40 protein-coding genes and 2 pseudogenes (2 of these 42 cut by a window edge) are annotated in these 57,671 nt (G+C 67.5%); 29 read left to right on the top strand and 13 right to left on the bottom strand.

Going from position 1 to position 57,671, the window contains the following annotated elements:
• Positions 1–1,788, top strand: the 3' end of a protein-coding gene (hrpA, locus tag QE373_RS13455; RefSeq protein ID WP_309687392.1) for an ATP-dependent RNA helicase HrpA. The gene continues 2,301 nt to the left of window position 1, outside the view; 1,788 of the gene's 4,089 nt are visible here — the last part of the coding sequence; the start codon falls outside the window, past its left edge; it ends in the stop codon at positions 1,786–1,788.
• A gap of 38 nt (positions 1,789–1,826) precedes the next feature.
• Here the strand turns inward: hrpA and QE373_RS13450 are convergent, their stop codons facing one another.
• Positions 1,827–2,339, bottom strand: coding sequence for a hypothetical protein (locus tag QE373_RS13450; RefSeq protein WP_309687389.1), 513 nt, complete (start codon positions 2,337–2,339; stop codon positions 1,827–1,829).
• A 140-nt stretch (positions 2,340–2,479) separates the two neighbouring features.
• On the opposite strand from QE373_RS13450, the gene QE373_RS13445 reads away from it, so the two are divergent.
• From QE373_RS13445 to tsaB, 7 genes are all read left to right on the top strand, one after another.
• Entirely contained in the window at positions 2,480–4,636 is a 2,157-nt protein-coding gene (locus tag QE373_RS13445) for a bifunctional (p)ppGpp synthetase/guanosine-3',5'-bis(diphosphate) 3'-pyrophosphohydrolase (protein ID WP_309687387.1), read from the top strand.
• Between the two features lie 30 nt (positions 4,637–4,666).
• Positions 4,667–6,229: a hypothetical protein gene (locus QE373_RS13440; RefSeq protein ID WP_309687384.1), complete on the top strand. Its 1,563-nt coding sequence runs from the start codon at positions 4,667–4,669 to the stop codon at positions 6,227–6,229.
• Positions 6,230–6,300: 71 nt separating this feature from the next.
• Positions 6,301–7,272: a glycosyltransferase family 2 protein gene (locus QE373_RS13435; protein WP_309687381.1), complete on the top strand. Its 972-nt coding sequence runs from the start codon at positions 6,301–6,303 to the stop codon at positions 7,270–7,272.
• Positions 7,273–7,416: 144 nt separating this feature from the next.
• On the top strand, positions 7,417–9,843 hold the full coding sequence (gene mrcB / locus QE373_RS13430) for a penicillin-binding protein 1B (RefSeq protein WP_309687379.1): 2,427 nt from the start codon (positions 7,417–7,419) through the stop codon (positions 9,841–9,843).
• Between the two features lie 5 nt (positions 9,844–9,848).
• Entirely contained in the window at positions 9,849–10,376 is a 528-nt protein-coding gene (locus QE373_RS13425; RefSeq protein ID WP_309687376.1) for a hypothetical protein, read from the top strand.
• 539 nt (positions 10,377–10,915) lie between these two features.
• Positions 10,916–12,952 carry an ATP-dependent DNA helicase gene (locus tag QE373_RS13420; RefSeq protein WP_309687374.1) on the top strand — a complete coding sequence of 679 codons (2,037 nt, stop codon included), beginning with the start codon at positions 10,916–10,918 and terminating at the stop codon, positions 12,950–12,952.
• A gap of 11 nt (positions 12,953–12,963) precedes the next feature.
• The gene (gene tsaB, locus QE373_RS13415) at positions 12,964–13,668 is read left to right on the top strand and encodes a tRNA (adenosine(37)-N6)-threonylcarbamoyltransferase complex dimerization subunit type 1 TsaB (RefSeq protein ID WP_309687371.1); all 705 of its coding nucleotides are present in this window, start codon (positions 12,964–12,966) and stop codon (positions 13,666–13,668) included.
• 514 nt (positions 13,669–14,182) lie between these two features.
• Here the strand turns inward: tsaB and QE373_RS13410 are convergent.
• Together QE373_RS13410 and gshB are read right to left on the bottom strand one after the other, a co-directional pair.
• The gene (locus QE373_RS13410; RefSeq protein WP_309687368.1) at positions 14,183–15,061 is read right to left on the bottom strand and encodes an energy transducer TonB; all 879 of its coding nucleotides are present in this window, start codon (positions 15,059–15,061) and stop codon (positions 14,183–14,185) included.
• Complete coding sequence (gene gshB, locus QE373_RS13405) at positions 15,058–16,008, bottom strand: glutathione synthase (protein ID WP_309687366.1); 951 nt, start codon at positions 16,006–16,008, stop codon at positions 15,058–15,060. Before gshB ends, QE373_RS13410 begins: the two co-directional genes overlap by 4 nt.
• A 226-nt stretch (positions 16,009–16,234) precedes the next feature.
• Here gshB and pilG point away from each other — a divergent pair, with 226 nt between their 5' ends.
• From pilG to QE373_RS13370, 7 genes and pseudogenes are all read left to right on the top strand, one after another.
• Positions 16,235–16,636 (top strand): twitching motility response regulator PilG, encoded by a 402-nt coding sequence (gene pilG, locus QE373_RS13400; RefSeq protein WP_042614342.1) that lies wholly within the window; start codon positions 16,235–16,237, stop codon positions 16,634–16,636.
• Positions 16,637–16,654: 18 nt separating this feature from the next.
• Positions 16,655–17,017 (top strand): response regulator, encoded by a 363-nt coding sequence (locus QE373_RS13395; protein ID WP_057508185.1) that lies wholly within the window; start codon positions 16,655–16,657, stop codon positions 17,015–17,017.
• Positions 17,017–17,547: a chemotaxis protein CheW gene (locus QE373_RS13390; RefSeq protein ID WP_057508184.1), complete on the top strand. Its 531-nt coding sequence runs from the start codon at positions 17,017–17,019 to the stop codon at positions 17,545–17,547. Before QE373_RS13395 ends, QE373_RS13390 begins: the two co-directional genes overlap by 1 nt.
• Positions 17,548–17,593: 46 nt before the next feature.
• On the top strand, positions 17,594–19,630 hold the full coding sequence (locus QE373_RS13385; RefSeq protein WP_123699544.1) for a methyl-accepting chemotaxis protein: 2,037 nt from the start codon (positions 17,594–17,596) through the stop codon (positions 19,628–19,630).
• A 111-nt stretch (positions 19,631–19,741) separates the two neighbouring features.
• Positions 19,742–26,421, top strand: a pseudogene (locus QE373_RS13380) (Hpt domain-containing protein).
• On the top strand, positions 26,408–27,748 hold the full coding sequence (locus QE373_RS13375; RefSeq protein WP_309687360.1) for a chemotaxis protein CheB: 1,341 nt from the start codon (positions 26,408–26,410) through the stop codon (positions 27,746–27,748). The pseudogene QE373_RS13380 and the gene QE373_RS13375 overlap by 14 nt, the downstream one beginning before the upstream one ends.
• Entirely contained in the window at positions 27,745–28,206 is a 462-nt protein-coding gene (locus tag QE373_RS13370) for a chemotaxis protein CheW (protein ID WP_057508180.1), read from the top strand. The genes QE373_RS13375 and QE373_RS13370 overlap by 4 nt, the downstream gene beginning before the upstream one ends.
• Before the next feature lie 137 nt (positions 28,207–28,343).
• Here QE373_RS13370 and QE373_RS13365 read toward each other — a convergent pair whose 3' ends face one another.
• Entirely contained in the window at positions 28,344–29,081 is a 738-nt protein-coding gene (locus QE373_RS13365; RefSeq protein WP_309687357.1) for a 16S rRNA (uracil(1498)-N(3))-methyltransferase, read from the bottom strand.
• Positions 29,082–29,205: 124 nt separating this feature from the next.
• Here QE373_RS13365 and nudE point away from each other — a divergent pair, with 124 nt between their 5' ends.
• The 4 genes and pseudogenes from nudE to QE373_RS13345 all read left to right on the top strand — a co-directional run bounded on the left by nudE (position 29,206) and on the right by QE373_RS13345 (position 31,726).
• Complete coding sequence (nudE, locus tag QE373_RS13360) at positions 29,206–29,763, top strand: ADP compounds hydrolase NudE (RefSeq protein ID WP_309687354.1); 558 nt, start codon at positions 29,206–29,208, stop codon at positions 29,761–29,763.
• Positions 29,760–30,587 carry a 3'(2'),5'-bisphosphate nucleotidase CysQ gene (cysQ, locus tag QE373_RS13355; RefSeq protein ID WP_309687351.1) on the top strand — a complete coding sequence of 276 codons (828 nt, stop codon included), beginning with the start codon at positions 29,760–29,762 and terminating at the stop codon, positions 30,585–30,587. Before nudE ends, cysQ begins: the two co-directional genes overlap by 4 nt.
• Positions 30,584–31,406, top strand: a pseudogene (mazG, locus tag QE373_RS13350) (nucleoside triphosphate pyrophosphohydrolase). The gene cysQ and the pseudogene mazG overlap by 4 nt, the downstream one beginning before the upstream one ends.
• Positions 31,403–31,726 (top strand): YnfA family protein, encoded by a 324-nt coding sequence (locus QE373_RS13345; RefSeq protein WP_057508175.1) that lies wholly within the window; start codon positions 31,403–31,405, stop codon positions 31,724–31,726. The pseudogene mazG and the gene QE373_RS13345 overlap by 4 nt, the downstream one beginning before the upstream one ends.
• 15 nt (positions 31,727–31,741) lie before the next feature.
• On the opposite strand, the gene QE373_RS13340 is transcribed toward QE373_RS13345, so the two are convergent.
• The 5 genes from QE373_RS13340 to QE373_RS13320 are packed head-to-tail and all read right to left on the bottom strand — an operon-like array spanning position 31,742 to position 38,728.
• Positions 31,742–32,920, bottom strand: a complete 1,179-nt coding sequence (locus tag QE373_RS13340; protein WP_309687344.1) for a GDSL-type esterase/lipase family protein — start codon at positions 32,918–32,920, stop codon at positions 31,742–31,744.
• A 13-nt stretch (positions 32,921–32,933) separates the two neighbouring features.
• Entirely contained in the window at positions 32,934–33,686 is a 753-nt protein-coding gene (locus QE373_RS13335) for a glucose 1-dehydrogenase (RefSeq protein WP_309687342.1), read from the bottom strand.
• Positions 33,687–33,738: 52 nt separating this feature from the next.
• Positions 33,739–35,049, bottom strand: coding sequence for an MFS transporter (locus tag QE373_RS13330; RefSeq protein WP_309687335.1), 1,311 nt, complete (start codon positions 35,047–35,049; stop codon positions 33,739–33,741).
• Positions 35,046–37,298: an oligoalginate lyase gene (locus QE373_RS13325; protein WP_309687332.1), complete on the bottom strand. Its 2,253-nt coding sequence runs from the start codon at positions 37,296–37,298 to the stop codon at positions 35,046–35,048. Before QE373_RS13325 ends, QE373_RS13330 begins: the two co-directional genes overlap by 4 nt.
• Positions 37,295–38,728 carry a polysaccharide lyase 6 family protein gene (locus tag QE373_RS13320; RefSeq protein ID WP_309687329.1) on the bottom strand — a complete coding sequence of 478 codons (1,434 nt, stop codon included), beginning with the start codon at positions 38,726–38,728 and terminating at the stop codon, positions 37,295–37,297. The genes QE373_RS13325 and QE373_RS13320 overlap by 4 nt, the downstream gene beginning before the upstream one ends.
• 340 nt (positions 38,729–39,068) lie before the next feature.
• Between QE373_RS13320 and QE373_RS13315 the strand changes: the two genes are divergently transcribed.
• From QE373_RS13315 to QE373_RS13285, 7 genes are all read left to right on the top strand, one after another.
• The gene (locus QE373_RS13315) at positions 39,069–41,864 is read left to right on the top strand and encodes a TonB-dependent receptor (protein ID WP_309689808.1); all 2,796 of its coding nucleotides are present in this window, start codon (positions 39,069–39,071) and stop codon (positions 41,862–41,864) included.
• A gap of 103 nt (positions 41,865–41,967) precedes the next feature.
• The gene (locus QE373_RS13310) at positions 41,968–42,711 is read left to right on the top strand and encodes a FadR/GntR family transcriptional regulator (protein ID WP_042615027.1); all 744 of its coding nucleotides are present in this window, start codon (positions 41,968–41,970) and stop codon (positions 42,709–42,711) included.
• Between the two features lie 294 nt (positions 42,712–43,005).
• A complete protein-coding gene (locus QE373_RS13305) occupies positions 43,006–43,968 on the top strand; it encodes an SPFH domain-containing protein (RefSeq protein WP_123699535.1) in 963 nt (320 codons plus the stop codon).
• A gap of 1 nt (position 43,969) precedes the next feature.
• A complete protein-coding gene (locus tag QE373_RS13300) occupies positions 43,970–44,404 on the top strand; it encodes an NfeD family protein (RefSeq protein WP_057508168.1) in 435 nt (144 codons plus the stop codon).
• Between the two features lie 552 nt (positions 44,405–44,956).
• A complete protein-coding gene (gene gcvT / locus QE373_RS13295; RefSeq protein ID WP_309687322.1) occupies positions 44,957–46,069 on the top strand; it encodes a glycine cleavage system aminomethyltransferase GcvT in 1,113 nt (370 codons plus the stop codon).
• 92 nt (positions 46,070–46,161) lie between these two features.
• Positions 46,162–46,560: a glycine cleavage system protein GcvH gene (gene gcvH / locus QE373_RS13290; RefSeq protein ID WP_057687194.1), complete on the top strand. Its 399-nt coding sequence runs from the start codon at positions 46,162–46,164 to the stop codon at positions 46,558–46,560.
• An 809-nt stretch (positions 46,561–47,369) separates the two neighbouring features.
• Positions 47,370–47,930 (top strand): hypothetical protein, encoded by a 561-nt coding sequence (locus QE373_RS13285; RefSeq protein WP_309687319.1) that lies wholly within the window; start codon positions 47,370–47,372, stop codon positions 47,928–47,930.
• A gap of 132 nt (positions 47,931–48,062) precedes the next feature.
• Here QE373_RS13285 and QE373_RS13280 read toward each other — a convergent pair whose 3' ends face one another.
• Entirely contained in the window at positions 48,063–49,445 is a 1,383-nt protein-coding gene (locus tag QE373_RS13280; RefSeq protein WP_309687318.1) for a serine hydrolase domain-containing protein, read from the bottom strand.
• A gap of 278 nt (positions 49,446–49,723) precedes the next feature.
• On the opposite strand from QE373_RS13280, the gene QE373_RS13275 reads away from it, so the two are divergent.
• Positions 49,724–51,052: an MFS transporter gene (locus QE373_RS13275; RefSeq protein WP_259171667.1), complete on the top strand. Its 1,329-nt coding sequence runs from the start codon at positions 49,724–49,726 to the stop codon at positions 51,050–51,052.
• A gap of 69 nt (positions 51,053–51,121) precedes the next feature.
• Entirely contained in the window at positions 51,122–51,490 is a 369-nt protein-coding gene (locus QE373_RS13270) for a DUF1304 domain-containing protein (protein WP_309687315.1), read from the top strand.
• A 138-nt stretch (positions 51,491–51,628) separates the two neighbouring features.
• Here QE373_RS13270 and QE373_RS13265 read toward each other — a convergent pair whose 3' ends face one another.
• Complete coding sequence (locus QE373_RS13265; protein ID WP_309687312.1) at positions 51,629–54,109, bottom strand: acyl-CoA dehydrogenase; 2,481 nt, start codon at positions 54,107–54,109, stop codon at positions 51,629–51,631.
• Positions 54,106–55,023: an alpha/beta fold hydrolase gene (locus QE373_RS13260; RefSeq protein WP_309687310.1), complete on the bottom strand. Its 918-nt coding sequence runs from the start codon at positions 55,021–55,023 to the stop codon at positions 54,106–54,108. The genes QE373_RS13265 and QE373_RS13260 overlap by 4 nt, the downstream gene beginning before the upstream one ends.
• A 138-nt stretch (positions 55,024–55,161) precedes the next feature.
• On the opposite strand from QE373_RS13260, the gene QE373_RS13255 reads away from it, so the two are divergent.
• Positions 55,162–55,761 carry a TetR/AcrR family transcriptional regulator gene (locus QE373_RS13255; protein ID WP_042615262.1) on the top strand — a complete coding sequence of 200 codons (600 nt, stop codon included), beginning with the start codon at positions 55,162–55,164 and terminating at the stop codon, positions 55,759–55,761.
• 143 nt (positions 55,762–55,904) lie between these two features.
• Here the strand turns inward: QE373_RS13255 and QE373_RS13250 are convergent, their stop codons facing one another.
• Positions 55,905–57,671, bottom strand: the 3' portion of a protein-coding gene (locus QE373_RS13250) for a TonB-dependent receptor (protein ID WP_309687306.1). 1,083 nt of this gene lie beyond the right edge of the window; the window shows 1,767 of its 2,850 coding nt (coding positions 1,084–2,850); its start codon lies beyond the right edge, outside the window; its stop codon occupies positions 55,905–55,907.

Below are 57,671 nucleotides of genomic sequence, written 5' to 3'. Positions count from 1 at the left end.
CTGCGCAAGCACTTCGATCCACACTGGTCACGCGCGCAGGGACAGGTGCTGGCCTCGGAACAGATCAGCCTGTTCGGGCTGGTGCTGGCGCCGAAGAAGCCGGTGCATTACGGCCGCATCGAACCGGCCGAAGCGCACGACATCTTCGTTCGCCAGGCGCTGGTGACCGGCGAGATCACCACCCGCGCCAGCTTCGTCGCCGACAACCAGAAGGTGCTGGAACACGCCCGCGAGGAAGAAGCCAAGCTGCGCCGCGCCGGCATCGTCGCCGACGAAGGCTGGCAGGCGCGCTGGTACCTGGACCGGATTCCGTCGGAGATCCATTCCGCGGCCGGACTGGATGCGTGGTGGAAGAGCCTGCCGCCTGCGCAGCGGCATGGCCTGTCCTGGTCACTGGTCGATCTGCTGCCGGGCGAAGGCAGCGAAGAAGACCGGTTCCCGAAGTACTTCGCGCTGGGCGATGCCCGGCTGCCGCTGACTTACCGCTTCGAACCGGGCGCCGACGATGATGGCGTGACCCTGGACGTGCCGCTGCACCTGCTCAATGCACTGGATCCGGTGCAGCTGGGCTGGCTGGCGCCGGGCTTCGTGGCGGACAAGGCCACGGCCTTGATCCGCAGCCTGCCCAAGGCGATGCGGCGCAATTACGTGCCGGCACCGGACTTCGCCCGGGCCTTCGCCGAAGCATTCCCGCAGCCCAGTGCCGATGACATCCGCGGCGAGCTGGCGCGCTTCCTGTCGCGCGCGACGGGGGCAGCGGTGGCCGCGCTCGATTTCGACCTGGAGTCGGTCGATACCCACCTGCACATGAACCTGCGCCTGCGCGATGAGCAGGGCAAGGTGCTGGCGACCTCGCGTGACCTGGACGGGCTTCGCGCACGCTTTGGTGACCAGGCCGGGCATGCCTTCGCTGCGCGTGCTGGGCGTGACATGGCGGCAGAAGGCCTGCGCGATTTCCCGCCTGCCCCGATCCCGCTGCAGGTGCCCGGCGAAGCCGGGGTACCGGCCTACCCGGCACTGGTGGACGAAGGGGATTCGGCTGCGCTGCGCATCTTCGCCGATCCGCAGCAGGCCGCTGAAGCGCATCCGCGCGGCGTGCGCCGACTGCTGGAGATCGGGCTGGCCGAGAAGGCCAAGCAGGCGCGCAAGCAGCTGCCGGTGTCGCCGAAAACCGGCTTGTTGTATGCGGCCATCGAGTCGCAGGAGCGGCTGCGCGGTGACATCGTGGACGCGGCGATGAATGCCGTGCTGGCCGAAGGCCTGGATGCGATCCGTGACCCGCAGGCGTTCGCGCAGCGGCGCGACAGCGCGGCCAGGTCACTGTTTGCCGAAGCGATGGAGCGGCTGAAGCTGGCCGAGTCGATCCTCGGCCTGGTGGCTGAGATCAAGCCGGCGCTCGAGGCACCGTTGATGGGCTGGGCACGCGGCAATCTGGATGACATGGAGCGGCAGTTGGCCGGGCTGGTGCATGCCGGCTTCCTGCGTGACACGCCTGCCGACGCGCTGTCGCAGTATCCGCGCTATCTCAAGGCGATGCTGCTGCGGACCGAACGCGCCAAGCGCGATCCGCCGCGCGACCAGGCCCGCATGCTGGAACTGCATCCGTTCCTGGAGGCGCTGCAGAAGGCACGCGAGCAAGGCATGCAGGACCGGCCGCAATGGCAGGCACTGCGCTGGGACATCGAGGAACTGCGGGTGTCGCTGTTCGCGCAGGAGCTGATCGGGCGCGGCGGTATTTCAGCCAAGAAGGTCGCCCAGCGCGTCGCCGAACTGCACAAGGCGCGCTAGCGCGGAGCCCGGCCGGGCGCGGTCGGCCCGGCCCGCCTTCACTTCACCCGCTTCACCTTGGCGCGGGTGTTGACGCCGGGAATCTGCAGATACCAGGCACCGCTCACCGACGGGGCGATGCTGACCTGCGGATCCTGCCGACGCACGCCGCCGACGTTGGCGCTGTCGGTCTGCTCCCAGTGCTGGCCGTTGGCCAGTACGTACACCCGACCCTGGGCAAAGCCGCGGAATTCGCCGGGCAGCACGCTGGTGATCGGCTCGCGGCTGCCGAAGTCGAAGAAGCCGCGGTTCTCTTCGACGACGGCCTTGCGGCCCTCTTCGCGCGCGACCTGCAGGGCGGCGGCCGACGCGGCTTCGACCTTGCCCTGCAGCCAGCGATTCAGGCTGGCCAGTTCGGTTGGTTCCAGCTTGTCCAGTCCGGCGGCCTTGAACTCGGCCGGGCTCATCTGCTGTTGCAGGTCGCCCTCCACCACGCGCTGGGCCCAGGCCGTCGAGGAAAACGCCAGCAGGGCGAGCGAGCAGGCAAGCAGGCGGGGCGAGGGCAGGGTCATGGGCGGCTTCCAGAGGGAGTGGGCCGAGTGTAGGCCAGCCACGCCGGGCATGAACATAGGCGGCCGGATGTCCGCGCAACGATTGTTCCTGAACGGGTGCGGCGCTAGTGTAGGTCGTACCTGTCTTATCCGTGATCGTTGTGAACCGCGCTTCCGTACCCGGCCTGGATGCCTTGTTGAACCGCCCCTCCGCCTCAGCGGTCCACGAACCGCTGCGCACGGCACTGCTCGGGCAGTGGACGCTGGCCGGGCACCAGGGCGGTGTCGAGGCCAACTGGTCGGTGCTGGGCGACACCTTCGATGCCCTGGCGCTGCTGTCCGCCGACGAAAGCTCGCTGGTGGCCGCCCTGCTGTTCGACCTGCCGGCGCTGCGTGAGCGCAGTGCCAGCCTGCCGCTGGGCAACCCGGCCGCGGTCAATGGGCTGCTGGACGGCCTGGATGCCGCAGACCAGGTGTGGGCGCTGCATGCCGGGCGCGAGGCGGGCCGCAACAGCGAAGGCCTGCGTCGGCTGCTGCTGGCGATCATCCAGGACCTGCGCGTGGTGCCGCTGCTGCTGGCCCGGCAGCTTGCACGGATGCGCGCGGCGGACAGACTGGACGACGAAGAGCAGCGTCGCGCGCTGGCCCAGCTGACGCGTGACATCCATGCGCCGCTGGCCAATCGGCTCGGCATCTGGCAGCTGAAGTGGGAGCTGGAAGACCTGGCGTTCCGCTACCTCGAGCCGGACACCTACCGCCGCATCGCACGCGAAGTGGACGAGACGCGGATTGCCCGCGAGCGCTACGTGGAGAACGTCAAGAAGCTGCTGTCACGCGATCTGGCGGCCAATGGCATCAACGCCGAAGTCAGCGGCCGACCGAAGCACATCTACAGCATCTGGCGGAAGATGCAGAAGAAGCGCTTGTCCTTCGATCAGCTGTACGACATCCGCGCGGTGCGGGTGATGGTGGACGACGTCGGGGCATGCTACGCCGCGCTGGGCGTGGTGCACGCGCTGTGGGCGCCGGTGCCCAGCGAATTCGATGATTACATCGCCCGTCCCAAGGCCAACGATTACCGCTCGCTGCATACCGCGGTGGTCGGTCCGGAAGGACGCACGATCGAGGTGCAGATCCGCACCCATGACATGCACGCGCAGGCCGAGCTCGGCGTGGCCGCCCATTGGAAGTACAAGGAGGGCGGCAAGGGCGGGGAGAAGGCGTTCGACCGCAAGATCACCTGGATGCGGCAGCTGCTGGAGCAGGCCCAGGAGGCATCGGCCAGTGGCCTGGCCGGCGCGCTGGATGCCGAGCTCACCGAAGACCGCGTGTATGCGCTGAGTCCCAAGGGCGAGGTGATGGACCTGCCGCAGGGGGCGACGCCGCTGGATTTCGCCTACCACGTGCACACCATGGTCGGGCACCGCTGCCGCGGGGCGAAGATCAACGGGCGTATCGTGCCATTGACCTACCGGCTGCGCAGCGGTGACCGGGTGGAGATCCGGACCGCGAAGGAAGCCGATCCGCGGCGCGACTGGCTGTTGCCGGCCAATGGCTACCTGGCCAGCAACCGTTCGCGCGAAAAGGTGCGCAACTGGTTCCACAAGCTGGACCGCGCGCGCAACGTGCAGGCCGGTCGCGAGCTGCTGGACCGCGAGCTGAAACGCCTGGGACTGGCACAGGCGGACCTGGGCGCCGTGCTGAAGAAGTTCCATGCCGACAGTGTCGAGGACCTGTACATCCAGGTGGCACTGGCAGACACCGGTCCCAACCAGGTCAGTCGCGCGTTGCTGGAGGCCGAACGGGCCGCCAACCAGCCACCGGCGCCCCCGGCGCTGCCGCGGCCGACGGCACGCCGTGAAGGCCTGGGCAAAAGCAAGTTCACCGTGCAGGGCGTGGGCAACCTGATGGTGCAGCTGGCGCGCTGCTGCCAGCCGGTTGCCGGTGAACCCATCGTGGGCTACCTGACGCGGACCCGCGGGGTGACCGTGCACCGTGCCGACTGCCCGTCGCTGGCGCGCCTGTCGGCGGCCAGCCCGCAGCGCATCCTGCCGGTGGAATGGGGCCAGGCTGGCAGCGGCTATGAAGTGGACGTGGTGGTCGATGCGGTGGACCGACGCTGGCTGCTGAAGGACATCACCAACCTGATCGCACAGGAAGACGCCTATGTGCTGGATATCCACAGTGACAACGTGCGCAACAGCGGCCAGGCGCACCTCAGGCTGCGCTTGAAGGTCAGCGATTTCGACCAGCTGTCCGCGCTGTTGGGCAAGATGGACGCACTGCCGGGCGTGAGCCAGGTGCGCAGACTGGGCTGAACTTCACGCCAACCGGGCTAGTCTTCGCACATGGACAGGAATTCGCGTCGCGCAGGCGAGCAGGGACACGACGCGCTGCAGCGCGTGCGCCGGGAGGGGCGCTGGTGGTGGGTGCAGGCGCGGCACACGCGCAGGATATGGCGCTGGGCGCTGCTGGCTGCCGGCGTGCTGTTCCTGGCCTTGATCCTGCTGCGCAGACCGCTGGCCGATTGGTTCTGGGACGAGCCGCAGATAGAGCAGCTGATCGAGCAGGGCGATCGCGCGTTGGCGGCAGGGCAGCTGAGCAGTGCCGATGGCCGCGGCGCGCGCGATTATTTCCAGGCAGCCCTGGCGCTGGATGGCGATCGCAGTGAGGCGCGCAATGGTCTTGCGCGGACCGGCGCCGCAGCACTGCGGTCGGGCGAGGCTGCGCTGGCCAGCGGCGCGCTGGAGGAAGCCGCCGAGGCCCTGGCCTTGGCGCGGCAGTTGCAGGTGCCGCAGCGGGACAGCGAGGCGCTCGCGCGGCAGCTTCGGGAGCGCCGCGCTGCGGGCGCGGGCCTGGACGCGCTGCTGGCCCAGGCGCGCCAGGCCCTGGCTGCCGGACGACTGGATGACACGCCCGATGATGCCTTGCCGTTGTTGCAGCGCGTACTGGAACTGCGTCCGTTGGACGTGACGGCGCTTGAAGCACGCGAGGATGCGTTGAGCGATCTCCTGCTGCGCGCCCGTGCAGCCAGTGACGAAGGTGATGTCAGGCAGGCGGCGCGGCTGGTACAGCGAGCACGCGATTACGACCCCGGCCATGCCGACATTCCAGCCAGCCAGGAAGCGCTTTCACGGGCGCTCGAATCGCGTGTCCGGCGCGCAGCCAGCGAGCTGCGGCGGGGCCGCCTGGATGCGTCCATCGAGCAGCTCCAACCGGCGCTGGACGCTGCCGGCGACGAGGCGGTGGTCACCGCACAGCGTGAACGGCTGGCGGCGGCACTGGTCAAAGAGGGGCTGCGGCTCGCGGCGGACTATCGCTTCGCCGACGCCGTGGCGCGGATGGATGATGCGCAGCGCATGCAGGCATCGCCACGCGAGGTTGCCGCAGCACGCCAGCAGGTTGAGCGGGCCCGCGTGGCGCGGCAATCACAGCAGGGACGCATCGCACCCTCGCGTGCAGGCAGGCAACAGCTCGAGCGCTTGCTGGAGCGCCTGCAGCAGGCCGAGGCTCGCGGCCAGTTGATTGCTCCGCCCGGCGCCAGCGCGTTCGACGCGCTTCGCGAAGCCCAGTCGCTGGCCCCGGATGACCTGCGTGTGATGGCCGCCGCCAAGCGGCTGCTGCCCGCCAGCCGGCATTGCTTCGAAGACGCGCTGCGGCAGAACCGGGTTGAAGCGGCCGGGGCTTGCCTGCAGGCATGGCAGACCCTTGCACCGACCAACGCGGCGATCGGGGTGGCGCGCAATCGACTGGCCCTGCGGTGGTTGGCGATCGGCAGCGAACGCCTGGGCAGTGGCGATGTGGGGTTCGCCACCCGTGCGGCCGAGCAGGCACGCCAGTGGCAGCCCACGCTCGCTGAGCTGCCCGCGTTTGAAGCACGGGTACGGCAGGCCGGGGATATTGGACGCTGAACCATTGCGCTGTCGGCAGCGGTCGGTGTCCGCTATAGTCCTGCCGCTGCACCTTTCTGCCACGGCCTGCCATGTCTGCTGCTGTTCCTCCCACCGAGATCGTCCTGCGCAACACCCCGGGCGCGGGGCAGTCCAGCGATTTCGATGCGCTGATGGTCTGTGCGGTGATCGTGACCTACGCACCGGATCCGGTGCTGCTGCGGAAGGTCGTGGCAAGCGTTGCTTCGCAGGTGGGCCATGTTGTCGTGTTCGACAACGGCAGCCGCGCGGTCGACGTGGCCGGTCTGCTTGCCGGGCAGGAGCGCGTCAGCGTGGTGCCTTCGGGGCTCAATGTCGGCCTCGGCGCTGCGCTTAATCGTGCCTGCGAACGCGCCCGCCAGATGGGGTTCCAGTACGTGCTGCTGATGGACCAGGACAGCGTGCTTGCAGAAGGCATGGTCCAGACCCTGGGCACGGCCCTCGTTGACCTGCAGCAGGCAGGGCATGTGGCGGCCGTGGGGCCGCAGTTCCGCGACGCGCGAAGCGGCGAGCTGGCACCGTTCGTTCGCTTTGGATTCCCGCTCAACCGGAAACTGCGCGGTGGTGCCGGGCAGCGGATTTCCTGTGATTTCCTGATTACCTCGGGCTCTCTGGTTCCAGTGGCGGCGCTGGAGCGGATCGGACCGATGGACGAAGCGCTGTTCATCGACAACCTCGACATGGACTGGTGCTTCCGTGCCAAGCGCGCCGGGTTCTCCCTGCACGGCATCTGCGATGCGCAGATGGCGCACAGCATCGGCGAGGAGCTGCGTGCCTCATGGGTGAAGCAGGACGGTGTGATCGTGCACAAGCCGTTCCGTCTGTACTTCATCATGCGCAACCGGGTGCTGCTTTACCGCCGCCGCTACACCCCCCGGGTATGGATAGCCCAGGATGTGCCCCGGCTGGTGCTCAAGTTCGTTGGCAATGCGCTTTTCCTTCCCCAGCGCTGGCAGCGGCTGGTGTTCATGTGCAGGGGCCTGCGTGATGGCCTGCTGGGACGCGGCGGTGGATTGCCGGGTTGAGTCGGGGGGCACGGCCCAGGCCACGGCTGTTGCTGCAGCGATGGCACCCGACTGCTTGAACTGAAGCCAACCGCGCGGCCAGGGACAAGCGGTCTTCGCGAGGGCTGGGGTAGACTCGGCGCATTCAAATATCGCGCCCTGCCTGTGCCCCGACGCTACGATTCCGACGACATCGACGATCTCGACGACGACAACGAGACCGGCCCCTCGCCCTGGCGCCGCCGGTTGATCACCTGGAGCATGGCCGCCGTTGCGCTTGGGCTGGGCTTCCTCATTCCGTATACGGTCTACCTGAACCATCAGGTGACCCAGCGCTTCGGCGAGCTGCGCTGGCAGATCCCCACGCGGGTGTACGCGCGACCGCTGGTGCTGGTGCCTGGCAAGGCAATGGACGCTGCCACGCTGAAGACCGAGCTGGCCGCCTCGGCGTACCGCGATGACGGCGTCGGTGAGGCGCCGGCGACGTACGCGGTGCAGGGCTCGCGCTTCACCATTTCCAGCCGCGGTTACAACGATGTCGACGGCCGCGTGGCGCCGCGACGGGTGGAGCTGACGCTGTCCGGCGGCAGCATCGCCTCGCTGCGTGATGCCGAAGGGCGCAAGGCGCTCAAGGCCGCGCGCATGGATCCTGCGCGCATCGCCACGCTGTACGGGCAGAAGCAGGAAGAGCGCCGCCTGATCCGCATGGAGGAAGCGCCGGACCTGTTGGTCACCGGCCTGCAGGCGGTGGAAGACAAGGATTTCAACCGTCACCACGGCATCGATCTGTCCGGCATCGCGCGTGCGGTGTGGGTGACGGTGCGCTCGGGTGGACAGAGCCGGCAGGGCGCTTCCACGCTGACCCAGCAGCTGGCACGAAGCGGGCTGCTGGGCATCGGCAAGGAGCAGACGGTCACCCGCAAATTCAACGAGGTGCTGTTCGCGCTGATCATGGAAGCGCGGTATGACAAGCGCACCATCTTCGAGGCCTACCTCAACCAGGTCTATCTGGGCCAGCGCGGCAGCCAGGCGATCCACGGCATGTCCTCCGGTGCCGAGTTCTGGTTCGGGCGCGATCTCGCTTCGCTGGAAAGCGAGCACATCGCGCTGCTGATCGGACTGGTCAAGGGGCCGTCCTACTACGATCCGCGGCGCAACCCGGAGCGTGCGCTGGACCGGCGCAACTTCGTGCTGGGCAAGCTGCACGAAGCCACGCTGATCGATGATGCGGAGTACCAGCGCGCGGTGAAGGCACCGCTGGGCGTGCCGAAGAACCCCGGCATCGTCGCCGCCAACCGGTTCCCGGCCTACATCGACCTGGTGCGGCGCCAGCTCGGTCATGACTACCCCGAATCCGTGCTGCAGGGCGCAGGCATGAGCGTGATGAGCGGCATGGCGCCGTCCGCGCAGGCCTATGCCGAAGGGGCGGTGACCCGCACCGTGAAGTCGCTGGAAAACAAGAAGCGACCGGAAATCCAGGCCGGGCTGGTGCTGACCGACGTGCACAACGGTGACGTGCTGGCGGTGGTCGGCAACCGTGATGTTTCCGCGCCGGGCTTCAACCGGGCCATCGAGGCGCAGCGCCAGGTCGGCTCGCTGCTCAAGCCGTTCGTGTACCTGCTGGCGCTTGCCCAGCCGGACCGTTATTCGTTGGCCAGCTGGGTGGATGATTCGCCGGTCACCGTGAAGCTGGGGCGCAACCGCAACTGGTCGCCGGGCAATGCGGACAACCGCAGCCACGGCACCGTGCGGCTGGTCGATGCGCTGGCGCATTCGTACAACCAGGCCACTGTGCGGGTCGGCATGCAGGTGGGCCCGGAGCGGGTGACCCAGCTCATCCACGTGCTGGCCGGGATCAAGGCCGAGCCGAATCCGGCGGTGATCCTGGGCGCGACCGACCAGAGCCCGTATGCGATGGCCCAGCTGTACCAGTTCCTGGCATCCGGCGGTGAAATACAGCCGCTGCATGCGGTGCGTGGCGTGCTGGACCCGCAGGGCAAGCTGCTGAAGCGCTACGACAAGACCCCGGCGCCTGCCCAGGAAGGCGATTCGATTGCCGCCAACCTGATCAGCATCGGCCTGCAGCAGGTGGTGTCCAGCGGTACCGCGCAGCGCCTGAACGCCGATGGCCTGGCGCGCCTGCAGGCCGCCGGCAAGACCGGTACCTCCAACGATGGCCGTGACAGCTGGTATGCCGGTTACACCGGTGACCACCTGGCGGTGGTGTGGATGGGCAACGACCAGAACGAGCAGACCGGCCTGTTCGGCGCCACCGGCGCGATGCGGGTCTGGTCCGGCATCTTCTCGCGGCTGCCGACCGCGCCGCTGCGGGTCAGTGACAAGGGCCTGGACTACCAGTACGTTGAAGCCAGCGGCACCGGATCGACCGATGAAACCTGTCCGGGCGCACGCCGCTTCCCGTTCGTGGTCGGCTACGCGCCGGCGTACGCGCCGTGTGCCCCGCCCGCCGCGCTGCCCGAAGAGGGCGGCGAGCAGGGTGGGGGCTGGCGCAGTTGGTTCGGCCTGGATCCCAAGCCGGACGCGCCGGCAGAACCTTCGGCGCAGCCAGCGCCTTCGACATCCCCGAGGTGATTGCCATGTCTTTCCGTTTTCCGCGCGTGTCTCTGCTGGCGCTGGCGCTGAGCGCCTCGCTGGCTGCCTGTGTCAGCGCGCCGCCGCCGGTGGTGGCACCGGTGGATACCACCACGCCGGCCCAGCGCATGGCCGCCGTTGAAGCCGCCGCCGGTCCTGATGACAAGGAGCTGTCGGTGGCGCCGTTGCGGGATCCGCAGGTCGACGACCTGCGCCAGTCTGCGCACGCCCAGCGCCAGGCCGGTGACCTGGCGGCCGCTGCCGCGCAGCTGGACCAGGCGCTGGGCCTGGTGGCGGAAGATCCGGCAGTGTTGCAGGAGCGCGCCGAGATCTCGCTGCTGCAGGGCCAGTGGGCGCCGGCTGAACAGTTCGCGCAGCAGGCGATCCAGCTGGGCTCCAAGACCGGGCCGTTGTGCCGCCGGCACTGGGCGACGATTGAGCAATCGCGCCTGGCGCGCGGCGAGCAGGAGAATGCGGTATCTGCGCATGCGCAGATTGCCAGCTGCACCGTGCCGCCGATCATGCGCTACTGAGGTTGGCGAACGGGTGGGACCCCCTCGCGGGTGGCCACTTTCTGCAGCCGGCGCTGGGGCTGGGCCGGGCGGGGAGGCTATGCGGGGCACGCGCAAGTACGTCCTTGTAGCTCTTCGCGGCTCCTGCCGCTCAAGGCCCCGCATAGCCTCCCCGCCCGACCCGCTGACAGGTTCCGGGGGCCGCCACCCGCGTAATGAAAAGAACAAAGGCAGGGGTCAGCGTCCTTTCGCTGCGCGAAAGGACGCTGACCCCCTGTTTCTCCCCCCCTGCCACCCCCTGTTTTGTCCATGGCCACCATGGACCTGTCGAAGGTGGGGCGGGGTGGGTTGGCGGGCGCGTAGAGCGCCATGGATGGCGCGAATCGAGGCCCGCAGGAGCGGCTCTTGCCGTCCCCCGCCAATTCACCTCGCCCCACCATCAAGCAGCCCTGCAGCTGTTGACGTTGACGTTGACGTTGACCTTGATCTTGACGTCAGCTTCTGCGCTGCCGGGCGCCGCCCGGCGAAAACGCTCCCCACCCGGTATCCTGTCAGCGCTGATGAAGCCTGATCTTGTCCATGCCAGCCGCGAGGCGCTGAGCCAGGGCGGGGCGCTCGCCTCCCACCTGGACGCGTTCGTGCCGCGCCCGGCACAGCTGTGCCTGACCGAAGCCATCGCCGAGACGCTGCAGCAGCGCGACCTGCTGCTGGCCGAAGCGGGCACCGGCACCGGCAAGACCTACGCCTACCTGGTGCCGGTACTGCTGTCCGGCATGAAGACCATCATCTCCACCGGGACCCGTGCGCTGCAGGACCAGCTGTACCACCGCGACCTGCCGCGCGTGCGGCAGGCGCTCGGTGTCGGCCACCGCAGCGCGTTGCTGAAAGGGCGTGCCAATTACCTGTGCCGCTACCGCCTGCAACAGGCCCGCGGCGAGCCGCGTTTCAGCACCCCCCAGCAGGCGGCCGAGTTCCAGCGCATCCTGGCCTGGTCCGGGCGCACCCGGCACGGCGACATGGCCGAACTGGACGCCCTGGCCGATGACTCCCCGCTGCTGCCGATGGTCACTTCCACGGTGGACAACTGCCTTGGGCCGGACTGCGCTTACTACGACGACTGCTTCGTGGTGCAGGCGCGCCAGCGGGCCCAGGCTGCCGACGTGGTCGTGGTCAACCATCATCTGCTGCTGGCTGACCTGGCGTTGAAGCAGGAAGGCTTCGGCGAGCTGTTGCCGGGCGCCGAGGCCTTCGTGATCGACGAAGCCCACCAGCTGCCCGAACTGGCCGCGCAGTTCTTCGGCGAAGGCTTCGGCATGCGGCCCTGGCAGGAACTGGCGCGCGACTGCCTGCTGGAAGCGCGCAGCGTCGCCGGCGCACAGGCGGCATTGCAGGCGCCGGTGTCCGCGCTGGAGCACGCGTTGATCGACCTGCGTACCGCGATGGACGGGCTGCCGCAGCGCGGCACGCAGGGGCGTGCACTGGCGGTGCCGCAGGTGCGCGATGGCTTCGATGCGGCGATGAGCGCACTGCACGCGCTGTTGCAGGTTCTGGACAGCCTGCGTGAGGCCTCCTCCGGGCTGGACGCGTGCCATGCGCGGGCGCGCGAGGCGGTGTCACGGCTCGGCCGCTGGCTGGGCGATGACGCGCCGCTGCCGGACTTCAATGCCGAGCCGGACGCGGTGCCTGCCGACGCCGGTGACGTGCTGTGGTACGAGCTGACCCCGCGGGGATTCCGCTGCCAGCGCACGCCGATGGATGTCTCCGGTCCACTGCGCGAACACCGGCAACGCACGATGGCGGCGTGGATATTCACCTCGGCCACGTTGACCGTGGGCGGCGGGTTCGACCACGTCACCCAGCGACTGGGCTTGGACGACCCGCGCACCCTGGTCCAGCCCAGCCCCTTCGACTGGCCAACCCAGGCACTGTGCTACCTGCCGGAAGGGCTGCCGGACCCGGCCGCACGGGGTTTCGGTACCGCGCTGATCGTCACCCTGCGCCCGGTACTGGAGGCCTCGCACGGGCGCGCCTTCCTGCTGTTTGCATCGCATCGGGCGCTGCGCGAGGCCGCAGAGGCGCTGCGCGGCGGGCCTTGGCCGCTGTTCGTGCAGGGCGAGGCGCCGCGTGCGACGCTGCTGCAGCGCTTCCGCGAATCCGGCAACGGCGTGCTGCTGGGCTCGGCCAGTTTCCGCGAGGGGGTGGACGTGGTCGGCGATGCGTTGAGCGTGGTGGTCATCGACAAATTGCCCTTCGCCGCGCCGGATGACCCGGTGTTCGAGGCCCGCCTGGATGCGATCCGGACACAGGGCGGCAACCCCTTCCGCGACGAGCAGCTGCCGCAGGCGGTGATCGCGCTGAAGCAGGGCGTTGGCCGGCTGATCCGCAGCGAGACCGACCGTGGCGTGCTGGTGCTGTGCGACCCGCGGCTGCTCAACCGTGGCTATGGCCGGATCTTCCTGGACTCGCTGCCGCCGTTCCGGCGCACCCGCGCGCTGGCCGATGTACAGGCGTTCTTTGCCCCACAATGGACGCCGGCGGCGCCTGCGCCTCTTCACGATGACGTGCTGCCGCCCGGTACGCCGCTCTCCCTGTTCTGAACAATGACACGATGAAACTGCTCGCCTTTGAACTGTCCACCGAAGCCTGTTCCGTTGCCGTCCACGTGGATGGCGAGGTGCGTGAGCGCTTCGAGATCGCACCGCGCCGACACGCGGAACTGGCCCTGCCATGGGCCGAGGAACTGCTTGCCGAAGCCGGCATCGCGCGTTCGCAGCTCGATGCGATTGCCTTGGGCCGCGGTCCCGGCGCGTTCACTGGCGTGCGCCTGGCGATCGCGCTGGCGCAGGGCGTTGCGCTCGCGCTGGATCGTCCGCTGGTCCCGGTTTCCACGCTGCAGGCGCTGGCGATGCGCGCGCCGGCCGACGCAGGACAGGTGTTGGCCGCCATCGATGCACGGATGGGCGAGGTCTACGTTGCCCGCTACCAGCAGGTCGACGGCGTGCCCCTGCTGCAGGATGCCGAGCGGGTGTGCCCGCCGCAGGCCGTGGTGCTGCCCGAGGGCATCCGCTGCGCCGGCGTGGGTACCGGCTTTGCCGCGGCCGAGGGCGCGATCGTGGCGCAGTTGGGCGATGCATTGAGCTGTGTGGACGCCACCGCGTTGCCGCATGCTTCGGACGTGCTGGCGCTCGCCCTGCCGATGCTGGCGCGCGGCGAAGCGATCGCTCCTGAGCGGGTGGAACCGGCCTACCTGCGCGACAACGTGGCATTGACGCTGGTTGAGCAACAGGCGTTGCGGGCGTCCAGGCAGCGGTGACACAGCGAACGGGTGGGACCCCCTCGCGGGTAGCGGCTTTCTGTATCCGGCGCTGGGTCGGGCGGTGGGGCTGTGCGGGGGACGGCAGAAGCTGCATCCATGCGGGCCTCGTTTCGCGCCATCCATGGCGCTCAACGCCCCCGCTCAGTCCCACCGCCCGACCCCTGACAGGTTCCGGGGCGCCGCCAGCCGCGTATTGAAAAAAAGGAAGAGCGGTAGCGCCGACCCATGGTCGGCGGTGTCCATCAGACCCCATTCCCCCCACCCTCCGCCGACCATGGGTCGGCGCTACCGAAGGTTCCATGGCCGCCATGGACCTGTCGAAGGTGGGGCGGGGTGGGTTGGCGGGGGCGTAGAGCGCCATGGATGGCGCGAATCGAGGCCCGCAGGAGCGGCTTTTGCCGTCCCCCGCCAAGCCATCCCGCCGCGCCAGCAAGCAACCCTGCAGCTGTTGACGTTGACGTTGACGTTGCTCGAACAAGCAGCCGCCGGGCGCAGCCCGGCACACACACCCTCAGTCGTCGCGTAGTTCGCCACCGGGCAGGAACGCCCAAGTGCGGGTCACCTGCAGGATATCCACGTCATCCTTGGTCTGCGGCAGCGCCGGGAACGGCTGCGCCAGCCGCACCACCCGCAGGGCCGCCTCGTCCAGCAGCGGGGTCCCGCTGGAGCGCAGGATGCGCGCACTTTCCACGCTGCCATCGCGGCGCACGCCCACGGTGATCACCACCTGTCCGCCCAGTCGACGCTGGCGCGCTTCATCGGGGTAGTTCAGGTTGCCCACGCGTTCTGCCCGGTCGACCCAGGCGCGCAGGTAGTTGGCCCACGCGTACTCACGGGTGCTGGCGGAAACGAACTTGCGGTTGGGCCGCTTCGCATACTGCGCCGAGCGCAGGTGCACCTCGGCGGCGAGCCGGGCCATCTCGGCATCGCGCTGCTCGCGCGCGTTCAACGGCGCATCCGGGCGCGGCTGTTCCGGCATCGGCTGCTGCTGGGCCCGGGCGACCTGCTCTTCGCCATTGCGGCTGCTCACCACCCGCGACTGCGGTGGCGGCGGGGCAGCGGCATCCTGCCGTTGCTGCGGTACGGGACTGCTGCCGGGCAGCGCCTGCGGCACCACACCGGCCTGGCTTTCGCGCGGACGCATCGCCTTGTCATGCTCACCGCCGCCGACCTGGCTGGCGGCGGCCAGGAAATCAGCCTGACTGGGCGTCAGCGCGGTCTGGGTCTGGGTGAAGATCACGTCCAGCGTCGGCACCAGGGGGGCGTCGCCGCGCACCGCGAACCCCACGCCCAGGATCAGCAGCGCATGCAGGGCGACGGACAGGGCCAGGGTCGCGCCCAGCCGCTGTGATTCGCGGCCGCTGGCAGCGAGGGAAACCATCGCGCTCATCGCGGCAGGTCGGCCTCGATGGCGTCGAACAGCTGGCCGGCGATGTTCAGGCCGTACTGCGCGTCCAGTTCACGCACGCAGGTCGGGCTGGTCACGTTGACCTCGGTGAGGTAATCGCCGATCACGTCCAGGCCGACGAAACGCATGCCACGCCGCTTCATCTCCGGGCCCACCTGGGCGGCGATCCAGCGGTCACGTTCGCTCAGCGGGCGGCCTTCGCCGCGTCCGCCGGCGGCCAGGTTGCCGCGGAATTCATCGCCCTGCGGGATCCGCGCCAGGCAGTAATCCACCGGCACGCCGTCCACCAGCAGGATGCGCTTGTCGCCGGCGGTGATGTCGGGGATGAACTTCTGCGCCAAGGTCAGTTTGCGGTTGCCGTCGGTCAGCGTTTCCAGGATCACGTTGAGGTTCGGATCACCGGTGCCGCTGCGGAAGATCGAACGTCCGCCCATGCCGTCCAGCGGCTTCAGCACCGCCTGGCCGTGCTCCAGCACGAAGGCCTTCAGCGCCTTGGCGTCGCGGCTGACCAGGGTCGGGGGGCAGCACTGCGGGAACAGCAGGGCGGCCAGTTTCTCGTTGTAATCGCGCAGGCCCTGCGGATTGTTGACCACCCGCGCGCCTGCCGTGGCGGCCACGTCGAGCACCTGGGTGTCGTAGATGAACTCGGCATCCACGGGCGGGTCCTTGCGCATCAGCACGACCTGGCCGGGGCCGAACACCGTCTGGCTGAACCCGCCCAGGGTGTACCAGTCGGTCGGGTCGTCGCGCACCTGCAGCGGGGCGGTGAGGGCGACGGCGCGGCCGTTGTCCAGGCTCAATCCGCCGGGCTTCACGTAGTGCAGGGCGTGGCCGCGGCGCTGGGCCTCCAGCAGCATGGCGAAGGTCGTGTCCTTGGCGATCTTGATATGGGCGATGGGGTCCATCACCACGATGACGTTCAACGGCATGGCGGCACCTGTCAGGCAAGGTGCTGATGGTAGCGGCTCCGCCCGCGGCGTGCCCGCCTGTCTGCGCGCAACGGTGCGTGCGGCCAATCGATCCACCCCCCTTCGCCACGGCCGGACGGGCCTCGCGCACGAAAGTCGTCGCCGAACTTGCTGGCGGTCACGCAAGTGCGATATAGATACGCCTTCGCAGCGGCGCCGACCGAAGTGCCGCGCATGGGGAACGGTAATGACTGAGAACATGACTGCGGGCGGGGAGCTCGCAGGACTCCGGGTGATGGTCATCGACGATTCGAAGACCATTCGAAGGACGGCGGAAACGCTGCTGAAACGCGAAGGCTGCGAGGTGGTGACCGCCACCGACGGCTTCGAGGCCTTGGCCAAGATCGCAGACCAGCAGCCGCAGATCATCTTCGTGGACATCATGATGCCGCGTCTTGACGGCTATCAGACCTGTGCGCTGATCAAGGGCAACCAGCTGTTCAAGTCGACGCCGGTGATCATGCTGTCGTCCAAGGATGGTCTGTTCGACAAGGCGCGCGGGCGCATCGTCGGCTCGGAGCAGTACCTGACCAAGCCTTTCACGCGCGAAGAACTGCTGGGTGCCATCCGCACATACGTCAACGCCTGACCAGGGGGGAAAGGCAAAATGGCTCGTATCGTCCTGATCGAGGATTCACCGACCGACCGTGCGGTGTTCAGCCAATGGCTGCGCAAGGCAGGGCATGAAGTCGAAGAGGCAGACAACGCCGAAGCCGGGCTGGAACTGGTCCGCAGCCAGTTGCCACAGCTGGTGCTGATGGACGTCGTCCTGCCGGGCATGAGTGGCTTCCAGGCCACCCGCGCACTGGCCCGCGATGCGGCCACCAAGCACATCCCGGTGATCATCGTCAGCACCAAGGCGATGGAAACCGACAAGGCCTGGGGCCTGCGCCAGGGGGCTGCCGATTACATCGTCAAGCCGCCGCGCGAGGAAGACCTGATCGCGCGGATCAACGAGCTGGTGTCCTGATGCGCTCTCCCTTCGACATCCTCGAAGCCTACGAGCGCCGCAGCCTGGCCCATGCGGTGCAGTTGCCGGAACGCCAGTTCGCGCAGGATCTCTGGCGTGGCGTCGGGTACCGGGTCGGCCATCGCCGGCTGGTCTCGGACTTCCGTGAAGTGGTGGAAATCGTGCCGATGCCACCGGTCACGCCGGTGCCCTGCGCGCAGCCCTGGCTGCTCGGCGTGGGCAACCTGCGCGGCAACCTGTTCCCGGTGATCGATCTGAAGCTGTTCCTGGAAGGCGCGCGCACGGTGCAGCAGGAAGGCCAGCGCGTGCTGGTCATGCGCCAGGCCGGCGGCGACGTGGCCCTGACCATCGACGAACTCTACGGCCAGCGCAGTTTCGAGCTGGACCAGGAAGTGGCGGTGGGCGGACTGGCCGAAGGGCGCTACGCCCACTTCGTCGAACGTGCCTTCCATGCCGACGAACACGACTGGGGCGTCTTCTCGCTCTCGCTGCTGTCGCGCACTCCCGAATTCCGGCAAGCCGCGGCCTGAACCGCAGTTTCCGTTCCTGCATTGCATTGAACATCGAGGTTGAACGATGAGTACTGCTTCCGATACCAGCAAGGCGGCCAAGGTGCGCCTCGGTGGCACCAACGCGTGGTTGATCCTGCTGCTGCTGGCGATGGCCCTGTTCGGCCTGAACACCGGCGTGGCCACCTGGCAGGGCAGCCGCCTGGCCGACGCCAGCACCAAGGCGGCCGACCTGCAGGTGCTGTCACAGCAGCTGGCCAACCAGGGACGAGAGGCAGTGGCCGGCAACGCGCAGGCCTTCACCGCGTTCAAGGCCACCCGCGCCGCGATCGATGAAAACGTCGCCACCCTGCAGGGCCGCTACGGCACCGAACCCGGTGTGTCCGCCCCGATCGGCAAGCTGGCCGCGACCTGGCAGCCGCTGGCCAAGAGCGCCGCCCAGCTGGTGTCCAGCGAGCCGGCGGTGCTGACCCTGGCCGGCAACGCCAACAACTTCACCGGTGCCGTGCCGGGCCTGCAGGCCCAGTTGAACGAAGTGGTGCGTGCGATGAGTGCCTCCGGCGCACCGTCATCGCAGATCTACAGCGCGCTGCAGCAGGTCGTGGTCGCCGGCACCATGGCGCGCCGGGTCACTGAAATGCGCGCCGGTGGCTCGACCGCCGCGGCGGCCGGTGATGCATTGGCACGCGACATCACCGTGTTCAGCCAGGTGCTCGACGGCCTGCGCAACGGTAACGAAGACATGGGCATCGTCGCGGTACGTGGCGCCGCCGCGCTGGCCGCGCTGGAGCAGTCCCAGCAGCAGTGGACGGCGATGAAGACCGACGCCGATGCGATCCTGGCCAGTTCGCGCCAGCTGTTCGCCGCCCAGGCCGCCGCCGCCAGCCTGACCGCGGGTTCGTCGGACATGCTGGCCGACAGCAAGGGCCTGTTCAACGCGTTCTCGTCCTTTGGCTCGGTCAGCGATACCCGCCTGTTCCCCAATTTCTGGATCGGCGTGGTGTCCGGCATCCTGTCGCTGATCGCCATCATCGGCTTCGTCAGCACCTCGGTGCGCGGACGTTCGCGCGAGCAGGAGCTGCGTTACCAGACCCAGGTGGAATTCAACAGCCGCAACCAGCAGGCCATCATGCGGCTGCTGGATGAAATCAGCTCGCTCGGTGAGGGTGACCTGACCGTGAAAGCGTCGGTGACCGAAGACATGACCGGCGCCATCGCAGACGCCATCAACTACGCCGTCGACGAGCTGCGCCACCTGGTGACCACCATCAACGACACCTCGGCCAAGGTCGCCGTGTCCACCCAGGAAACCCAGGCCACGGCGATGCAGCTGGCCGAAGCGGCAGGCCACCAGGCCAACCAGATCACCACCGCATCTGACCGCATCGGCGAAATCGCGGCAAGCATCGAACAGGTGTCGCGCAACTCCTCCGAGTCCGCCGAAGTGGCGCAGCGCTCGGTGGTGATCGCCGCCGAAGGTGCCGGCGTGGTGCGCGAAACCATCCAGGGCATGGACCAGATCCGCGACCAGATCCAGGAAACGTCCAAGCGCATCAAGCGGCTGGGTGAGTCTTCGCAGGAAATCGGCTCGATCGTGGAACTGATCAACGACATTTCCGAGCAGACCAACATCCTGGCCTTGAACGCCGCGGTGCAGGCGGCTTCGGCCGGTGAAGCCGGTCGCGGTTTCGCCGTGGTGGCCGACGAAGTGCAGCGCCTGGCAGAACGCACCTCCGGTGCGACGCGACGCATCGAAGGCCTGGTGCAGGCCATCCAGGCCGATACCAACGAAGCGGTTACCTCGATGGAGCAGACCACCGCCGAGGTGGTGTCCGGTGCACGCCTGGCCGAAGACGCCGGCACCGCGCTGACCGAGATCGAGCGCGTGTCCAACGCCCTCAACAACCTCATCAAGAACATCTCCGTGGCCGCCCAGCAGCAGTCGTCGGCCGCATCGGACATCACCCATACCATGGGCGTGATCCGGCAGATCACCGGCCAGACCTCGCAGGGTGCGGGACAGACCGCCGAATCGATCGGCCACCTGGCACAGCTGGCCGCCGACCTTCGCCGCTCGGTCGCCGACTTCAAGCTGCCGGCGTAAGCCGGCAGTACGGGGAAGCAAGGATCATCTGATGAAGCATCGTCACTATTTCCGCCACACTGCATGCCATGCCCCGCGCGGCATGCGTTCGCTGGCGACCGGAGTCCGCCCATGAGTACCCTGCGCGATGCAATGAGCCATGCCGCCTTGGGCTGGGTGAAGCCGGAGCTGGATGAGACCCTGCGCCAGGTGCGCAACGAGGTCGAATACTTCGTCGAGGCGCCCGCCGACGCCAGCCGCATGCGCCTGTGCGCCGGCTACCTGCACCAGGTGCAGGGCACGCTGCGCATGGTGGAGCTGTACGCACCGGCGATGGTGGCCGAGGAACTTGAACAGCTCGCCGTGGCGATCGGCAGTGGCGAGGTCGCCGAGCGCGATGAATCCTGCGCGACCCTGATGCGCGGCAGCGTGCTGCTTCCGGATTACCTGGAACGCCTCCAGAACGGCCACCGCGACATTCCGATCGTGCTGTTGCCGCTGCTCAACGAAATCCGTGCCGCGCGTGGCGTGGCCGGCATCAATGAAAGCGTGCTGCTGGCCTTTGCGCCGGACAGCGTCGGCGCCACCGAAGCCGAACTCGACCATGCCCGTGGCAGCCTGAGCGGACGCAACCGCGAACTGCTCGACACCGTTGGCAATGCGGTGAAGGAAGAACTGCTGCGCATCAAGGATGCGCTGGACCTGCACCTGCGCACCGGCGGACAGCCGCAGCAGCTGCAGCAGCAGGTCAACGAACTTGCCGCGGTGGGCGATACGCTGGCCATGATGGGCCTGGACGTCGCGCGCAACGTGGTGGTGCAGCAGCGCGATGCGCTCAGCAGCGTCGTCGCGGGCGAGCAGCAGATCGACGAGAGCCTGCTGCTCGACGTGGCCGGTGCGCTGCTGTACGTGGACGCCTCGCTGGATGACCAGGTCGCCCACCTGGGCGCCACCGGCAGCGGCGAAGACGACCCGTCCGCCGCTGAAACCCGGCGCACGCTGGAAGTGCTGGCGCACGAAGCGATCGCCAACTTCACCGTGGCCCGTGAGCACTTCGTCGCCTTCATCGAAACCAACTGGAACCACGAACAGCTGCAGGACGTACCGCGCCTGCTGGGCGAAGTCGGCGGCGCGCTGCGCATGCTCGACCTGCCGGTACCGGCCGACTACCTGAAGGGCGTCCAGCTCTACATCGACGCCGAGTTGATCGGTCGCCAGCGCGTGCCCAGCGGACGCCAGCTGGACACGCTGGCCGATGCGATGGCCAGCCTGGAGTACTACCTGGAAGCCCTGCGCGATCGTCGCGCCGGACGCGAAAGCATCCTGGACATCACCCGCAGCAGCCTGGAAGCCCTGCGCTACTGGCCGTTGCCGGTCGCCAGCGCGGCCGCCGTCGAACCGAACGCCGAAGCGGCGCCGCAGCCGGTGCAGCGCGAAGCCGTGCTGCCGCCGCCGCTCACGGTGCCGGGGCTGGAAACGCTGGAGCTGCCGCCGCTGGCTGCCGCCCCCGCGCAGGTCCCGCCGCCACTGCCGGACTTCGTGTTCGACGCCGCGCCGACCGTGCAGGCGCAGGTGCTGGAAACCGCAGCGGACGTTGCCGACGAAGACGTCGCAGCCCCGTCGGTCGAGGCCTCCGACGACACGCGCCCCTGCAGCGCGCAGCGACCGAACCGACCGCACCGACGCTGGTGTTCGCCGCGACCACCGCGGTTCCGCCGCCGGTCCCGGCCTGGGAACTCGGCAGCTTCCACGCGGAAGCGGATGCGAACGACAGCCGCGCGCCGACCTTCACCGATTTCGATCCGGTCGTCGCAGAAGATGCCGCCGATGCCACGCGCTGGACGGTCGAACCGATCGCCCAGGTGGATCTGACGGCCGTGGCCGATGCCCAGCCTACCCTCGGCGACGTGCCGGGAGTGCTCGGCGATACCGACGAGGGCCTGCTGCTGATCGATGGCGCTGACTTCGACCCGGTGCTCGCCGAAGTCGAGGCGGAAGACGATGCGGTCATGCCGGTCAGCTTCCACTTCGACGAGGGCGCCATCAGTCGCGCCGACGATGTCCTGTCGTTGGAAGCGCTGGAAGCCTCGGTCATCGAAGCGCCGGCAGGTTTCGATGTCATCACCCCAGCCGAACCGCCAGCGTTCGCGCCGACGGCAACCGAGCCGTCGATCGACGTCGACGCGCCGCCGGCCGCGGCCGTTGCGCTCGACGATGCCGATGCACGTTTCCTGGCCGAGCTGGCCGCCGCGGCGGCGGACTTCAATCCGCAGCCGGAGCCGCAGGCACCGGTGCTGGCCGAAACGCCCGTTGCCACCGCCGAAACGCTTGACGGTGGGTTCGACGAGCAGGCCGAGAACATCGACCAGGATATCCGCGAGGTGTTCCTGGAAGAGTTCGACGAAGAACTGATCAACCTGGGCGGGCTGCTGCCGGCCTGGCGCGCGCAACCGGACAACATGGACCGGCTGCGCCCGATCCGCCGCGTATTCCACACCCTGAAGGGCAGTGGCCGCCTGGTGGGCGCGCGTACGCTGGGCGAGTTTGCCTGGAAGATCGAAGGCATGCTCAACCGCGTGCTGGATGGCTCCCGCCCGGCAACGCCGGCGGTGGTGGCCGTGGTGGAACAGGCTTACCACGCCCTGCCCGAACTCAATGCAGCGCTGCGCAGTGGCCAGCGCGTCAGCGCGGACCTGCAGGCGCTGCAGTCGATTGCCGACCGCGTCGGCGCCGGCGAAGAAACCTTCCACGTGCCGCTGCCCGCCCATCCGGTGGCGGCCACGGGTTCCGCAGCGGACGAGCAGCCCGGGATCGATGCGCTGGAAGCGGCGTTCGCCACCGATGCGGCGGCAGCGTCGCTGGAGGGCGCGCCGGCCAGCATCGACAGCGTGCTGCGCGAGATCCTGGAAGCCGAAGTGGAAGCGCACATGGCCACCCTGCACGGGTGGCTGGCATCGTCGCGGGTCGAACCGCAGCCGGTCTCCGACCCGCTGCTGCGCGCCGTGCACACCATGAACGGTGCCTTCGCTATGACCGATGTGCCGGAGATCACTTCGGTCACCGGTGCGGCCGAAAGCTACATCAAGCGCTCGCTGGCGGCGTCCGAAGTGCCCAGCCATGACGGCGTGCACGCGCTGGATGCCACTGCGCGCGCGATCGAAGCCACCATGCTGGCGCTGCAGGCCGAATCGCCCCGCGTGCCGCTGCAGCAGGCGCTTGCCGAACGCCTGCAGGCGCTCGCCGCGACCCTGCCGGAAGCGCGTTGGCCGGTGCTGGGAGACGTCTCCGATGCGCCTGAAGAGGCGCAGGAGGAAGATGCCGGCGATGCCACCGAAGCCAGCAATGCCGACGGCGATGTCGATGCGATCGACTTTGCGGATCTGGTCCAGCAGGCCGAGGTCGAGCAGATCGCCGAAGCGATGGTGGACGACGGCGAACTGCAGGTCAGCGAATCCGGCTTGCTGCCCGAGCATGGACACACCGCACCGGTCCCGGATGACTCGCGCGACGAGCAGATCGCAGCGTCTGCCGACGCTGCCGATACCGCGGTGGAATTGACCGGCGCCCACGATCTTTCCTCGTTCCTGGATCCGGCCCCGGCCTCGTCTGATGGCCACGAATGGGACGCCGGACCGGTCTTCATTGCAGAGGCCGAAGACGCTGCCGGAACCGCCGAAGACAGCGCGCAGGTCACCGGCGAACCGGTGCAGGACCGCGATGTCGAGGTCCAGCTGACCGGCGCAGAGGATCTGTCGCTGTACCTGGATGATGCAGCGCATGCTGCACTTCCTGACAGCTACGTGCCGGGTGCGATCGAAGCGCTGGCGCCGCATGGGCAACCGCTCGAGCCCCGCTTCGAGGCGGGCGATGACCAGGCGCAGGATGCGCTGCCCGAACAACTGCAGGGCAGCGCGGCGTTCGGCGATGCGGTGTCGCTGCAGGAAGCGCTGGAAGAAGGGCTGCACGTCATCGACGACGCAGTCGAGGATGACGCCGACGAGGCAGTCTCCGTTGCCGGCCACGATGCATCGGTAGACGACGAAGCGCCCTTTGGCGAGTTCATCGAAGACCAGGCCCCGTCCCTGTCACCGCAGGTCGATCAACCGGAGCCGACTGCCGCCGAAGCCGAAGCCGAAGCAGAGGCAGAAGCCGAAGCCGAAGCCGAAGCCGAAGCAGAAGCCGAAGCAGAAGCCGAAGCAGAAGCCGAAGCAGAAGCCGCTCAGCAGCCGTATTTCGAAATGGAGGCAGTTGCTGCACCGGCAGCAGATTCCGCCATCGACGCTGGCGTCGCAGCAGACGAACTGTCTGCCGTGGACGCTGCCGGCGCCGAGGCGCTGCAGGAAGTGCAGGACGTTTCCCTGCAGGCCGCTTACCATGCCGAGGACGTCGAAGCAGACGACGGTGTCACGGTCGAAACCAGCGAAGCAGTCGAAGCCGTCGAAGCCGTCGAAGCAGACACCGAGGTGGCCGCCGATGCGCTGGACTTCAGCGTGCTGGACCGCGAGCTGGTCGACATCTTCGTCGAGGAAGGCAAGGACCTGCTTGACCACTGCGATGGCCTGATCAGCGAGCTGCGCAGCACGCCGGAGGACCGTGAGCCGTTGGCCGGCCTGCAGCGCGACCTGCACACGCTGAAGGGCGGCGCGCGCATGGCCGGCATCAACCCGATCGGTGATCTTGGCCACGGCATCGAATCGCTGCTGGAAGCAGTGTTCGCCGGACGCACCAGCATCGAACACAGCGATGTGCAGCTGCTGGAGCGTGGCTTCGACCGCCTGCACCAGATGCTGACCCTCACCGGCAACCATCGCCAGGTGGCGGCGGCCGATGACCTGGTGGCCGCCTTCGAGGCACGCACCCAGGGCCGCCCGGCCACGCAGGCCGAGGCAGAAGAACCGACCGCTGCCGCGTCCAGCGCCGCCGCGCTCATCGCCAGCCTGCCGCTGTCCGCGCCGTTGCCGGTGGAAGCCGGCGGCGAGGAAGAAGGCGGCGCGCGTCCGCAGCAGGAACAGGTGCGCGTGCGTGCCGACCTGCTCGACCGCCTGGTCAACCACGCCGGTGAAGTGGCGATCTACCGCTCGCGGCTGGAACAGCAGCTGGGTGCCTTCCGCGGCGCCATGGGCGAACTGGACCGCACCAATGCGCGTCTGCGCGACCAGCTGCGCCGCCTGGACCTGGAAACCGAGGCGCAGATCGTTGCCCGTTACCAGCGCGAGCAGGAGCAGGCCGACCACAGCTTCGATCCGCTGGAACTGGACCGCTTCTCCACGCTGCAGCAGCTCAGCCGCGCGCTGAACGAATCGGCAGCCGACCTTGGCGGCCTGCAGGGGGTGCTGGACGACCTCTCGCGCCAGTACGATTCGCTGCTGCAACAGCAGTCGCGGGTCAGCTCGGAACTGCAGGATGGGCTGATGCGTGCGCGCATGGTGCCCTTCGACGGGCTGGTGCCGCGCCTGCGTCGCGTGGTCCGCCAAGCCGGTACCGATACCGGCAAGCAGGTCCACCTGACGCTGGAAGGAACCCACGGCGAACTTGATCGCAACGTGCTGGATCGCATGGTGGCGCCGCTGGAACACATGCTGCGCAACTCCGTCGCCCACGGCCTGGAAACGGCCGAACAGCGACGTGCGGCGGGCAAGCCGGTGGAAGGCGAGATATCGCTGCGCCTGCACCGCGAAGGCTCTGAAATCGTGCTCGACGTGGCTGACGATGGTGCCGGACTGGACCGCGAAGCGATCCGTCGGCGCGCGCTGGAACGCGGGCTGATCCAGGCCGATGCCGCCTTGGCCGACAACGAACTGGACAACCTGATCTTCGCTTCCGGCTTCAGCACCGCCGACCAGCTCAGCCAGCTGGCCGGGCGCGGCGTGGGGATGGACGTGGTGCGCAATGAAGTGCGCCAGCTCGGCGGCAGCGTGGAAATCCACTCGGTCCGCGGACAGGGCGCTCGTTTCACCCTGCGCCTGCCGCAGACGCTGGCCGTCACCCAGGCGGTGTTCGTGCAGATCGGCGAGACCACCTTTGCCGTCCCGGTGGGTTCGGTCAGTGGCATCGGCCGCATTTCGCGCGAACGTTTCGAGGCAGGCGACAGCACCTACCGCTACAGCGGCGAGGACTACACCCTGCATGACCTGGGCAGCCTGATCGGCCAGGCCCCGGCACGTGCCGAAGGGCAGGCCCAGGTGCCGCTGCTGCTGGTGCGTGCGGGCGACCTGCGTGCCGCCGTGGCGATCGACCAGGTGCTGGGCAACCGCGAAATCGTGGTGAAGCCGGTCGGCCTGCAGATCGCGTCGGTCCCGGGCATCTACGGTGCCACCATCACCGGCGATGGCCGCGTGGTGGTGATCCTGGACGTGGCACCGCTGGTGCGCCGCTTCGTCGCCAACCCGGAGCGTCCGCTGCCGGTGGCCGAACTGGAACAGCAGCGCCAGGTGCCGGTGGTGATGGTGGTCGACGATTCGCTGACCATGCGCAAGGTCACCAGCCGCATCCTGGAACGCCACAACTTCGACGTCAGCGTGGCGCGCGATGGCGTGGAAGCGCTGGAACGGCTGGAAGAACGCGTGCCGGACCTGATGCTGCTGGACATCGAAATGCCGCGCATGGACGGTTACGAGCTGGCTACCGCGATGCGCGCCGATCCTCGTTACCGCGATGTGCCGATCGTGATGATCACCTCGCGCAGCGGCGACAAGCATCGCCAGCGCGCTTTCGAAATCGGCGTGCAGCGTTACCTGGGCAAGCCGTACCAGGAGCTGGACCTGATGCGTAACGTGTACGACCTGCTGGGGATCGCCCGTGTCCGAGAATGATGCAAGCCTGCCGCCGGCCGTCGCGCTGCTGGCACGCCCGGGCGCGGCCCGTGACCGCCTGCGCGAAGCGCTGGTGCAGGCCGACGTGGCGCTGGTGCTGGAAGAAGACCCGGATGTGCTGGACGCCGCGACGCTGATCGCGGTTGCCCCGCAGGCCGTGGTGATCGCGCTGGAACCCGCGGTGGAAGCGGCGCTGGAGCGACTGGACGACGCACTGTCTTCGCCGGCGTTCACCCTGGTGTTCGACGAGGCCGAACTGGCGGCACGCCGCGAAGGCTGGGAAACCCAGCGTTGGGCGCGCCATCTGGCCGCCAAGTTGCATGGTCACCGCCAGGTGCTGCCACCCGGTGCGGAAGTCGAAGAAGACCTGCAGATCGAACCCGGCATGCCGGACACGCCGGCCCAGCTGCACGTCGATGCGCCGCTGGATTTCCACCTGGACGAAGCGGCCGACGCGGCGGATCTGCTGGCGGGCGACAGCCTGTATGAGGCCCCCGCGCACTGGCAGGAACCGCAGACGCTGGAACAGGCGCTGGCGGCGAACCTGCCGCAGGCCCGCGCCGACGCCGACAGCGACGCCCCTGCCACGCCGGCCGATGCAGGCGCGGTGGCGCCGCCGCCGCTGGGTGACCACAGCCGCTGGGCGCTGCTCGACGAGGACAGCGCACCGGCCGCGGTGACCCGCGAGGCCGCCGCGCCGCCGGCGTTGCCGGTGTTCGATTCGGCACACCTTTCACTGGTGGACATGGAAGACACGCCGCCCGGCACCGGGCCACGCCGCGGCGCCCGCGGCGCGGTGGTGGTGCTGGCCGGCATAGGCGGTCCGGATGCGCTGCGGCGCCTGCTGGCGGCGCTGCCGTCGGCGCTGGACGTGCCGCTGTTGGTGCGGATGCCGCTGGACGGCGCGCGCTACGGCAACCTGGTCAAGCAGATGGCGCGCGTTTCGCCACTGCCGGTGCTGCTGGCGGAGACCGGCGCCGATGTGCTGCAAGGCCACGTCTACATCCTCTCCGACGACAGCGCCACCGCGTTGCGCGACGGCGGACTGTATTTCGAAAGCCGGCCCCAGGGCCTGGAGCTGGCGCGGCTTCCGCCGGGCGAAAGCGCGGTCATCCTGCTCAGCGGCGCCGACCTGCTGCAGGTCGACCCGGCACTGACGCTGGCCGAGGCCGGCGCGTGGGTGGGCGGCCAGGTGGGCGAGGGCTGCTACGACCCCGCTGCGGCCACCGCCGTGGTGGCTGCCGGCATGTTCGCCGGTGAGCCGCAGGAGCTCGCACAGGCCATCAGTGCCCGTTGGGCACGTCCGGAACAAGGGGAAGCGCAGTGAGCCATGCCAACAACGATGAAATCCGCGGGGTCCTGATCCAGTCCGGTCCCGAACGCGTGCTGCTGCCCAATGCCACCGTGGCCGAAATGATGGCCAAGGTGCAGGTGCAGGCGAGCGCCGAAGGTCCTGACTGGCTGCTGGGTACGCTGGCCTGGCACGGCTGGGACGTGCCGCTGGTGTCGTTCGCACGGCTGTCCGGGCTGGGCGAGGAAAGCATCGGCGGCAACAACAAGGTCGTGGTGCTCAAGGCACTGGCCGGCAACGCGCAGCGCCCGTATTTCGCGTTGCTGACGCAGAGCTTCCCGCAGCTGATTTCGGTGCCGCGCGATGGCCTGCTGGCCGACGCTTCCGAAGAAACGCTTCCCGACAGCGTGCACATGCGCGTGCTGCTGGGTGAGCAGAGCGCGCTGCTGCCGAACCTGGACGCGGTGGAAACCGCGCTGGATTCGCTGCACTGAAGAAGCGAACCGGCGGGTGACGACCGGTGGTCGTCACCGCCTCGTCCCGGCAGCCGCATGACGGCCAGCGGCCGTCACTACCGGCGTCCTCGCCGATGCACTGGTAGCGCCGAGCCATGCTCGGCGAGCGCAACGCTTCAGCCCATGTCGCCCAGGCGTGCCTGCAGGGCCGCGATGGCCGCGAGCCCGGCGGTTTCCGTGCGCAGGATGCGCGGCCCCAGCTGCAGCCCCTGGAAGCCCGCGGCGGCCAATTGCTGGCGATCGCGCGGCGACCAGCCGCCTTCTGGACCGATGGCGATGACCACCCCGCCTGCAGGGGCCGCCTGCAGGGTGGACAGGCGGTGGCTGCCTTCTGGATCCAGGGTCAGGCGCAGGGTGTCGGCGGGCAGTACCGCCATCGCCGCGGCCAACGCCAAGGGCGGACCCAAGCGCGGAATCACCGCACGCCCGGACTGGCCGCAGGCGGACTGCACCACGTTGTTCCAGTGCGCGACCCGCTTTTCCGCGCGCGCGGCATCCAGCTTCACTTCGGTGCGCTCGGCATTGACCGGCAGCACGGCCGCCACGCCCAGTTCGGTGGCCTTCTGCAGGATCAGGTCCATCTTCTCGCCGCGCGCCACGCCCTGCAGCAGGGTGATCCGCAGGGGGGATTCATTGGCCAGCAGCGTGGCGGCGTCGATGCGCACCTGTGCATCGCGTTTGCCGGCCACGACAATCGTCGCCGCGTAGTCATGCCCATCACCGTTGAACAGCACGCAGGCATCGCCCTCGCGCAGGCGCATCACGCGCAGCAGGTGGTTGGCGGCGTCCTCGGGCAGGGACACGGTCTGGCCGGCCTGCAGGGGCATCGACACGGGGCAGCGGGTCACGCGCATGGGGCGTTCTCCAGAGCGAATGGGCGGGCGTCCTGCGGGGAGGGGGGTGTCTCTGCTAGCATCGTGGGCTCATGAACATGTTGCTTCCTCCGTCCATTCTATCGGCCCGCGCGGGGCATACCGCATGAGCCGTCCCCTGCCGATCATCCATTGCATCACCGATGAGGAAAACGGCCCGTTCCAGCGCCAGCACCTGGACCTGGAGTTTTCCAACGGTGAACAGCGCCGCTTCGAGCGCCTGGTCAGCCGCGGCCACGGTGCGGTGGTGGTGGTGCCGATGCTGGACGACGACACCGTGCTGCTGGTGCGTGAATACGCCGCAGGCATGCACCGCTATGAGCTGGGACTGGTCAAGGGCCGCATCGATGCCGGCGAAACCCCGGAGCAGGCAGCCGACCGCGAGCTGAAGGAAGAGGCCGGCTACGGCGCGCAGCGGGTGGACGTGCTGCGTGCCATGACACTCGCCCCCACCTACATGAGCCACCAGTCGTGGCTGGTGGTGGCGCGCGATCTGTATCCGGAACGGCTGCAGGGGGATGAGCCGGAAGAACTGGAAGTGGTGCCGTGGAAGCTGTCGCGGATCGACCAGCTGATGCTGCGCGAAGACTTCTCCGAGGGCCGTTCGCTGGCGGCCTTGTTCATCGCCCGTGAGTGGCTGCAACGCGGCGCGACGGGGCCATGACCCACGCACGCCTCACTACCGACCTGCGCGAAACCGTGATCGCCATTGCCCAGGATGCCGCAGCGGCGATCATGCAGGTCTACGCCTCCGGTTTCGACATCACCCTGAAGGCCGATGACAGCCCGGTCACCGCCGCCGACCTGGCCGCGCACCAGCGCATCGTCAGCGGCCTGTCGCGGCTGACGCCGGACCTGCCGATCCTGTCCGAGGAAGCCACCGCGGCTGCCTGGGAAACGCGGCGCCACTGGGGCGCCTACTGGCTGGTGGATCCGCTGGACGGCACGCGCGAGTTCATCAAGCGCAATGGCGAATTCAGCGTCAACATCGCGTTGGTCTACCAGGGCGCGCCGACCTTCGGCGTGGTGCTGGCGCCGGTGACCGGACTGGTGTGGCACGCGATGCGTGGCGAGCAGGCCTACCGTCGGCAGGGCGCGCATGACACCGTGCTGCGCACCCGCGTGCCGGCGCAGGCACCGCTGCGGGTCGCCGCCAGCCGCTCGCACCGTTCGGCGCGCACGCAGGCGCTGTTGGATCGCATGGGTGATATCGAGACCGTGGCCCAGGGCTCCTCGTTGAAGTTCTGCCGGATCGCCGAAGGCGACCTGGATGTGTATCCGCGGCTGGGTCCGACCAGCGAGTGGGATACCGCAGCCGGGCAGTGCGTGCTGCACGCGGCCGGTGGCGCGGTGCTGTCCACCGCCACCGGCAAGCCGTTCCGTTACAACCGCCGCGAAAGCCTGCTCAATGGTGATTTCATGGCATTGGGTGATACCCGCCTGGCATGGCGCGACTGGCTGCCCCCCGACGAACCGGAGACTGCATGAGCACGAGCGACGCTGCCACCGAACTGGGCCGCCTGTTGGCGATCATGGCGCGCCTGCGCGACCCGCAGGGCGGCTGCCCGTGGGACCTGGAGCAGGATTTTTCCAGCATCGCGCCGTACACCATCGAAGAGGCCTACGAGGTAGCCGATGCGATCGATCGCGGCGACCTGGACGACCTGTGCGACGAACTCGGCGACCTGCTGCTGCAGGTGGTCTTCCACGCGCAGATGGCGCAGGAGCAGGGCGCGTTCGCCTTCGCCGACGTGGCACGCAGCATCAACGACAAGATGGTGCGCCGCCACCCGCACATCTTCGCCGATGCCAGTGCGGGCGATGCTGCCGAGGTGCTGCGCAACTGGGACGCGATCAAGCGCGAAGAGCGCGCCGCCAAGGGCGAGACGGATGCTTCGGCGCTGGCCGGCATCTCGCGCGGACTGCCGGAATGGCAGCGGGCGATGAAGCTGCAGTCGCGCGCGGCCAAGGTCGGGTTCGACTGGCCCGGACCGTTGCCGGTGCTGGACAAGGCCGCCGAGGAGCTGCAGGAACTGCGCGAGGAATTCGAACGCGGTGACGTGGCGGCGAACAAGGCCCGGTTGCAGGAAGAGCTCGGCGACCTGTTGTTCGTCTGCGCCAACCTGGCACGCCACGCCGATCTCGATCTGGGCGCGGGCGCTGCGCGGTGCCAACCACAAGTTCGAGCGACGCTTCCGCGCGATGGAAGCCCGCGCCGGCGAACACGGCACGCGCCTGGCCGAGCTGGACCTGGACGCCCAGGAAGCGCTCTGGCAGCACGCGAAGGCCGCCGAAAGCGCGTCGTGAAAACCTTCGGGTTGTTCCTGCTGACGGCGCTGGCCGAGATCATCGGCTGCTACCTGCCGTGGCTGTGGCTGCGTCGCGATGGCAGCGCCTGGTTGTTGCTGCCCGCGGCGGCCAGCCTGGCCCTGTTCGCCTGGCTGCTGACCCTGCATCCGGAGGCCAGCGGACGCGTGTATGCGGCCTACGGCGGTGTCTACGTGGGCACCGCGCTGGTCTGGCTGTGGCTGGTGGACGGCATCCGCCCCGGCCGATGGGACCTGATCGGCGTAGGGCTGTGCCTGGCCGGCATGGCGGTGATCATGTTCGCCCCGCGCACCGGCTGATGATCAGCTGGACGATCAGCGCGCCCGGCAGCCCAGCATCCCGAGATCGATCGCGTCGGCCATGCGTGCATAGCCTTCATCGTTGGGATGCAGGTGGTCGCGGGTGATTCCGGCGGGTAGTGATTCCGGTGCGGCCGGATCGCGCAGCGCCTCATCGAATTCCACCACCCCGTCATAGCCATTGTCCGGCCCGCGTGCCCAGGCATTGATCGCCGTGCGCGTGGCCGCTGAAACCGGTTCGTAGCGCTCCGAGCCACCGAACGGGGTCAGCGTGCCGATGAAGGCCCGCGCGCCGTGCAGGTGCAGCCGCTCGGCGATCTGCCGGTAGCCGGCCTGCATGTCCGCCGCGTTGCGTCCGGGCAGCGGTGCCGGCCCGCCGCCATGGCGGATATCGTTGATCCCTTCGAACACGATCACCTGGTCGGCATCGGACGTTGCGATCACATCGCGATCCAGCCGCGACAAGGCACTGTGGCTGCGGCCGTGGTCGAGCAGCTTGTTGCCACTGATGCCCTGGTTGAGCACCACGAAGCGGTCCGGGCAGGCGTTCTGCAACCGCACCGCCAGGCGTTCCGGCCACTGGTTGTACGCACCGCGCTGGGCGGTCGCGCCTTCGGTGATGGAATCACCCAGCGCCACGATCACCGACGGCCGATCCGAGCGCTGCACCAGCACCGCGGAAAACACATTCTGCCGGTAGGAAACCGCCACCGAATCGGCGATGCGCGGATGACGGCCATCGACGACCCGCACGGTCGTGCGGCGCACCGCCGGCCGGGTCGCCTGCGGGAAGTAGCCGGTGACCCGGATCTCATCCAGTGCGGCCGCGTGCAGCGGCACCACGTCCGTCAGCAGGGCCGCGCCGACCGGCACCTCGATGACATCGCGTCCGGCCACTTTCACCGGCAGCGCAGTGCCGGACGGTCCCTGCACGGTCACGTCCTGCAGGCGCAGCGGGGCAACCCCGAGCTCATTGCTGATGCGCAGCCGCAAGGCATCGGCGCGGCTGCCCAGCCGCATGTCCTGGCGGACGGTCTGCGCAGCGAACTGCACGGGGGCCTGCGGCGTGCCATCCAGGCGATCCGGCGCGGGCGAGGCGGTCCATGCGGTGATCCACACCGGCTGCGCAGGGGCAGCCGATGCGGAAAGCGCCGAACCAACGGCAAACGAAACAGCGGTGATCCAGCGCAACATGGCAAAGCTCCGGTCAGGAGAAGAACGTACCGCCATTGACGTCCACGTTGGCACCGGTCATGAAGGCCGCCGCGTCGGACGCCAGGTACACCGCCACGTCGGCCGCTTCTGCGGGCCGGCCCTGGCGACGCAGGGGCGTCCCGGCGGCCACCGCGGTGCGCACTTCCGGCTTGGTGAACTCGTCATGGAAGCGGGTGGCGATCATGCCGCAGCACAGTGCATTGACGCGGATTCCCTTGGGCCCGAGTTCCTTGGCCATCGCGCGGGTGAAGGTCATCACGCCGGCCTTGGCCGTGGCATAGATCGCCGCGCCCGGGCCGCCGCCATCGCGTCCGGCCTGCGAGGCGAAGTTGACGATCGCCGCGCCTTCGCCCATGTGCGGAACAACCGCGTGGGTGGTCAGGTAGGTCGAGGTCAGGTTGAGGTCGATCACCTTGTGGAAGAACGCCGGATCGATGTCGGCCAGCGGGCGACGCTCGACCATGCCACCGGCCACGTTGACCAGCACGTCGATGCGGGGACCGAACGCAGCCTGCGCCGCAGCGACCAGGCCGGCCACGGCGGCCGGATCGGTGACGTCGGCGCGGTGCGCGATGGCCTGTCCACCGGCAGCCTGGATCAGCTCCAGGGTCTGTCGTGCACTGGCTTCATCGTTGGCGTAGTTGATGCAGACGCGGGCGCCGGCAGCAGCCAGCTTGATCGAAATGTCGCGGCCGATATCGCGGCCGCCACCGGTGACGATGGCCACCTTGTCCTGGAATGACATGGGGTGAAACTCCTTGTTTACGTGAGGGAGAAGAGGGAGCGCAGGCGTGCGCTCAGGAATTGGACGAAGGGGCATCGAGGCGGCGCACCGGACCGGTGATCCACCACAACGCGATCAGCGAGAGGGGTACCAGCGCGGCCACCAGCATGAACATCGGCGCGTATGACTCGCGGGTCAGCACCGGCACCAGCCAGGTGGTGATCAGCGTGCCGGCCACCGCGGCGAGGCCACCCAGGCCGGCCAGCGTGCCGACCGAGCGTCCGCCGAACAGGTCACCCGGCAGGGTCTGGATGTTGCCGATCGCCACCTGGAAGCCGAACAACACCGCCGCGATGGTCAGCACTGCGGTCAGCGGCTCGGCCGCCAGCACCGCGCCGAGCAGGGCAGGGGCCATCACCACGCAGCCAAGGGTGATCGACCATTTGCGGGCACGGTCCACGCTGTGGCCGGCGCGGATCAGCCGGCCGGACAACCAGCCACCGGTCAGGCTGCCGAGCATCGCGCCGACGAACGGAACCCAGGCGAACAGGCCGATCTGCTTGATGTCGAAGCCGAAGGTTTCGGCCAGGTAGATCGGCAGCCAGGACACGAACAGCCACCAGATCGGGTCCAGCAGGAAACGGCAGGCCAGCATGCCCCAGCTCTGCCGGTGCGCCAGCAGTTCGCGCACGCTGCGGCGGGGGGCCGCCGGATCGGCGGCACCGGCCTGGTCTTCCATGATCAGGCGACGTTCGGCATCGCTGACCCAGGGATGCTTGTCCGGCCCGGCGCGGTACACGAACAACCACGGCAGCAGCCACAGGAAGCCCATCACGCCGACCAGCACGAAGGTGCCACGCCAGCCCAGCCAGAGGTACAGCGCGGCGATCGCCGGGGCCGACACGATGGCACCGATCGAGGCACCGGCATTGAACACACCCTGGGCCAGCGCACGTTCGCGTGCGGGGAACCATTCGGCATTGGCTTTCACCGCGCCCGGCCAGGCGCCGGCTTCGCTGACGCCCAGCATCGCCCGCACCAGGCTGAAGGACAGGATTGAATGGGTCACTGCATGCAGCGCGATGGACAGCGACCAGACGCTGATCGACAGGGCGAAGCCCATCCGCGTGCCGATCAGGTCGAACAGGCGCCCGAACAGGAACTGGCCGGCGGCGTAGAACAGCATGAACACCGTGACCAGCAGCGCGTAGTCATCCTTGGTCGCACCCACCTCGCGGGCGATCTCCGGCCACATCACCGCCAGCGCGTTGCGGTCGATGTAGTTGATCACCGTGGCGACCGCGATCAGCCCGACGATCAGCCAGCGCACCGCCGAACGCACCGGGACCTTGCGCAGCTGCGCGATGGCGGTGGGGCCGTTCATCGGCTGCCGCCCTTGCCGGCCGCGCGGTCGATCCGCGCATGGCTGCCACGCCAGCGGTAACTGCGTCCTTCGACGTTGACGCTGTGTTCGACATCGGCGCTGCTGTCATCGGCCACGCCCAGCGCGATGCGCGCGCCGCTGGCCAGGGTCAGTTCGATCAGCTCGGCATCGCTGCCGCGTGCGCGCTTCAGCTCGCGGATCTGGCTGTCGGCGCCGTGCACGTATTCGGCGGTGCCGTTGTACTCACCATGCGGTTCCAGCACGCTGAAGAAGCTCACCGCGCGCTGCCCGTCCACGCGCTGCACCAGCGCCGGCTCGCGACGCAGGTTGAACTCGGGATCATTGGCGCCGCTCTCCACCAGCAGGGCCTGCGAAGGCGCGCTGCTGCCGAAGCGGTAGCTGTAGAAGCGGCCGTCCAGCAGCCAGGCCAGCGTGCGCTGGTCGCTGCCCGGCGTGCTGCGCGCATCCAGCCACAGGTGCTGGTAGCCGTTTGCCCTGCCCAGCACGGGGCGCTGGTCGACGAAGCGTTCGGCCTCGAATCCGGTACTGACGATGTGGCCGTTGAAGTGCAGCGGCAGGTCGAAGCGCGCGGCCTTGTCCGCACTCACCTGCAGCAGGTCCAGTACCACCGGCAGGCCCAGCTCCGGATGCTGCAGCAGGGCCTGGGTGCGGGTGAACACCACGTCGGGATACGCATCGCGCATCGTCGCCGAGGCGACCTGGGTGTCCTTGCCCGCCTCGAAGAAGCGCACCGACGGGGCATGGTCCTCGCCTACCTTCCAGTCACCGTTGAAGTGGCTTTTCTCGTCCAACACCAGGGTGTTGTGGGCGATGGTCTGCTTGGCCCAGCTGCGGTTCTCGGCCAGGTATATGCCACCGCGCTTGGCTTCCACGTTGAGGAAGCGCGCCGAACCGTAATCGGTCACCACCCGCTGGCCGTTGTCATAGAACAGCCAGTTGAGTTTGTCGAAGTGGCCGTGGCCCATGCCCTGCATGGTGTCCTTCTGCACCAGCACCTGGCCGCGCTCACCGCCCATGCGCAGGATCGCCAGCCCGCCCTGGTCGCCGTCCGGGCCATCGCGCAGCAGCATCGGGGCGTAATCGAACGGCTTGGCCTTGCCGGCGGCCAGGCCCTGCGCCACCTTCAGCCCTTCCGGGGTCAGCAGCAGGCGGCCCTGCTGTTCGGCGACGGACAACAGGCGGTCGTCGCCACTGCGGGCGTAGGCGATGCCGATGCCGGCCGCCAGTTCCTCGGTGTCCACGCCCTTGTCCAGGATCGCATCGTTGATCGGGAAGAACAGGCCGCCATAGCTGCTCTGCACCAGCACGTCGACCGCCTTCAGCAGCACGCCATCGCGTCGCTGGAAGATCCCGCGCTGCGGCTCGTTGCGTTCGATCGCATTGGCGAACAGCAGGAACGGTGCCAGCGCATAGCGCTGGTAGTAGGGGCCTTCTTCGTAGTACCCATCCGGCGAGAACAGCAGGTCGACCTGGCGCAGGAAGCCGAACGCATCGTCCTTGCGGCTGCCGCGCAGTGATTTTTCCACCAGCTCCTGGTCGCGCAGCACGTAGCCGGTCATGCCGGTGGCGGCCACCGCCCAGGTGGAATGATTGTGGATCTGGTCGAAGTTCTTCGGCTCACTGGCGAGGAATTCGGCCATCGGACGGAACACATTGTCATCGATGGTCTGGCGGTCCTTGGCCGGCAGTGCATCGCGGATCGCGTCGTAGCCCTGCACTGCATTGACCAGCCATACCGAGTCGTTCAGCACCTGCCAGAACACCCGTCCCGGGATCTGCCCGCGGCCTTCCGGATGCGGTCCCAGCGTCGGGTACAGCGTGGCGTACTCCAGCAACATGCGCCGCGCGTAGTCCACGTAGGCGGTGTCACCGGTGAGCCGGTACAGCGTGCCGGCGGCCAGCAGCGCCTGGTAGTTGCGCTTGTGCTGTTCGTGGGTGCGGCCGCCGCCCTTGTCCTTGGGGAAGGGCACGTCGATGCCGGCCTTCATCATCTTTTCCAGCATGGCCTTGTTGCGCGCCTGTTCCTTGGCGAACCAGGGATAGCGCGCGCCCTCGCTGGCCATCTGCTGCCATTGCGCGGCGGTCACCAGCACCGGGGCGGTGCTGCTTTCCGCTGCTGCCGGGGCCGGGGCCAGCGCTGCGGCGAAGGCCGTCGACGCCGGCAGCAGGGACAGGGTTCCGGTAGCGGTGGCCACGGCGAGGGCAAGCGACAGGCACGTGTGTTTCATCGATCAGCTCCGTTGGCGGGCAGGCGGTGGCCAACAGTGGCCGCATCCGTCCATTCCCCTTGTTTGGGATACCAGGTGACCCCGGTAGCGTCGCGCGGCATCACCGCCAGGTTGGTTGCCGCGCCCACAGCGGCCAGCGCCGGCGAGGGTGACCACAGGCCGTTCGGCGCCTGCACCAGGGTCACGGTCATGCTGTCCACGCCGCCGGGCAGCGCGGTGGAGGCAAGCGGCGATTGCACGTTGCCGCTGAACGCTACGCCGGCCAGGCTGCCATCGACGGTCACCGGGTTGGCACCGTTGCGGTTGACGATCAGGTTGCCGCGGAACTGGCTGCTGCTGGGTGGCACCACGATGCCGCTGGCCGCGTTGTAGCCCACGCCGAAGCTGACCTTGGCCACGTCGACGAAGGTATTGCGCTCGATCAGCGCATCCACCACCGGCGAGTAGCCCGACAGCGCGGCGTTGGCCTGCCCGTGCATCACCGCCAGCCCGGCGCGGTTGCTGCTGCCGGCCAGCGCCTGGAAATAGTTGTTGCTGACCTGCTGCTGCGCGTTGATCACGCGCACGCCGCCGGTGCCGGCCTTGCCCTCACCGATGAACACGTTGTCCAGCACGCGGTTGCCGTTGCCGTGGCGCAGCGTCAGCGACCCGGCCGAGCGGTAGAACACGTTGCCGCGATAGGTGTTGCCGCCGGACTTGTTGGAAATGATCTCGGTTTCGCCGTCGCAGCCTTCGAACCAGTTGGATTCGACGGTGCTGTTGGAATCACTGAGCGAGGTATCGCTGGTGCCGACGCGCAGCGTTTCGCCGCCGTTGACGCCCAGCGCAGGCCGCGGGCCGAACCAGTTGTGGTCGATGCGGTGCTGGTTGTCCAGGCCCTGGGTAGCATCACGCACCACCACCACGGTGGGGCCGGCGTTGGTCTTGCCGCGCAGCTGGCTGTGGTCCAGCCGGTTGAACGCGCCGTACAGCATCACCCACTGGTCCTGGTCGGCTGGATCCGGGTTGCTGTAATCGTCGATCACCAGGCCGGTGACCCGGCTGTTGCGCGCCACCGCCTTGCTGGATTCGCGGAAGGCGACCACCGCATCGCTGGGACTGTAGCCATCGCGGAACACCAGGTCGGCCACGTGCAGGTACTGGCCGGCCAGGCGCAGGTCGGACTGTCCGGTGAGCACCACCTGGCCCGGCGCCTGCGCGCGCAGGGTGATCGGCGCGGCCGCGGTGCCGTTGCCTTTCAGCAGCAGGCGCGCGTTGTTCCAGGTGCCGCTGGCCAGCACGATCTCATCGCCCGGCTGCAGGTTGGCGGAGGCAGTGGCGTATTCGGCGGCGTCCTGCACCAGGTAACTGGCTGCATCGGCTTGCGGTGCGAACGGAATTCCCAGGCCCAGCACCAGGGCGGCGGTCAGATGGCGTGATGCAGACGGCATGGTGTTCCCTCCGAAGCGTGGCCTGCGAAGCAGGGGATGATTGTAAGCCGTAGTGCTAGTCCAATTGGGATGCAAAGTAGGGCAATAGGATCGTCAAGTCATGCTGCAACAGCACATCTTTTTCCTCCAAATTGGCCTATACCAAAGGTAAGACGAAAGAATCAGTCCAATTGGTTGACATTTATGTGTCGGCATGTGGAAAGTGCGCCCCATGCCCGGTCTGCGGGACATCCTTTGGGAGGAGGACATCATGCGTCGTACCGAACTGCCCGTTTCACGGTTCCATCCAAGCCCGCTCGCGGCCGCCCTGCTTGTGGCCCTGTGCGCTGCCGCCCCGGCAATGGCCCAGCAGGCCGACCCGCCGGCCGCCGGTGCGGCCACCACGCTGGACCAGGTGCAGGTCACCGGCATCCGCGAATCCATGCAGAGTTCGATCAACAAGAAGCGCGACGACACGGTCATTTCGGACGTGCTGTCGGCAGAAGACATCGGTGACCTGCCGGCGCCGTCGCTGGCCGACGCCATCGAGACGCTGACCGGCGCGGCCTCCACCCGCGACAAGACCGGTGCCTCGGAAATCTCGATCCGCGGCCTGGGCGCGTTCCTGAGCAGCACCAACTTCAACGGCCGCGAAATCACCAACGGCAGCGGCGACCGTTCGGTGAACTTCAACATGTTCCCGGCCGAGCTGATCAACACCGTGGCGATCTACAAGACCCAGCGCGCCGACATCATCGAAGGCGGCGTGGCCGGCACGATCGGGCTGGAGACGGTGAAGCCGCTGGAATACGGCAAGCGCGCGGTGCAGATGGACCTGCGCGGCAGCTGGGCGGAGTACGACAAGAAGTACAAGGACGACGATGGCATCGGCTACCGCGGTACCGCCAGCTACATCGACCAGTTCGAGTTCAGCAACGGCGGCAAGCTCGGCGTCTCGCTGGGCATCCAGCGCCTGGAAGGGTCTGATCCGGAAGAAAGCATCACCAGTGGCTCCACCTGGTACGCCTGCGACGGGCGGGTCAATGTCGCCAACGCCAACTGCACCGAGCCGGGTGCTGCGGCCATTGCCGCCGGCACGCCGTATTACCTGGTGCCCAGCAGCCGCATCTACCGCCTGAAGCAGGAGCGCAACGACCGCCAGAGTGAGTTCGCCGCAGTGCAGTGGCGGCCCAATGACGTGGTCGAGGTCAATGTCGATGTCGAACACACCGACCGCAACTGGTATGAGAACCGCAGCGACCTGAGCCTCTCCAACACCCGCCGCGGCATCATCAACCGCCAGGTGGACGACAACGGCGTGGTGCGCGCGTTGTCCGGCAGCACGTCGATCGATTCGACCTCCAACCGCTATTGGCGCAACGAGGAATACACCGGCGGCGGACTCAACCTGATCGTACGCCCCAGCCCCGCCTGGGAGCTGTCCACCGACCTGTCGTATTCGCATACCGAGCGGCTGGACAACGAACGCGCCACCCGCCTGCGCGCCAACCAGCGCGACACCGCCAACGCCATCGTGCCGGGCATCAGCAGCGGCGCCACCGGCTATGTGAACTATGACTGGGCGTGGCAGGGCGAAGTGCCGAGCGTCTACCTCGACCCGGCCTTCGACCCGGGCAACTGGGACGCCTACACCGGCGCGGCGCGCGTGACCTCCAGCCAGACCGAGAACGACCACCAGATCCGCGCCGGCCGCTTCGATGCCAGCTTCATGCCGGAATCCGGCTTCTTCACCCGGATCAAGGGCGGCGTGCGCGCCAGCCAGGCCGATTACACCCTGCGCGACAACACCCTGCTCACCGATTACGACCAGCGCGTAGCGGGTGACAAGGCCGCGATCATCGCCGCCAACCGGGCCTGCCGCACGGCCTTCCCGCAGAAGGATTTCATGGATGCCGCCAGTGGCAACACGATCTCCGAGTGGGCCTACTTCGACCCGATGTGCCTGTACCAGTCCTTCCGCGGCACCAGCGACAGCCTGCTGGACCCGTCGCAGCCGGATCCCAACAACGTGGACATCACCGAAAAGACCCGCTCGCTGTACCTGCTGGGTGAGTTCGCCAGCGAATGGTTCGGCCTGCCGGTGACCGGCAATGTCGGCGTGCGCTGGGTCAAGACCGATGTGCGCTCGGAGGGCGTGCGCACCGGGCTGACCGTGCTGGACAACGGCGATGGCACCATCCGCCTGCAGCCGACCGGCGACTTCACCACCCAGACCTTCAAGGCCGGCAACGACAAGCTGCTGCCCAGCGTCAACGCCTCCTTCGAACTGCGCGACGACCTGCTGCTGCGCGTGGCCGGCTACCGCGCCATGTCGCGTCCGGACATCTCCGCGCTGGGCGCCGGCCGCACCATCAACGTCAACAGCGATGCCAGCTTCGGCAACCTGGCCGATGCGCTGGATGACATCAGTGCCAGCGGCAATCCGGCCGCGCAGCCGCTGATGAGCTGGAACGGCGACCTGTCGCTGGAGTGGTATCCGAACCCGGATACGCTGCTGGCCGCCGCCGTCTACTGGAAGCAGTTCAATGGCGGTACCGCCACCGCGCTGGTCGATGAGACCTACACCATCAACGGGCAGTCGGTCACCGTGCCGGTGCGCCAGCAGGTCACCACCGACGAAGACAGCACGCTGACCGGCATGGAGCTCAGTGCCACGCACCGCTTCTCCTACCTGCCGCAGCCCTTCGATGGCCTCGGCTTCAAGGTCAGCTACAACTACGCCGATTCGGACTATGAAACCCAGGATTCGCGGCTGGGCGAGCAGCTGGCCAGCGATGGCACGCTGATCCCGGCGATCGTGGCGCCGGCGGGCCTGAGCGGGTTCTCGCGGCACGTGCTGTCCGGATCGCTGTACTGGGATGTCGGCCCGTTCAACATCCAAGCCATCGCCAAGTTCCGCTCGCACTACTACCAGGACTTCACCGGCAACACCGCGCAGCAGAACCGTTACTACGATGACAACACCAGCGTGGACCTGCGCGCCCGCTACCGGGTGAACAAGAACCTGTCGCTGTCGCTGGAACTGATGAACATCACCAATGAACCGCGCGTGGCCTACCAGCCATCCTATGGCAACTTCCGCGAGGTGGTGAGCTACGGGCGACGTGCATTTTTCGGTGTACGATACAAGTTCTGAACGAGACGGCGCGGTCCTGGTGATCGCGCCGTTGCTCCAACCGGACCAGCCCCGCGTGCGGTGGCCCGGGACGGTGCCGGAGGGAACCACCGAGGGTCAGCCCATGTCCGCCAACCGCCTGTACCAGACCATCGCCGCAAAACTGCGCAAGTTGATCGAGGACGGAGAGTTCCCGCCCGGCGCGCGCCTGCCCGGCGAACGGGAGCTGGCCGAACGTTTCGGCGTGAGCCGGGTCACCGTGCGCGAGGCGGAAATCGCCCTGGAAGCGCAGGGCTGGATCGCCATCCGGATCGGTTCGGGTGTCTATGTAAAGCCGCGTCCGCTGGACGGGCAGGGCGGTTTCCCTGACGTAAGCGCCTTCGACCTGACTGCGGCGCGTGCGGTGTTCGAAGCCGAAGCGGCGGCGCTGGCGGCCGGCAACCTGGACGATGCGGACATCGCCGAACTGCGGGTGCTGGCCGAGGCGCTGTGCCGCCGCGACCTCACCGATGCCGAGGCGGGTGATTTCGACCGCCGCTTCCACCTGACCATCGCGCGCCTGTCCGGCAACCCGGTGGTGGAATACTTCGTGCAGCAGATCTGGCGCATGCGCAGCGACCTGCCGCGGGTGGCCGAGGTCTATTCGCGGGTGTGCCACGACGATGGCGCCAGCCGCGCGGACGAGCACATGGCGATCTTCGAGGCCCTGGCCTCGCGCGATCCTGTTGCAGCGCGCAACGCGATGCGCCATCACTTCCAGCGCCTGTTCGAGGCGATGCTGGAAGCCACCGAGAACGAAGCCCTGGCGGAGATCCGCCGCCGCACCGCGCACGACCGCGAACGCTTCATGGCAACCACGCGGATCTGAAGCCTGCGATCTGCCTGATAGTTTCCTGCGCCGGTCCTGAAGCCGAGCAACGCTAGGCTGCTCTTCTCCTGTCGTTTGCCCCAGGCGGCCGACCCACTGTCCGGCGGTGGCAGGCAGGGGTGTGCAGGACCGTCGTGAGGCAGGAGCCGAACGCGAGCCTACAGGGATGTACTTGCGGCGTGTCCTGCACAGCCCTGCCTGCCGCCGCAGCGCGAAAGGGAAAGAAACCGCCAGCGCGGCACACCCACCCCGCGCGGTATGCTGCAGGTCGGTTTTCATGGAAGAGGAAGCGCGATGTTCCCGACGATGTTCTTTACCGTGGTGCTGGCCCTGGTGGCCGTGATCATCCTGTTCAAGGCCGTACGGATGGTGCCGCAGGGGTATGAATGGACGGTGGAGCGCTTCGGGCGCTATACCCACACCATGTCGCCCGGCCTGCACTTCCTGATCCCGATCGTCTACGGGGTGGGGCGCAAGGTGAACATGATGGAACAGGTACTGGACGTGCCGAGCCAGGAAGTGATCACCAAGGACAACGCCGCCGTGCGCGTGGACGGGGTGGTGTTCTTCCAGGTGCTGGATGCGGCCAAGGCGGCCTATGAAGTGTCCAACCTGGAAGTGGCGATGATCGCCCTGGTGCAGACCAACATCCGGACCGTGATCGGCTCGATGGACCTGGATGAATCGCTCAGCCAGCGCGAAGTGATCAATGCCCAGCTGCTCAGCGTGGTCGACCAGGCCACCAATCCCTGGGGACTGAAGGTCAACCGCATCGAGATCCGCGATATCCAGCCGCCGCGTGACCTGCTCGATGCGATGGCGCGGCAGATGAAGGCCGAGCGCGAGAAGCGCGCGCAGATCCTCGAAGCCGAAGGCGCGCGCCAGTCGGAGATCCTGCGCGCGGACGGTGAGAAACAGGCGACGGTGCTGGAAGCCGAGGGCCGCCGTGAAGCGGCATTCCGCGATGCCGAAGCGCGCGAGCGCCTGGCCGAAGCCGAGGCCAAGGCGACCCAGATGGTGTCGGTGGCGATCGCCGAAGGTGACGTGCAGGCGATCAACTACTTCATCGCACAGAAGTACGTCGAAGCGTTCAAGGAACTGGCGACCTCGCCGAACCAGAAGCTGGTGCTGATGCCGATGGAAGCCAGTGGCGTGATCGGCTCGATCGCCGGCGTCGCCGAGCTGGCCAGGCACGCCTTCGCCAAACAGGAAGAAAACAAGGCTACCCGCGCGGTACCGCCGCGCTTTGGAGACTGACATGCGCTGGGAAGTGGTCGGATGGGGGGCACTGGCCCTGCTGCTGTTCGCCGCCGAAGCGATGGCACCGGGCGCGTTCATGCTGTGGATCGGCATCGGGGCGGCGGCGGTGTTCCTGATCACCGCGCTGGTGCCGGGCATTCCGGTGCTGTGGCAGGTGGTGGCCTTCGTGGTGCTGAGCGTGGTGGCGATCCAGGCGTATCGGCGCTGGGGCCGCACCCGTGGGCGCGAAAGCGACAAGCCGCTGTTGAACCGGCGCAGCGAACAGCTGGTGGGCCGTGTCGCGGTGCTGCAGCAGGGCATCGTCGCGGGGCAGGGGCGGGTGAGCATCGACGATGCGTCGTGGCAGGTGACCGGGCCGGACCTGGCGGCGGGAACGCCGGTGCGGGTGGTGGCGGTGGTCAATGGCGTGCTGCAGGTGGAAGCGAACGGGTGAGACCCCCTCGCGGGTGGCTGCTTTGTATATCCGGCGCTGGGCCGGGCGGGGAGGCTGTGCGGGGCACGCGCAAGTACGTCCATGTAGCTCTTCGCGGCTCCTGCCGCTCAAGGCCCCGCACAGCCTCCCCGCCCGACCCCCGCACAGGTTGCGGTGGCCGCCAGCCGCGCAATGAAAAAAAGAACAACGGCAGGGGTCAGAGTCCTTTCGCGACGCGAAAGGACTCTGACCCCTTTCACGGCTACGTGGCGGGTGGAGGGAGCCCCTGAGTCAGGGGCGGCCGCGAAGCGGCGGGGTGTGGGTGCTGGTGAGGCGGGGCCCGCGGTTTGCGCAGCAAAGCGTGGGAGCGGCAGCGCGAATGCGATGACGTGGACCCCCCATGGATGGCGCGAATCGAGGCCCGCAGGAGCGGCTCTTGCCGTCCCCCGCCAACCGACCCCGCCCCGCCACGAGCAATATGCACGCTTTGCCTTTGCTTCTGCAGTGGACCGCGCAGCGCTGTGCCTCTATCTGGGATAATGGCGACCTTGTTTCCCTGTTGCCGGACCGGTCATGACCCAGAAGACGCTGCTCAACGATTCCCACCGCGCCCTCGGCGCCAAGATGGTCGATTTCGGGGGCTGGGACATGCCCATCCACTACGGTTCGCAGCTGGATGAACACCACCTGGTGCGTCGGGAAGCAGGCGTGTTCGACGTCAGCCACATGACCGTGGTCGACCTGCGCGGTGAGCAGGTCAAGCCGTTCCTGCGTCGCCTGCTGGCCAATTCGGTGGACAAGCTGAAGGTGACCGGCAAGGCGCTCTACTCCTGCATGCTCAATGAGCGGGGCGGGGTGATCGATGACCTGATCGTCTATTACCTGGCCGATGACTTCTTCCGCATGGTCGTCAACGCCTCCACGCGCGAGAAAGACCTGGCGTGGCTGACCGCGCAGGCCGCCCCGTTCGGCGTAACGGTGCAGCAGCGCCCTGACCTGGCCATCCTGGCCGTGCAGGGACCGCAGGCGCGCGATGCGGTGATCGGTCTGGTCGACGCCGCTGGCGCGGCCACCCTGGCCAAGCTGGCGCGCTTTGCCGCCACCGAGGTGACCTCGGCCGACGGTGTCGCCTTGTTCGTGGCACGCACCGGCTATACCGGTGAGGACGGTTTCGAAATCCTGCTGCCGGAGGACGCGGTGGTGGCGTTCTGGAACCAGCTGCTGCAGTCGGGCGTGAAGCCGGCCGGCCTCGGCGCGCGCGACACCCTGCGCCTGGAAGCCGGCATGAATCTGTACGGCCAGGACATGGACGAAGCGATCACCCCGTACGAAGCCGCGCTGGCCTGGACGGTCTCGCTCGACGAGGGCCGCGATTTCATCGGCCGCGACGTGCTTGAAGCACAGAAGGCCGCCGGTGACGCGCGCCAGATGATCGGCCTGGTGATGGATGAGAAGGGCGTGCTGCGGCATGGCCAGGCCGTGCTCACCGCCGGTGGCCAGGGCGAGATCCTGTCGGGCACGTTCTCGCCGACGCTGGCCAAGGGCATCGCGTTCGCCCGCGTTCCCGCGGGTGAGCTGGGCGCGGTGAGCGTGGACATCCGCGGCCGCGCCGTGCCGGTGCGCGTGGTCAAGTTCCCGTTCGTGCGCGAAGGCCAGGCGCAGGACGGCGTGCTGCCGGTCGCCTGATCCTGTTTTGTTGGCCGGGGCCTGCCAGCAGGCCCGGCCGGTTGGTTACACTACCCGCGTTTTTTCCACACCCGTATTCCTGGAGCAGTGCCATGAGCGAGATCCCCGGCGACCTCAAGTTCCTCAAGTCCCACGAATGGGCGCGCGTCGAATCCGACGGCAGCGTCACCGTAGGTATTTCCGACCACGCCCAGGGCCTGCTCGGCGATCTGGTCTATGTCGAGCTGCCCGAGCTCGACGGTGAAGCCAAGGCCGGCGAAACCATCGCGGTCGTGGAGTCGGTCAAGGCGGCATCGGACGTGTACAGCCCGGTCACCGGCACCATCATCAAGGTCAATTCCGCCCTGTCGGACAAGCCGGAAACCATCAACGAAGATGCCTACGGAGAGGGTTGGCTGTACGTCGTGCAGCCGAGCGACCTGGCGGCCGAGCTGGACGAACTGCTGGGTCCGGACGACTACGCCGAGGTCCTGGAAGACGACGATCACTGATCCGTCGTCGACATGGCAGACCGAAGGACCGCCCCTGGCGGTCCTTTTTTTTGTCCGCATCGCGGCACCTCGCTCATGCGCGGGGCGCGCAGCGGACACCGGCTTCGGGCATGAGCATGCGTTTGTCGAAGACGTTGTCAGCCGGTTCGAGGGTTGGCGGTTGGCGCGCAGGGAACGAAAAGTTTTGCGCAAAATCGCATTTGCGTCGCAAAGTTGGACGCGCCGCGTGTGAAAAAAAAAGCGACCGTTTCCGAAGCGTTGGGGAAGCGGCGACGGTCACCGCCATGCTGCGTGCCGCAACAGCGCGACATCGTGCGTGTTGTTCGGCTGTTTCAGAATAAGGCTTGTTTAAAGTGCTTTCGTTCGCCGTGCCGATGCGCACGCGCACTCTGCGCCGGTCGATGCATGCCTGCAGCGGTGATCGGCAACGCCGCCGGCCACACCGCCAGCGACCAGCGCGGAACACCTGCGGCGTGAATTTTTTTGCGGGGGGTTGTTGACAGCCCAAAAAAGCGTGATTAGGTTTCGCCCAGCAGACCTTTACTGCCAAACCGAGTGCAACCGATCAACCGCCAGGCGCGAAGCACAACCCGGATACCTGCTGCACCGCCACGCGCGGTGGAGTCGGTCCAGCTTCCCCCCGGCAATTGCACGACACGTTCTGCCGCGATGCCAGCCTCGCCGATCGAAGCGCGCATCGCAGCAACCGTCACGACGCGGAAGACGCGTCGGCGGGCCCCGCGAGCAGCTTCAGCGGGTTCGATTTACCTGGGCGTTTCAACACTCCATCACTGACGAGGAGCCATCCCATGGCAACTGCGAAGAAGAAGCCCGCCGCCAAGAAGGCGACGAAGAAAGTAGCCAAGAAAGCCACCGCCAAGAAGGCCGTCAAGAAGGTCGCCAAGAAGGCGACCGCCAAGAAGGCCGTGAAGAAGGCGGCGGCCAAGAAGACCACCGCGCGCAAGGTCGCCAAGAAGGCAACTGCCAAGAAGGCAGTGAAGAAGACCGCGAAGAAGGCCGTCAAGAAGGCGACTGCCAAGAAGGCGACTGCCAAGAAGGCAGCGAAGAAGGTCGCGCGCAAGCCCGCCAAGAAGGTCGCCAAGAAGGCCACTGCCAAGAAGGCAGTGAAAAAGGCGGCGAAGAAGGTAGCCAGGAGGGCCACGGCCAAGAAGGCGACCGCGAAGAAGGCAGTGAAGAAGGCCACCAAGAAAGTCGCCAAGAAAGCGACCGCCAAGAAGGCCGTGAAGAAGACCGCGAAAAAGGCAGCTGCGAAGAAGCCGGCCGCAAAGAAGGCCGCCCGCAAGAGCCCGGCACGCCGCAAGAAGGCCGCTCCGGTGGCTCTCCCGGCAACCCCGGCGCCGCTGATCTAAGCATCTCCCGATAGCCGTACCTGAAGCCCCCTCTCCGACAGCCCAGCGGAGAGGGGGTTTTTTTATCCACGAAAAAGGGGACGGAGGGAATTAATTCGACTTAATTCCCTCCGTCCCCTTTTTTGTGGCGGCTCAGCGCGGCGAGGCGCTGGCGCGGTTGGACGAGGCGCCCTTGCGCTTGTCCTGCGAAGGCGCGCCTTCGGCCATCAGGCTGTCGCTGCCGAAATCGGTATCCACGTCCAGCCAGCGCTGGGTCGGCAGGCCGAGGGCAGAATCCAGCACCGTCGGCAACAGGCCGCTGGGCAGGCTGCTTTCACCGTTCCACATGATGGCGATGCCCATGTCGCGTTCGGGGATCAGCGCCACCAGGCCGCGGTAGCCCTGCACCGCGCCGGCATGGAACACCACTTCATGGCCGGCGTAATCGAAGTTGCGCCAGCCCAGCGCGTAGCCGGCCGAACGCAGGCGGTCACGGCGCCAGCCCGAACGCATTTCGCCCGGCGTGTTGACCAGCGAAGCGTGCAGGGTGGCCAGCAGCGGGGCGGGCAGCACGTCCGGACGGTGGCCGGTCTGCGCCAGCAGCCACTGCGCCATGTCGTTGGCGCTGGCGTTGACGCCCGCCGCGGGTGCGAGACGGTAGTAGGTCGGCTTCGGGGTCAGCGAGACCCACCCGTTGCGGCTGCGCACGTGCGGGCGTGCCCAGCGCGAGCTGGCCTGGATGCCGGCAAGGCCGAGGCTGGCATCGTCCATGCCCAGCGGCTTGAACAGGCGACGTTCGACAGCCTGTTCGTAGAAGCTGCCCGATGCGGCGTAGACCACGTCGCCGATCAGGCTGTAGGCCACGTTCTGGTAGGCATAGCAGTCGCCGGGCAGGCACTTCAGCGAGGTGGAGCCCAGCTTCTGGGTCAGTGTGTAGTACTCGGCGTTGGCTTCGACGTCGCGGTCGTAGGCGTTGTAGGGCAGGCCCACGCGGTGGCTCAGCAGGTCGGCCACGGTCAGCCGCTCGGTGGCCTCCGGCGTGGTCAGCTGGAAGCCCGGCACGTAGTCGGTGACCTTGCTGTCCCAGCGCAGCGTGCCATCGTTGACCAGCAGCCCGGCCATGGTGCCGGCGAAGGCCTTGGACAGCGACGCCAGGCGGAACACGGTGTGCGAATCGACCGGCAGCGGATTGTTGACGTCGGTGACGCCGTAGCCGCGCGCGCTGAGGATGCGACCGCCCTGCACGATGGCCACCGCCATGCCCGGCACGCGCTCGCCATAGGTGAGCTGCTGCGCCATCGATTCGATGTTGGCCACGTTGAAGCCGGCCGCCGGTGCCTGCGGATTGGCGGTCAGCCCGGTGCGGTAGGCCGCCGGCTGGGTATGCGCCGGCGCTGCAACGGCGGTTTCGATGTTGGTGGGCATCGGCGGCAGCGAGGACGTCTGCGCCGTGGTGGAAAGGGCGACGGGCATCAGCATGCCCAGCATTCCGGTGGCCGCCGTGCGGAACGGACGACGCCTGCTGTTCTTGTTCATTGATCGGGACCCGAGCGCGACTGCTGTGACCGATTCTAGCCTCGCTTTTCGTCGTTGCACAAACAAAGCGAAGATGAATGCGCATCTTGCTGAAAATACTGGGATTTCGATGCCGGATCAGCGGCCATCCGGCACCCTCCCTGCGCGGGCCGGTTGGCGCGGCGCGCTGGCGATGTTGCAGTGCATTGGATACCGTACGCGCTTCCTCGCCTCCCGGAGTCGCCCATGTTTTCCTGCTGCCGCCGCGTGTGTGCGCCGGGTGACGCGTGAGCGCGCCGCTGGATCCCCCGCTGCAACGCGGCCCGCTGCGGGGGCTGCTGCAGGCCCTGCGGGATACGCCCGCGCTGTGGTGGTCGTTCCTGTACTTCTTCTGCCTGCTCAGCGGCTACTACGTGCTGCGCCCGGTGCGCGAGGCGATGGCTTCCTCGTCTGACCTGCAGGAGGTCTTCCCGCCAGCGCTGATCAGCTGGTTCAGCAGCCACGGCGTAGCGCTGCAGGAGTTCGTGCTGCAGTTCCTGTTTACCTGCGTGTTCCTGATCATGCTGGTGCTGCAGCCGGTGTACGGTTGGCTGGTCAGCCGGCAGCCACGGCGCGTCTTCATGCCGGTCGTGTATGGCTTCTTCATCGTCACCCTGCTCGGCTTCCACCTGATGTTCGACAGCAACGTGCCCGGCCGGGGCATGGCGTTCTTCTTCTGGGTGATGGTGTTCAACCTGTTCGCCGTGGCGGTGTTCTGGAGCTTCATGGCCGATGTGTTCTCCAACGCCCAGGCGCGGGCGTACTACGGCTACATCGGTGCGGCCGGCACGCTCGGCGCGTTCCTCGGCCCGGCCATCACCGGCGCGCTGGTGCAGCGGGTCGGCATCGCCAACCTGATGCTGGTCTCGGCCGGTTTCCTCAGTGTCTGCCTGCTGTGCATCTGGCGGCTGCGGCACTGGGCGATCCTGCGCGAGCGCGAACAGCAGCTGGTGTCCGGCGAGCAGCCGATGGGCGGCAGCGTGCTGGATGGCCTGAAGCTGATCGCGCGCGAGCCGCTGCTGCGCTGGCTGGCACTGCTGGTGCTGTTCGGTGTGGGCGTGGGCACGCTGCTGTACAACCAGCAGGCCGCGATCGTGCGTGTGGCGTATCCGGACCCGGAAGCGCGCACGGCCTTTTATTCGCACCTGGACCTGGCGGTGAACGCCTTGACCCTGCTGGTGCAGTTGACGCTCACGCGCTGGTTGCTGTCCCGGCATGGGGTGGCGCCGGCGCTGTTGATCCCGGCGCTGGCGATCATCGTCGGCTTCTCGGTGCTGGCGGCCTCGCCGCTGCCACTGCTGGTGGCGGTGGTGCAGGTAGTTACCCGCGCCAGCGAGTTTTCGCTGTTCAAGCCGGCGCGCGAGACCATCTACACCCGTGTGGACCGCCAGTGGCGCTACAAGGCCGGCGCGGCCATCGACACCGTGGTCTACCGCGGCGCGGACCTGAGCTTCACCTGGGTGCACAAGGGGCTTTCCCTGCTGGGGTCCAACCTCGTGTTTGCCGGGGGCATCGTCGTCGCTGCGCTGATGACGCTGGCTGCCTTCGGCGTGCTGCGCGAAGAAAAGAAGCTGCCGCGCGACCGCTAGCGGGACGCGCGCGAGCCCGCCGGTTGCCGATCCTCAAGTAAGCTCTGCGCACTTACCTGAGGATCGCCCATGTACTGGATCTGGATCGCGTTGTCGTTGACGCTGCTGGTCGCTGCGCTGCACGTCTATTTCCTGGTGCTGGAAATGTTCCTGTGGACGCGTCCACTGGGCTTGAAGACCTTCCGCAACACGCTGGAGAAGGCACAGGCCACGCGCGTGCTGGCGGCCAACCAGGGGCTTTACAACGGCTTCCTGGCCGCCGGCATCCTGGTCGGACTGGTCCGCTACTTCGAGATCACCATTTTCAGCCTGGTCTGCGTGGTGGTGGCCGGCTGTTATGGCGCCTGGAGCGTGAACCGGCGGATCTTCTACATCCAGGCAGTGCCCGCACTGCTGGCGCTGGCGGCGATCTGGCAGGCCGGCCGCCACCTGCACTGACACGGCAACAGAAAGGGGTCAGAAAGGGGTCAGAGTCCTTTTCCTGCGGAAAAGAAGTCTGACCCCATCGGGTCGAAAAAAGGGGTCAGAGCCCTTTCCGCAGGAAAAGGAATCTGACCCCGTTGGGTCGCGAGGCGGTCAGGCTGCCTGCTGCGAACCGGCTTCCTTGCGCGGCAGGTCGTAGTAACCGGCCGAGCGCAGTTCGTGGGTATCGAAATCGTCCACGGTGATCGCTTCCAGGGTGATCGCACGCAGCTCTTCCAGCAGGCTGCGCTCGTCCTGGGTCAGCACGCCTTCGGCCACGGCTTCGTCGAGCTGCTTGTTGTAGTCCAGCGCTTCGATGCCCTTGCTCTTGAGCGCCTTGAGGAACTTGCGCTCCACCGGCTCGGCCATGATGGCCTTGGCCAGGTAGCTGTTGATGCGCCCACCGGGGTTGTTCTCGCACGGGGTCATGAACACGCCGTCGGCCAGGCGGTCGCGGGCTTCATTGGGCGCCATCAGCAGCGCGGCGACGCGACGGCTCAGGCGGTCACCCGGGGCTTCGGCACGACGACCCAGCGGGAAGATCAGCAGCCACATCAGCCAGCCGATCGGGCGGATCGGGAAGTTGCGCAGCGCCGCCGACAGCGACTCTTCGATCTTGTGCACGCTGTCATGGAAGCCCCAGGCCAGCAGCGGCTGGTCGGCCACCGGTGCGCCTTCGTCGTGGTAACGCTTGAGCATGGCGCTGGTCATGTAGACATGGCTCAGCACGTCGCCCAGTCGGCCGGACAGCGATTCCTTGAACTTCAGCTTGCCGCCGAGCGTCATCATCGAGATGTCGGCCATCAGCGCCAGGTTGGCCGAATAACGGTCCAGCTTGCGGAAATAGCGGCGGGTGTAGGCATCGCCCGGGGCGGCACCGAAACGGGCGCCGGTCAGGCCGAACCAGAACGAACGCACGGCGTTGGAGATGCCGTAGCGGATGTGCCCGAACAGGCTGCGGTCGAAGTCCTGCAGGCCGGCCTTGCGGTCCGGATCCTGCGCGGCCTTCATTTCCTTCATCACCCACGGATGGCACAGGATCGCGCCCTGGCCGAAGATCAGCAGGCTGCGCGTCATGATGTTGGCGCCTTCCACGGTGATCGCGATCGGCGCGGCCTGCCAGCTGCGGCCGGCGAAGTTGCGCGGGCCCAGGATGATGCCCTTGCCGCCGATCACATCCATCATGTCCGAGATCACTTCACGGCTCATGCTGGTGCAGTGGTACTTGGCGATCGCCGACGGCACCGACGGCACGTCACCGCGGTCCACCGCAGCGGCGGTGGCCTGTGACAGCGCGCTGATCTTGTAGGCCTTGCCGCCGATGCGGGCCAGCGCTTCTTCCACGCCTTCGAAGCGACCGACCGACAGGCCGAACTGCTTGCGGATACGGGCGTAGGCACCGGTGATGACCGCGCCGGCCTTGGCGCCGCCGCTGCCGGTGGAGGGCAGGGTGATCGAGCGGCCCACGGCCAGGCATTCGTTGAGCATGTTCCAGCCCTTGCCGGCCATCGCGGCACCGCCGATCAGCTGGGTCAGCGGGATGAACACGTCCTTGCCCTTGATCGGGCCGTTCTGGAACGGCGAGTTCAACGGGAAGTGGCGACGGCCGACTTCCACGCCGGCGGTCTCGCGCGGCAGCAGGCCCAGGGTGATGCCGATATCGCGCGTTTCACCGATCAGCTGGTCCGGATCGTACATGCGGAACGCCAGGCCGATCAGCGTGGCCACCGGGGCCAGGGTGATGTATCGCTTGTCGAAGGTCAGCCTGACGCCGAGCACGCGCTCGCCATTCCACTCGCCGTGGCAGACGATGCCGTAATCGGGAATGGAGGTGGCATCGGAGCCGGCGAACGGACCGGTCAGGCCGAAGCAGGGCACTTCGCGGCCATCTGCCAGGCGCGGCAGGTACTGGTCCTTCTGCTCCTGGGTGCCGTAATGGTTGAGCAGTTCACCCGGGCCCAGCGAGTTGGGCACACCGACGGTGGAACTGACCACCGAAGACACCGAGGCCAGCTTCTGGATCACCTTGTGGTGGGCCAGCGCGCTGAAGCCCAGGCCGCCGTACTGCTTGGGAATGATCATGCCGAAGAAGCGGTTCTTCTTGATGAAGGCCCACATTTCCGGCGGCAGGTCGGCGTGGACGTGGGTGATTTCCCAGTCGTTGACCATCTTGCACAGTTCTTCCACCGGGCCATCCATGAAGGCCTGTTCTTCGGCGGTGAGCTGCGGCTTGGGGTAGTTCAGCAGGATGTTCCAGTCCGGGTCACCGGTGAACAGCTCGCCTTCGAAACCGACCGAACCGGTCTCCAGGGCGATCCGCTCGGTCTGCGACAACGGCGGCAGCACCTTGCGGAACACCTTCATCATCGGGGCGGTCAGCAGCGGCTTGCGGATGAACGGCAGCAGCAGCGGGACGGCGATCACCGCCACGATGGCGGCCGCGACGATGGTGGCGGTCTGGTTGATGTAAGGCACGAACCAGCAGACGGCCAACACGGCCACGCTGATGATCGTCCAGGTGATCAGGCGCATGCGGTGATAAGCCGCGAATGCACTTGCCAGCAACAGGGCAAGGAAGGGAAGAACGATGCTCATGAGCGTACTCCGGTGACGTGCTCGGGTTCGGCGGACGATGTTGCGGCCAGGGCCGGGGGTAACACGTCCAGATAGTTCAACACAGTAGCGGTAAAGGCGTCGTTGTCGTCGCCGGCCAGCATGTGCGTGGCCTGCGGCAGCTGTACATGGCTGGCATGCGGGGCCAGCGCGAGGAAATCGGCGATGGTGCCGGCGTTGACCAGCTCGCTGCGGCCGCCACTGACCAGCAGCAGCGGGCACTTCACCTTGCGTGCGGCATCGGCCAGGGCGTCCTGGTGCTGTTCGCTGTCACGTGCCAGTTCGGCCACCAGCCGCGGATCCCAGTGCCAGCGCCAGCGGCTATGGCCGTCTTCGCGCAGCAGTGCACGCAGGGAATCTTCGGATTTGCGCGGCCGATGCGGCAGGTAGGCCGCGATCACGTCGGCGGCCTCGGCCAGAGATGCGAAGCCCTGCGGGTGGGCGGTCATGAAGCTGAGGATGCGCTCCACCCCGGCGGTATCCCAGCGCGGGGTGATGTCCACCAGCACCATTGCCGAAAACAGCCCGGGCCAGCGCGATTCGGCCAGCAGCCCGAACAGGCCGCCCATCGACGCGGCGACCAGCACCGGTGGGCGCGACTGCTCGCCGGCCAGCACGATCAGGTCATCGGCGAACTGATCACCGTGGTAGGGCAGGTCGGCTGGGTTCCAGTCGGAATCGCCATGGCCGCGCGCATCGTAGGCCAGGGTCTGGAAGCCATGGGCGGCCAACGCGCGGGCCGATGCGTTCCAGGCATGACGGGTCTGGCCGAAGCCGTGTGCGAACAGGATCGGGCCGCGGCGCCCGGCCGTGTCGGCGGTGGCCGCCAGCACCGCGCCGTGCGCTGCGTCCAGGCGCAGGGAGGACAACGGGGCGAGGGAAGGAGGTGTGACCATACCAGCTAGTATGGAGCGCTTCGGTTCGATGTCAATACTGTCACGTATGGTGCGCTGCAGCGGCCTGTCGGTGAGCACTTACATCTTTATATACAGAGGCATACTGCAACGAACCCCGGCGTATGGTTAAATCACCAGATGAGCGAATCCGAAACTCCCGCCGGCGAACCGCGCGCCGGCCGCAACAGCCGCCTGAGCGCTGAAGACTGGGCCCAGGCCGCCCTCGACCTGATTGCCGAACAAGGCGTGAGCGCCGTCGCGGTGGAGCCGCTGGCGCGCCGCCTTGGCGTGACCAAGGGCAGCTTCTATTGGCATTTCCCGTCGCGTGACGCCCTGCTGCAGGCCGCGCTGGAGCGCTGGGAACTGTTCGAGCAGGAACAGGTGTTCGGCAGCCTGGAAGAGGTGCCCGACCCGCGCGTGCGCCTGCGCCAGCTGTTCCAGGTGGTGGCGCATGAAGTGCAGCCGCACATCATCTACAGCGAACTGTTGAAGGCGCTGGATCATCCGATGGTGCGTCCGGTGATCGACCGTGTGTCGCAGCGGCGCATGGATTACCTGATCGCCTCGTTCCGCCAGGCGGGCCTGAGTTCGACCGATGCACGCCATCGCGCGCGGCTGGCCTATGCGGCCTATGTCGGCTTCCTGCAGTTGTCGCTGCAATTGCAGCAGCCCAAGCAGGCGCGCGAGGACTTCGAAGCCTACGTCGAGCACGTGATCGAGACGCTGATCCCGGGCTGAGCACATCAAGCCAGGATGCTGAAGAGAGCCGCTGCGAAGCGGCTCTTTTTTTTGTGCGTGGCGTTGTTGCATTCCAACCCACCAGATAAAACAACGGCCCCTTTCGGGGCCGTTGCTTCAGACGTTGTTGATCAGTGGACCGATCAGAACTTCTGGTTGTACTTCAGGTACAGGAAGCGACCGATATCGAAGCCGCCGTAGTACGAGAAGTTCGAGCTCGGCTGATCCATCATCAGCGGGGCAACCTTGTTGAACACGTTGTTCGCACCGATGGCGATGGTGGCATTCCACGGCGCTGCGTAGGAGACCTGCAGATCGTGGAAGGTCGTCGAACCCAGCTCGTTCATCGGGGTGATGATGCCGCCGGTGTCCGGTGCCGAGAAGTTCGGCAGGGTGCAGCGTGCGGTGAAGTAGCAGGTTTCCTTGGTGCCGGAGTAGTAACGCATGCTCCAGTTGACCGACCAGTCGTTCTTCGTCCAGCCCAGGCTCAGGTTCGAGCGCACGCGGAAGTAGGCGTTGAAGCCGTTGTACTGCGACGGCACTTCTTCGGCATCGTTGGTGGTCTTGGACTCGTACTTGCTCACGTACGTGGTCGCGGACTTGGCCGAGAAGCGGCCCCAATCGGTGTCCAGCGCATAGTTGATGTCGAAGTCGAAGCCTTCGGTTTCGGTGTAACCGGCGTTGCGGTTGCCGTAGGTCAGGTCGCCGACGATGTTGCCGTTGGCCGGGTCACGGGTGAACAGGGCGCAACGCTCTTCGATCAGGCCGACATAGCAGTCTTCCAGGATCTGGTTCGGGCTGTCGGAGACCAGGGTGTCTTCGATGCGGATGCTCCACCAGTCCACGCCCACGGTCAGGCCGCTGACGTAGCTCGGGCTGTACACCAGGCCGATCGACTTGGATTCCGAACGTTCAGGCTGCAGGAACTCATTCGAGCCGGAGGTGAACGGCACCGGGGACTGTGCGGCCGGGCCGTCAGCGGGGATGAAGCCCTGCTGCAGCTGACGGTAGTTCGCCGGGACATCAGCCAGGCAGCGTGCGGTGCCACGGGCGTTGCCGTAGATGCTGTCGCACGGATCGATGAAGCCGGTGGTGAAGGTCTGCGAGGAGCCGCCGTACAGGTCGCCGATGGTCGGGGCGCGGAAGCCTTCCGAATAGGTACCACGCACCAGCAGGTCGTCGATCGGACGCCACTTCAGGCCGAACTTGTTGTTGGTGGTGTCGCCGAAGGTGTTGAAGTCGGAGTAGCGGGTCGCCACGTCCAGCGTCAGCTCCTTGGCGAACGGCAGGTCAGCCAGGATCGGCACGTTCAGTTCGAGGTAGAACTCGCTGACATCGTACTTGCCACCGGTCGGGCCAGAAGCCAGGTTGGTCGAGTCACCCGACTGCGCGATGGCATCCGGAGCGAACTGGCCTTCCTCACGGCGGTACTCGTAACCGGCCGCGAAGCCCAGGTCGCCGGCCGGCAGCGGAACGATGGTGCCGGCGATGTTGGCGAAGTAGTTGTGGGTGGTGGTGTTGCCGGTCGCGTGCTCCTCGCGGAACAGGTAGTTGCGCACGGCTTCGTCGTCGAGCGAATTGGCGACCGCGCCGGTGCCGAAGCCGGCAAACGGATTCCACGGCACGCAGCCGGCGATGATGGTGTCATCTGCGCCGCCGACACCCGGGGTGCCGCAGACGGCCTGGCCGGCGCCGTTGACGAACGACGGACCGACGGCGTTGCGGACGGCCGGGATGTAGAAGTTGCCGTTGTTGATGACGGAAACGTCGTTCTCGTTGTAGAGCGCGCCCGCATCCCAGTTGAAGTAGCGATCACCGATCTCGAACGAACCTTCCAGGGCCGCCGTGAAGCGCCAAGTGGTCAGGTCGGTATTGGTGGTGCGCGGCACTTCCCAGCCACGACGGCGCCA

This window comes from Stenotrophomonas sp. SORGH_AS_0321, from assembly GCF_031453215.1.
GTDB classification, from domain to species: domain Bacteria; phylum Pseudomonadota; class Gammaproteobacteria; order Xanthomonadales; family Xanthomonadaceae; genus Stenotrophomonas; species Stenotrophomonas chelatiphaga.
Note: the sequence above shows the minus strand (reverse complement) of the source record. Positions and strands in the feature narration are given on the sequence as shown.

Bases quoted from the DNA above. Each gene is read 5' to 3' on its own strand.
- QE373_RS13450 (WP_309687389.1), bottom strand. From the start codon at position 2,339: ATGACCCTGCCCTCGCCCCGCCTGCTTGCCTGCTCGCTCGCCCTGCTG.
- QE373_RS13440 (WP_309687384.1), top strand. From the start codon at position 4,667: ATGGACAGGAATTCGCGTCGCGCAGGCGAGCAGGGACACGACGCGCTG.
- QE373_RS13435 (WP_309687381.1), top strand. From the start codon at position 6,301: ATGTCTGCTGCTGTTCCTCCCACCGAGATCGTCCTGCGCAACACCCCG.
- QE373_RS13425 (WP_309687376.1), top strand. From the start codon at position 9,849: ATGTCTTTCCGTTTTCCGCGCGTGTCTCTGCTGGCGCTGGCGCTGAGC.
- QE373_RS13420 (WP_309687374.1), top strand. From the start codon at position 10,916: ATGAAGCCTGATCTTGTCCATGCCAGCCGCGAGGCGCTGAGCCAGGGC.
- tsaB (WP_309687371.1), top strand. From the start codon at position 12,964: ATGAAACTGCTCGCCTTTGAACTGTCCACCGAAGCCTGTTCCGTTGCC.
- QE373_RS13410 (WP_309687368.1), bottom strand. From the start codon at position 15,061: ATGAGCGCGATGGTTTCCCTCGCTGCCAGCGGCCGCGAATCACAGCGG.
- gshB (WP_309687366.1), bottom strand. From the start codon at position 16,008: ATGCCGTTGAACGTCATCGTGGTGATGGACCCCATCGCCCATATCAAG.
- pilG (WP_042614342.1), top strand. From the start codon at position 16,235: ATGACTGAGAACATGACTGCGGGCGGGGAGCTCGCAGGACTCCGGGTG.
- QE373_RS13395 (WP_057508185.1), top strand. From the start codon at position 16,655: ATGGCTCGTATCGTCCTGATCGAGGATTCACCGACCGACCGTGCGGTG.
- QE373_RS13390 (WP_057508184.1), top strand. From the start codon at position 17,017: ATGCGCTCTCCCTTCGACATCCTCGAAGCCTACGAGCGCCGCAGCCTG.
- QE373_RS13385 (WP_123699544.1), top strand. From the start codon at position 17,594: ATGAGTACTGCTTCCGATACCAGCAAGGCGGCCAAGGTGCGCCTCGGT.
- QE373_RS13365 (WP_309687357.1), bottom strand. From the start codon at position 29,081: ATGCGCGTGACCCGCTGCCCCGTGTCGATGCCCCTGCAGGCCGGCCAG.
- nudE (WP_309687354.1), top strand. From the start codon at position 29,206: ATGAGCCGTCCCCTGCCGATCATCCATTGCATCACCGATGAGGAAAAC.
- cysQ (WP_309687351.1), top strand. From the start codon at position 29,760: ATGACCCACGCACGCCTCACTACCGACCTGCGCGAAACCGTGATCGCC.
- QE373_RS13340 (WP_309687344.1), bottom strand. From the start codon at position 32,920: ATGTTGCGCTGGATCACCGCTGTTTCGTTTGCCGTTGGTTCGGCGCTT.
- QE373_RS13335 (WP_309687342.1), bottom strand. From the start codon at position 33,686: ATGTCATTCCAGGACAAGGTGGCCATCGTCACCGGTGGCGGCCGCGAT.
- QE373_RS13330 (WP_309687335.1), bottom strand. From the start codon at position 35,049: ATGAACGGCCCCACCGCCATCGCGCAGCTGCGCAAGGTCCCGGTGCGT.
- QE373_RS13325 (WP_309687332.1), bottom strand. From the start codon at position 37,298: ATGAAACACACGTGCCTGTCGCTTGCCCTCGCCGTGGCCACCGCTACC.
- QE373_RS13320 (WP_309687329.1), bottom strand. From the start codon at position 38,728: ATGCCGTCTGCATCACGCCATCTGACCGCCGCCCTGGTGCTGGGCCTG.
- QE373_RS13315 (WP_309689808.1), top strand. From the start codon at position 39,069: ATGGCCCAGCAGGCCGACCCGCCGGCCGCCGGTGCGGCCACCACGCTG.
- QE373_RS13310 (WP_042615027.1), top strand. From the start codon at position 41,968: ATGTCCGCCAACCGCCTGTACCAGACCATCGCCGCAAAACTGCGCAAG.
- QE373_RS13305 (WP_123699535.1), top strand. From the start codon at position 43,006: ATGTTCCCGACGATGTTCTTTACCGTGGTGCTGGCCCTGGTGGCCGTG.
- QE373_RS13300 (WP_057508168.1), top strand. From the start codon at position 43,970: ATGCGCTGGGAAGTGGTCGGATGGGGGGCACTGGCCCTGCTGCTGTTC.
- gcvT (WP_309687322.1), top strand. From the start codon at position 44,957: ATGACCCAGAAGACGCTGCTCAACGATTCCCACCGCGCCCTCGGCGCC.
- gcvH (WP_057687194.1), top strand. From the start codon at position 46,162: ATGAGCGAGATCCCCGGCGACCTCAAGTTCCTCAAGTCCCACGAATGG.
- QE373_RS13285 (WP_309687319.1), top strand. From the start codon at position 47,370: ATGGCAACTGCGAAGAAGAAGCCCGCCGCCAAGAAGGCGACGAAGAAA.
- QE373_RS13280 (WP_309687318.1), bottom strand. From the start codon at position 49,445: ATGAACAAGAACAGCAGGCGTCGTCCGTTCCGCACGGCGGCCACCGGA.
- QE373_RS13270 (WP_309687315.1), top strand. From the start codon at position 51,122: ATGTACTGGATCTGGATCGCGTTGTCGTTGACGCTGCTGGTCGCTGCG.
- QE373_RS13265 (WP_309687312.1), bottom strand. From the start codon at position 54,109: ATGAGCATCGTTCTTCCCTTCCTTGCCCTGTTGCTGGCAAGTGCATTC.
- QE373_RS13260 (WP_309687310.1), bottom strand. From the start codon at position 55,023: ATGGTCACACCTCCTTCCCTCGCCCCGTTGTCCTCCCTGCGCCTGGAC.
- QE373_RS13255 (WP_042615262.1), top strand. From the start codon at position 55,162: ATGAGCGAATCCGAAACTCCCGCCGGCGAACCGCGCGCCGGCCGCAAC.